Source organism: Marinococcus sp. LNSP9103-4 (assembly GCF_056034345.1).
Genome location: NZ_JBQLIA010000007.1, coordinates 57,070 through 114,108, shown reverse-complemented (window position 1 = coordinate 114,108; position 57,039 = coordinate 57,070). Strand labels below are relative to the sequence as shown.

Below are 57,039 nucleotides of genomic sequence, written 5' to 3'. Positions count from 1 at the left end.
GGTATAATATTTACGGATTTTTCCGTTCACGTTTTTATTTTCTTTGTGTAAAAGGCCGTCATTTTCCATAGCATGCAGAATAGGGTAAAGAGTGCCCGCACTCATTGAATAGCCGTGTTCCTGCAGTTCCTCAAGCATCCATTGCCCGTATACGGGATGCTCGGAGGCATGGTGCAGAATATGAATGTGAATGAAGCCTAAAAAAAGCTTGCGAAGCGTTTTATCTTCCATGATCGATCATCCTTTCGGATTCCGATATCGAAATCCGATATCGGAATAGTAACAATTAATTTTTATTATAGCAAGAGGGGAACACAAATTTGAAACCCTGCCGGAAAAATGAAAAACGGCTCCGCCAGCCAGCGGAGCCGTTTTAGATGCTTAAAGACTGTTCGTCTGTTCAAGTTCTGCTTCTACAATGTAACGATCAGGAGCACTGCCGATATAGTCAAAAGGATAGCAGGTGGTGAGCGTAAGGGTTGGCTCGTCTTTGTCGACAATGACAGAGCGGTCCTCTGCGTCCGTCACCCATGTTTTCTGCAGCCGGTAAACGTACTGGGTGTTTTCATACTCGACGATAAGAGAGTCCCCGTCTTCAAGTTCGTCAAGCCCGGTGAAAACCGTGTCCCGGTGACCGCTCAGCACCGTGTGGCGTGACTCGTCCGGAGTGGTTGTCCATTCACTGACATACATACCAACGCCCTGATCAAGCGATCTATCATCTGTACCCCAATAGACGGAATAAGAGTTGCCAAGCTCCGGAATTTTTAATTTGGCTACATTTTCACCTTTATCCCATTGCTCTATTTCATCGCTCATCACCGCCGAATCTCTGCTGTTGTCGGAGGAATCTTCGTTAGGTATAGTGTCTGTGTTGTTTCCTTCAGGAAGCGTATAGGCTCCTGGTTCCCCAGCAGCTTCCACGCTGGAGGAATCATCCTGCTCTTCGGAGTTATTATCGTCCGGGGCTTCCGCTGATTCATTCGCAGAATCAGTGATAACGTCTTCTTCGTTGGTGGAAATTTTATCTACGCCTGCTCTGGCATCAAACCACTGGTATCCGAAATATCCGGTAATACTCAGCCCTATAATAATCATTGCAATAAATACTTTTTCCATATAGGCTCACTCCAGTAAAAGGACGTAACAGACTGCAATAGGCACTACTATTATTTCCATAATACATGGTCCGTGGAGAAAAAAACAACCTTCACCCAAGAGGTGAAGGCTGCGCGCTCGAAAGGTTATTATGCCTGCTGGCGGCGTCTTGTCCAAAGCAAAGCTCCGCCGGCCAGGCCTGCAAGGGCTAGGCCTCCAGCCATATAGGCCGGATCGGTGCTTGCTGTTTCAGGCATTTCTCCGCCTTCAGCACCTTCTTCCATTGAAGCACCATCCTCAGACATGCCTTCTTCAGGCATCTCTTCCATGCCGTTCATTCCGTCCATGCCTTCCATTTCATCCATCGGTACAGCTTCATTCATGACTTCCTCCGGCACAGTAATATCACCGACGCTGTTGAAGTTGGAATAGGTGGAATCAGCTGTCAGATTCATGTCTGTTGTGATTTCTTCCATCTCATAGGAAGCATCCAGATTAATGGTGCTCGCTGTCATGTAATGCGTTTCTTTATCTACGGTCAAACTCATGGATACGTCCTGAATATTAATCATACTCCAGGTCTCTTCCATCATTTCCTCATCAGCCATGCCGCTGCCCATATCCGACTGCATCATTTTACTGGCTGCTTCTTCTATCTCTTCACCGCTTCCTTCGTATGTGAGCACGTAGGAGTTCTCGGTCTCTTCTACGTCCATCTCGTCAGCAAAGGACTCTGAAGCTCCCATATGCATGCCTGGATTTGTGGTCATCTCTTCCATGCCACCCATCATGTCTCCGGGCATCATTGTCCAGCTGCCATCCGGCATTTCTACGTAGTAACCGTCTTCTGTCCAGTACATTTCTGTGGACACTTCTTCACCGCTGACCGGATCGACCGTATTAGTTGTCTGGTGGAGAGCGAAAGGGTCCATCGTAATACCCTGTTCCGATGTGGAGCTGTTTGTTATTGTTTCCCCTTCGCCAGCGGCATTTGTAATTTCCTGTGAAATTTCGGTGGTGGCAGAGTAGCTGTCGAGCTCAGCCATAGTTTCATTTGACTGCTGCAGAACGTCCCCTGCATTCATCTCTTCTGCCTGGGCGGGTGTTGCGATTACACCGAGAGCTAAAAAACCGGCGCTGCTTCCTGTTATCCATTTTTTCATCATTATTCGTCCCTTCTTTTCTTTCATGTATTCGGCAAAAGCTTATGTGGTAAACCACTGGCTTCTGGTATTCTATGGTAATTTTACCTTATAAATGTCGGAAATAAACGCATTTTTTAAAAATATGTGAAAAAATATGTGAAAAAAAGCCCATACAGCCATATTTTATATAGACTTCGGGCTTAAAAAAACGGCGGGAGCTTAAGCATGCCGGGCACGTGGGAAATATCTGCTTTTTTTCGCCCGGCGGCTATTTTTTACATGAAGAAGAATAAGCCCGGAAATGACCAAAATTAAGCCGGCAGCCTTCATCCATCCAAATGATTCCTGAAAAAGCAAAATGCCTGCTACGGCTGTTAAGGCAGTGCCAAGACCTGCCCATACAGCATAAGCAACAGATAACGGGATCGATTTTAAAGCGAGGCTCAGGAAGAAAAAAGCCGCGATAAATGCTATAAATACGGCCAGAGAGGGAATAAGGTTGGTAAAACCTTCGGAAAGCTTCAAAGATGTAGAAGCAATAACCTCAAATAAAATCGCAGCAAATAATAAAAGAACAGCACGCATACATTATTCCTTCCTTTCATCCTAAATTCATTAAAAGAATACCAATTACCAGACAGACAATACCTAAAGTATTCGTTTGATTCATCTTTTCCTTGAAGTAAAAAACGCCGATGCAGGTAGTCAAAATGGTGCCAAGGCCGCTCCATGTAGCATAAACGACACCGAGCGGAAGAGTTTGAAGAACGAGAGCGAGCAGGTAAAAAGCAATACCCATGCCGGCTGCAAAGCCAATAGACGGAAGCAGCCTGGTAAAACCATACGAAAGCTTGAGCATGGAAGAAGCGAATACTTCGCATACGACAGAGATAATAATGAGCACATAAACCATTACATTTCTCCTTCGTCAAAGCGTCTCAAAAGGTTTTGAAGCAGACGCTCAGCCTGCGCAAGGGGCATGGTATTAATTTCAAAAATATGTGAAAACCAGATGCCGTCACTTAACAGCCGGATCATCGAGGCTTCATCAGCTTGAAAAGCATCGTAAGCAAAAAGTGCCTGCCAGCGTTCATTGTATTCCTTCCAAAGATCGAGCACCTCTTTGTAATCAGCAAGGGTGGCAAGCAGACTCGCATTTATTAAAAAATTGCTTCCCGATCGAAGCTCTTCGAGCGTTGCTTCCGCATAAGCTTTAATATAGCTTCCGCCAGAGCTTTGTTTTTCTTCAATTAATTCATGAAACCGGGCAAGCGCGTAAGCATTCATTTCGTATACGAGCCGTTCTTTATTTGGAAAATGATAAAGCAGACCGCCTTTACTCACTTCCGCTTCATCTGCCACAGCGCGCAGAGTTAGGCGGTTAAAGCCATCCCTGCGAATGATGCGGGCGGCAGCATGCATAATCTCTACTCGTTTACTCATTTTTGATTCTCCTTTAGTAGTTAACAGTCTGGACGGTACAGTAAAAAGTGTACCAGAGGAACGGATAAAAGGCGAAGAAGACCGCCTATCCATAACTGGTGCAAGGATCTGTATAAAAAAGATGGAGCCGCGGAGCGCTTAGGCGCAGACTGGGGCCTGAATGGTGGGAGGAGGCCGTGGTGTTTAGCCAACTTTTTGTTAATTTAACCATTTTAGTGACATTCCTTTTTTTTTATTACCAGGTGTTCCGGGAGCATTCCTTTTCACGTGTAACCTCCATTCCAATGAGGATGTTTACCGGCGTATTGTTTGGCGTGCTCGGCATGGTGTTAATCGGATTTGGAATCAGGGTTAACGAATATACCCTGCTCGACCTGCGTCATATTCCAATTATGGTTAGTGCTTTATTTGGTGGATGGTTGCCTGCAGTAACAGCTGCGGTCATTATTTCCTTTTCCCGTCTTGCAATCGGTGGAGGGGTGATTGTTTTGTATCCGCTCAGCATGATTATTTTCAGCACGGCGGTGTCTATTTTTATCGCCCGGATGGTACGGAATCCGTGGCTTGCAGCATTCTATATGCTTCTATGCTCCAACATTTACTTTCTCATTATTATGATATACCAGCTGAATACTGTGAATCTTTACATGGAAGTGGTGCTCAGCTATTGGTTTGTGTCGTTTGCCGGAGCGTTTGCAGCAGTATATATGGTAAAGCGGCTGACTTATTCCAATCAGCTGCTTCATAAGTACCGGGCAGAGTCTTTAAAAGACCCACTTACGGGGCTTGATAATCCGAGAAGCTTTGCGTATTCGTTAACAAAAAAACTCGAACAGGCTTCAAAAATGAAGCAGGCAGTCTCATTGCTCATTATCGATATCGATCATTTTAAAGACATTAATGACCGTTACGGCCATGCAGCTGGAGATGATATTTTAAGGCAGCTTGGCACCGTGCTTCTTGAAATGGTCCGGCCGGAGGATTCTGTGTACCGCAAAGGCGGAGAAGAATTTACGGTTATATTGTCCAATTGTGCAGCGTCCAAAGCAGTCGATATCGCTGAACGAATAAGAGAGCGGGTGGAAAAATATCCTTTCCTCACGGATCATCAGACATTGTATATTACTGTGTCGACCGGGGTTTCAATATTTCCTGAGACAGCTGTAGAGGAAAGAGAGCTGTTTAAGCAGGCAGACGACGCTTTGTATCAGGCAAAAAACCAGGGTCGTAATCAGACATGCATGTACTCGAAAAAAGACCTTATAAAATAGGTCTTTTTTATTGTTTGTAAATAATTGAGTCTTTTTTATAAATATGTATTCGGAAAAGTGTTTTTAAAACAGTTTATTGGGTATAAAGTATTAATGATATATAATAAAAAAGAACTAGAGAGGTATTCGCCATGCAAAAAACAAAAAATAACGATCAGGTATTAGACACGTCCCAGGTTTTACGTGCGCTGGAACAGTCGCTCGCTATCATTGAGTTCGATCTCAATGGACGGGTGCTGTGGGCAAACCACAATTTTGCTGCAGTGATGGAGTACCATGAAGAAGATATGGCAGGAATGCATCACCGGCAGTTCTGCACCCCGGATTTTGCCTCAAGCCGGAATTATGAAAGATTTTGGCAGGATCTTCGCGCGGGAAAATCCTTTCAGGATAAAATACAGCGGATGACGCGAAGCGGTAAGCTGGTAAGGCTTGAAGCTACGTACATGCCGGTGCTTGATGACGCGGGGAATGTCCATGCGGTGTTGAAAGCAGCGACAGATATTACCCTCCGGGAAGATGAAATGACAAAGGTGTCAGATTCTGTGCAGAACATGTCTGAGGAGCTGTTAAAGAGGGCGGAGGACGGCATGACAAAAAGTCGTGAGATTACTGAAAACTCCCGGCAGGTAGTGCAGGAGGCGAATAACAATCTTGCAATTCTGGAGTCATTGGAGCAGCAGGCGGATTCTATCAGGGGGATCGTAAAAACGATCCGCGAAATTGCTGACCAAACGAATATGCTAGCTTTAAACGCAGCGATTGAGGCTGCAAGAGCCGGGGAGCACGGCCGGGGATTTACGGTAGTGGCAGATGAAGTACGGAAGCTGGCGACTAGAGCCCATTCCTCTATCCAGGAGGTAAACAGTCACGTCGAGGGGATCACTGGGGAAGTAAGTAAGATCAGTGAGGGCACGATCCGTTCCCAAAAAGGAATGGAAAACAGCCAGGAGCATATTAGGGAGGCTGTAAAAGAATTCGAACATATTGGCGCAGCAGCGAGAGGCCTCGAAGAAAGAGCAAAGCAATTCCGACATATCTTATAAAAGGCAGCGGACAAACATCCCTGCTTTTTTATTTGCAAAAAAATGCATGTAAAACTTTAGAATCAGTTCAAATGAACTACATATAATGTGTGTCATGCTATAATAAATACATTTCCAATTAATTGTATTAAACATTGTAGTAAAGGAGAGAGCACATATGGCGGTACGACCTGAATTACTTATGCGTCTTCGTATCGAACAGCCCATTATTCAAGCCGGAATGGCCGGCGGGGTCACCACTCCGGAATTAGTAGCAGAAGTCACAAAAGCAGGTGGGCTTGGGACTATAGGAGCCGGATATATGACTGCAGAGAACCTTCGCTCTGCTGTTCAGCTTGTGAAAAAGCAGACGTCGGGCCCGTTTGCGGTAAATGTTTTCGTGCCGGAAACTCCGGAAGTGATCGCTGAAGATGTTCAGGCAGCCAATGAAAAGCTCTCCCTGATTCATAAAGAATTAAAATCGGAGCCTCAAGCAATGCCTGAAAAGCTGTCTTCTTTCTTTGAAGAACAGCTCGAAATTATTATAGAAGAAGAAATTGCGGTTTGCAGTTTTACCTTCGGCATTCCTCCTGCTGCACAGATTGAGCGGTTGAAGGCCCACGGCGTCTTTTTGATCGGTACTGCCACCACAGTTGAAGAAGCCGTTCAAAATGAACAGGCAGGGATGGATGCGGTCGTGGCCCAGGGAAGTGAAGCCGGCGGGCACCGTGGGACCTTTGCAGAATCCTTTGGGAAGGCGATGATCGGAACAATGGCCTTAGTGCCTCAGGTGGTGGACGGGGTCAACATTCCTGTAATTGCAGCTGGGGGAATTATGGATGGACGCGGTATTTTGGCTGCGCATGCCCTCGGTGCGGGAGCAGTGCAGATGGGCACTGCTTTTTTAACAAGCAGGGAAAGCGGCGCCCCGCAGGCCCATCAGGACGCGGTATTAATGAGTAAGGAAACGGACACCGCTGTTACTTCCATATTCAGCGGCAAGCCGGCTAGAGGAATTACGAATAAAATGATGATATGGATGGAGGCGCTTGAGCACAATTGGCCGCCGTACCCCATTCAAAATATGCTAACACAGCCGATTCGAAAAGAAGCGGCCAGACAAAACGAGCCTGCATTTATGTCTCTCTGGAGCGGTCAGGGCACACGTCTGAGCGTACAGGAGCCGGCAGGTGCCATGATTAAGCGTCTCATGGAAGAGGCGGAGGAAACATGGGAAAGCCTTTAGAAACACCCCGTATGTTCTGTTTGTTAAAATGAAAACATCATAAAAACAAAGGAGCAGAACGAATGGCGTTATCGAAGGATTACAACGAGAGACTCGCCGGGGAAAAAGAAGGACTAACGTACCGCGACCCTGTTGGTGAATTGATTCGGGAGCACGAAAAAAAGGGTGGCTTTGACAATCTGCCGGGACGCGGCAGGCCGCTGACAAAGGAGTATCTGCAAAGCGACACCTTTGACACTCTTTTAAAGCGAAACGGATTTGTGCCTTCGTGGGTCCGGCTGCAGCGGGAAATCCGGGAGGATCTCGGGCGGGTGCTGAAGCAGCAGACGGATGAAGCAATTTCTGATCGCCGTATAAAAAAAGAAATCGGTAAAATCAATAAAAAAGTCCGCCGGTACAATCAGCTTTGTCCAGCACCAAGTCTGCAAAGGCGTTTAATAGAGAAAGAAAGCCTGCACAGCCAGTATGAGCGGTGGCGTTAAAAGTTGCTGAAAAAGCGCTTGTAAGTTCCACGTGAAACGTCGAATTGATTATAGTTTTCTGTGCTTTCAGTCTCCGTCTGCTGGCGGAGACTTTTTAGTTGCTCCAAAGCTTAAAGCATTTAAAACTCTGAAGCCTCTCTCATTAAAAAGAGGAAAAGAAGGTTATTGTTATACTCGAGAGGGTAAAACGGGAAAGAGTTCTTAAATATTTAAGGTTCCAGGTTATTGGTCGTGAACAGACGGAAGGAGTCAATGCTTTATTACCGCTACGCTATCAATTGTTGCATTTATACTTTCTGCCGCAGTTTCAGTGTTTTCAGCTGTGAAATTGTCAGGCTATGCAGATATTATCAGCAGAAATACGAAGATTGGCGGGCTGCTGGCGGGCACTATTCTGCTTGCCGTTGCTACCTCTCTTCCTGAATTAACCGCAACCATCTCGGCAAGTGTGATCGGCAATGCCGATATTGCTGTAGGCAATGGACTTGGAAGTATTATTTTTAATATTTTCTTTTTGTTTTTGCTGGATATTTACTTCCGGAACAAACGGTTGTTTCTTAAAGTATCAGACGACCATCTCTATACGGCTGTTATTGCTCTTCTGCTCTGTGTGGTCACAGCTGGCGGGCTGATACTTCATTACCCGCTCTCCTTTTTTGGGGTAAGTGTGATCAGTCTGCTGGTTGTTGCTATTTACACCGGCGGGATGCTTTATATATCTAAAAAGCAGAACGACACTGCAGATGAGGGCAAACAAGCTTCGCCGGACCAGAATGTAAATATCCGGCGCACTGTTATTAAATTTATCACATTTGCTGCGATCATCTTTGTATCCGGAAGTGCCCTTTCTATATCCGGGGACCTGATGTCGAGCACTACAGGTATCAGCGCTACGGCAGTCGGCAGTATTCTTGTCGCAACCGCTACTTCCCTCCCTGACGCCGTCAGCGTATTTGTAGCACTTCGGCTGGCTAATGTGAATATGGCGATCGGCACGATTCTTGGAAGTAATATCTTCAATGTGCTTGTGACAGCCATCGGTGACGTATTTTACCGTGGGGGCAGCATATGGGTAGATACGAGCAACCAGACAACAGTGGTCGCTGTAGCCGGATTTGTGCTCACGGCTCTTGTAATGATTATAGTGAAAAGGGACCGGACCAAAAATGCGTTCACCTACATGATGCCGTCGCTTGTAGTCGTGATCGGCTATATGGTTATGATTGCTTCGATTTTATTTTATAACGGAAGCACGTAAAAGCAGGCAGCCGCCTGCTTTTTTTAGTAACAAAAGAACATGGCCAGGCGTATTAGTTGCACGAGCAACTAATTATTTATATGGTGGGTAGAGTAAAATATAGACAAAGGAGTAATCAAAGTGTCTCAAAAGCTGGCTATACTATCCATTTCGCTGATCACCGTTATGGCAGGAGCTACTATTTCTCCGGCGCTCGGTTCCATTTCTGAAGCTTTTCCGGATGCCAATGAAACCTCGATTAAATTAATTAATACCCTGCACGCATTGTTCATCATTCCATTTACTTTTATATCAAGCCGGCTCACGAAACGAGTGTCCAAAAAATCTGTTTTAACAGCCGGACTCATTCTTTATGTCGTTGGAGGTCTGGGAGGGGCTTTTGCTCCAACGCTTTGGCTGCTGCTCGTTTCAAGAGCGGTGCTCGGTATTGCTGTCGGATTGATCATGCCGATATCGACGAGTCTGATTCCAGATTTTTACGAAGGTAAAGAAAAAACTGTCATGATGGGAAGAGTGAGTGCCTCCAATCAGCTGGGCGGTATTATCTCCATCGTGCTTGCGGGCATACTGGCAGGTATTTTATGGAGGCTGACATTTGTAGTTTACGGCCTGGCCCTGCTGGTGCTGGTGCTTGTTTTCCTTTTTCTTCCGAAACAAAAGCCGGAAGCGGCATCGGTGTCAGAAGACAGCTCATCGAGGGGAGTGGAAAAGCCTATTTTTGCTCTTGCCGGCGGTATGTTTATTGTCTTCTTATTCTTTTATTCCATTCCGACGAACATGGCAATCTTTCTGCAGGAGAGCAATATTGCTTCTGCTTCCCTGGCCGGGGTGATGATTGCTTCTTTAAACGTAGGAGGCTTTGCCGCAGGCTCGATGCTTGGCAGCATCACTAGCCGGCTGGGCAGATGGACAGTCCCTTTACAGCTGGCTGTAACTGGTCTCGGGTTCGTCCTTATCGCTTTTGGCGGACAGGCAGTATTGATTACAATAGGGATCGTTTTGATTGGTATCGGGCTTGGTACAGTTATTCCGTTGATTTTTGACCGTGTGACGAAGGTGTCGAGCGCTGCCCAGATGTCTTTAGCAATGGCGGTAGTGCAGAGCTTTATGTATTTCGGGCAGTTTATGTCGCCGCTCGTGCTGGATGTTGTCGGCCGTCTGGCGGGCGGTTCGGTCGGCACCAATCAGTTCATATACGCCTTTTCCGGCTTCACGGCTCTTGTAGTGGCATCGATAGTGTTTCTGTTTAAAGCTTTCGGGAAACGTAAAGCTCCGGAGGAGGAGAAATAGTATGACTGTTTATTCTGTGGGAAAATGGGCAGCCGTTATTCAGCGCTACACTCATCAATATATTGATAAACGATTCAATCATTTTGGTTTAGGGAATACAGAAGTGCTTGTACTTTTAACGTTATACGCTCAGGAAAATGTACCTCAGGAGTACATTACCAGGCAGATAGTGATGGATAAAGCTACAATTACGCGCGCTATAAAACGCCTCGAAGAAAAAGGATATCTTTACCGGAAAGAGAGCGTTTCGGACCGGAGGGAAAAGATCGTTTTTCTTTCTGAAGCGGCTTGGAAAATAGAAGAAGAGATTTCAGAAGCGATGCGGGAATGGACAGATATTATGACAAAAGAGTTTACAGAGGAAGAAAAACAAACGCTTCTCAGGCTCATGGAAAGAGCGGCAGAGGGGGCGAGGGCTGAAGTGGAGCCCGGGTAGAGTGTTTGTGACAGTAGGCGGCTCATGGTAGCATAAAGATATATACTTCGTATAATTCGATTATTCCCCCGGCGTTTACTGCCTTTCATCATTTATTCCTATTAATTTCTATCCGTGTATATTCCATATATAGGAGGTGTATAGTTACTTGCGAAGAGAAACCAAATTTTTATTTTCTTTTATGCCTTTCACTACCTACGATAAAGAAAAAAACCGTTTGAAGGAGCAGCGCCAAAAAGGATGGCAGGTGCAGGACTGCTCTCTGCTCGGCTATTCTTTGTCGGAAGTAAGGGAAGAAGAAAAGGAATACCAGTTCATCATGTCGAAAGATTATCAGGGATTGCGGAAAATTTCTGAAGATGAATGGACACTTCTGTGTTCCTCCCCGGTACTCCACATATTTGAAGGGGAGAAAGATGCTTCGTCCTTTCAGGACCACTGGACGCTTTATTTTTTGGAGGAGTACCGGAAAAAGTGCCGGAGGTGGGGGATTACAGCTGCAGTAAGTGCCCTTTTGTTTATAGTATTTCTGCTTTTGGTGATAACTGATTTGAACCTGCCGGGCATGGCGGTGAATTTTGCCTTTTTTATGCTTTCTTTGTTCACGGGAATAGTAGCCTTTACTGTGATACGGTGGCTCCGGACGCTTGCTGTCATCATCCAGGCTAAGCAGATTGTCAGTACCGGCACAGAATGATATTTTATCCTGTACATGAAAGGACGGCCTTCATGGAAGAAGAGCTTCGCTATTTGAATGATGAGGACAAAAAACGATTTGAAGAAATTCAGGCAAAGCTTGAAGGAAACATTTCGTATGAAGACCAGAAAAAGCTCGTGACAGAGCTGGCAATACTGCGTGAAAGAAACGAACTCAGAAAAAGATCCCGGCCGGAATAGGCACGGGATCTTGCTGTATTTATGCCTCTGGTTTAACACATACAGCGGTGCCAAGAGGGTAGTGAACACCGGGACGGACGGGACGTTCGAAAGCGACTCCCTGCTGGTAATACAGCTGCAGCCTCTCCCACGGCCAGTCTTCTCTTGATAAGAGCTCTTCCCATTCCTCTGTCGTCAACTGATGGTAATGAAAAGGAGAATTGCTGGGCTTGTGCCTTCCCTGGCCGAAGGGCGTAGAAACGATGAGTGTACCGCCAGGCCGGAGGAGGGCGTACATACGTTTCATAAAGATACGGTCATCGGGCACGTGTTCAAGGGTCTCAAAGGAAACAATCGTATCGAACGTGCCTATCTGCAGGGGGAGATTCTCATCAAGAGCATCTCCTGTCTGGAAAGAAAGCTGGGGATGATAATAGTGCTTCTGGGCAAATGCTATCGCTTCAGCGTCAATGTCGACGCCGAGCACATAGTCTACCTCACGTTTTTTGCCTTTAGCTGTCATCTGGGCCCCATAGCCGACCCCGCAGGCAATATCAAGCACGCGGCCCTTTGCGTACGGCATGGCAAAATAATAGCGGGCCAGATGCTCAAGCAGCATACCGTTGGTCGGCTTCATTTGTGAAGGGATGATTCGTTCTCCTGTGTCTTTTAGCACGAATAGTCACCGCTATCTGTATAGTTTAGTCCTCTCATCATATAAAAAGAAAGAAGGGAATTGCAAGGCTGAAAAATATCACGGGAGGCAGCAGCTGCCGGTACGCAGCCTATGATACATATTTGACAAACAGGAGAGCATCGTTTATATTTTTTATATACCCGCATGGGTAATGAAAAGAAATGAAGGCAATATAAATAAATACTCTATTTGAAAGGAGGAGTCTTTCATGGAATACAATGATCAAATGAAAAACCGGATAAAAAGGGTAGAAGGGCAGGTCCGCGGTGTTCTTCGAATGATGGAAGAAGAAAAAGACTGTAAAGAGCTTGTTTCTCAGATGAATGCTGCACGTACAGCGCTCGATCGAGCGATCGGTCTGGTAGTGAGTGCGAACCTCGAGGAATGTGTGCGTGAACAGATAGAAAAAGGGGAAGACAGCGAAGAACTGATCCAGGAAGCTGTTAATCTTCTGGTTAAAAGCAGATAATAAGCCGGGTTAATGAATGTTTAAAAGAAATAAAAGAAGCTATTGAGCATATACTGAAACAGGGAATAGATCAAACTGTTTAAAGACTATAATCCGCGTTCTTCCATGAAGAGCGCGGATTATTTAGTATGAAATATCATCGTTTTTCTTATACATTTTAAATAATTCATCTCCGGCAACAGGCGGACTGTATAAATAGCCCTGATATTCATGACATTTTTTCTGCCGTAAAAGATTTAATTGCAGCGGGGTCTCAATACCTTCCGCGATAACATGAAAATTCAACTGTGCCGCAAGGTGTAGAATACTTTCGACAATAGCTGTTTCACGTGAAACGCCGTTCATGCCCTGAATAAATGTTTTATCAATTTTGAGCGTATCGAGAGGAAAATCCTTTAAATATCCAAGTGACGAATAACAGGTACCGAAATCATCCAGAGAAAGCTTCACCCCGAGATTTTTTAACTGATGAAGAACAGGGACAGCTTCTTTTGCATGCTGGATAATATTTTCCGTCAGTTCAAGCTCAAGCACAGACGGATCGAGACCTGTTTCCTTCAGTGCTTCGGCCACCGTTGAATAAAAATCGCTCTGCTGAAACTGAATAGTGGAGATATTCACGGATATTCGGGAAAGGGAAAAGCCTTCTTTCTTCCAGGCTGCGGCCTGGCGGCATGCTTCTTTTAGTATAAAACGGCCAAGAGGGATGATCAGGCCGGTCTCTTCTGCTAAAGGAATAAATTCATCCGGTAGAGTTAATCCAAGCTCCGGATGCTCCCAACGGACTAAAGCTTCCACCCCTTTAATTTCGCCAGTGAGAGTATCAATCTGCGGCTGGTAAACTAAAATGAATTCATTACGCTCGATGCCTTTTCGCATCCCTGCTTCCAGCAGAATTTTTCTTGAGACATTTTCATTCATATCTTCAGTGAAAAAACGATAACGGTGCGTGCCCTTGTTTTTAGATTTATACATCGCAGTGTCCGCATTTTTAATCAAAGCATCAGTGTTTTTTCCGTTTTCAGGAAAAAGACTGATGCCGATGGAGGCAGACACAAACATTTCAAAGCTGTCAATAATAATCGGGTCATTCAACACATCCAGAATACTTTCGGCCATATGAGCTGCCTGATAGCCTTCCACACGAGAAAGAACCACAACGAATTCATCACCACTCTGCCTGGCTAAAAGATCCTTTTTTTGAAGAAGGCTGTTAATACGGGCGGCCACTTCTTTAAGCAGCAGATCCCCGGTAGCATGGCCGAACCTATCATTTACGTTTTTAAAGCGGTCCAAATCGATAAACAAAACGGCAAGGGAGGGGTCCTTTTCAGCACCGGAGTCCAGACAGGCATCCAGATATTCCTGAAGCATTCGCCGGTTGGGCAGCCGGGTGAGTTCGTCCCGGTAAATGAGTTCTTCAATCCGTTTTTGATAGCAGACCCGCTCTGAAATATCCCGTATGATACCGGTCACGTAAGAATGCGTACCGCTTTGCTGTCCGGAAAGGGAAAGCTCTATAGGAAAAGAGATGCCGTTTTCATGAAGGGCCTCCAATTCGTAAGTATTGCCGGAGGAGCCCCCGTCAGGTAAGGATTGGTAACGTTCAAATCGTTGCCAGTAGATCTGTTTATATTTTTCAGGCACAAGAGCGGTAAAGTAAGAGCCAAGAATGTCAGCTTCCTTGTAACCAAAGATCGTTCTGGCCGCCTGATTCCAGGCTACTATCCTTCCGTATTCGTCTAACGTAATAATGGCATCATTGGCCGAATGGATAATGGATTGATACAAATCATCCAGCAGGCCATAGCGGCTTTCGCTTGATTCTACCTTTCTGTCAAAGAAAGCGGCGATAAGAGCAATAGAAATAATCGCAGTAATACTGACACTGATAAAAATGGAAAGCATATGCGAATCAACGGTGCCAGCAGGCGTTACATTGCCCTCATCTGGTTGAAAAGAAGCTGCTGCCATACCTGTATAATGCATACCTGAAATGGCTGCTCCCATAATTGCTGCGCTGCTCATATAAGCGATTTGGCTGAGAGACCGGCTTGGGTTGCCCGGCACTGAAGAAAACAGGCGGAGAGCGGTAAAGGAGGCACCTACAGCAATAACAATAGACAGGAAAACGAGCCAGGGATTATAGGAAATGGAGGCCGGCATCTGCATTGACTCTATGCCCACGTAATGCATAGAAATGATGCCCGTTCCGACAAGGCAGGAGCCGGCAGCGTGATAGAGGAGCCGAGGCCTGGTGAATTGAATAATGGCAAATGCAGCCCAGCTTGAAAGTATGGCCAGCAGAATACTTAAAGTTAAAAAAAGCGGTTCATAAGAAACGGGCATGCCAATGTCATAGGCGAGCATGGCCACAAAATGCATCGACCAGATGCCGCCCCCGAGAGACACTGCTCCCCCGGCAGTCCATAAGTGCTTATTTGCATAGTTCGTATGTACAACGCGGCCGGCAATATGAAATGCAGCATACGAAGCAAATACGGCGATGAACACCGATGAAAAAATGAGAGAAATAGAATAGGTTCCGGACAATAAATTCATAAGCATTGCTCCTGCCTTATTCAGTCAAAAGTAGGTAAATAGTTTTACAGCTAACGATATACCCTTGCGCTATACAAATCAATCAAAGTTATTTATGTAATTATTATATTTTTAACATGTATATTAAAACATATATGTGCAATCAAAATTTTAAAGAGTTATATCTTTTTTTAAATTTACCGGATGATCTAAGGATAAAAGGGGTATAGATTTTAGGGCGATCGGCATAGGTTAAACTAAAAATTAATAAAGGTGGTTTCGCAATGCAGGGAGAGGACCGTGAAGTAGTATTTATCTCAGACAAGATCCATGCAATTATTCTTTTTCTGGATGATATTATCATTCAGGAAAAATATCACATGAAGGATATTGAAAAGCTTCAGCCTGAAACGATGGAATCTCAAAAGCATAAATCAGCGATTATTTTAAACATTATGGAACGCTCGGCAGAATTACTTCGTGGACGGTATCCGGACTGCTGTGAGGCAGGATCGCAGGTTACTTACACCGTGAAGGATCTGGAAAAGACGAGAGAAGATTTAAAAACAATTCACAATGAAACGTTTAAAGAGTACGGAATTATTAAATCCACGTACGAGCCGGGAGAAGAAAACGAGGATTCTTTTATTACGAAAACGGTCGTAGGCCTGGTGAACTATAATGTACATTTATTTGAAACGAAGTTTCTGGACTACATAGACCCCCACGCTCTCTAGGTGAAAAGAGGGAGTTTGCCGGGAAATGGTTTAAACAGAGTCAGAATTGTTTATTAGAATAGCAGTAAACATTAAAGGGAGGTTCTTATGAAACCATTCGTGAGAGAATACACTAATGACGAGGCTCTGCAGCAGGACGTTCAGCGTTTAGCTGAGAAGGGCATTGATAAAAGTAACGTGTACGTTATGACCCACGATAACGACCGCACCGGCCGTATCGCGGAGAATGCGAATGCCAACACTGTCGGCATGAAAGAAGAAGGAATAAAAAATGCAGTAGGAAATATGTTCAGCAAAAAAGGTGATGAACTCCGAAACAAGCTGGAGGGAATTGGGTTATCCCAGGAAGAAGCTCATGAGTACGAGGATGAACTCGATGAAGGAAAGATCCTTCTCATTGTGACAGACACTGAAGGGGTCAACACGATTATTTAAAAGTGAAAGAATAGAGCCGCTCTCCAGACGGAGGCGGCTTTACGTTTGTCGATTGACAAACTTTTACAACAAGGAATAGAATAACGTTAGACTTTCCTTAGGGAAACTTTTTTTAATAGAGTGAAAAGGAGATTATATTATGGAGTGGTTTGCGGAGCTGCATCCTACACTGCAGGCGCTGATTGGCTCTTTGTTTACCTGGGGTATGACTGCAGCAGGCGCTGCGGTTGTGTTTTTTACGAACAGAAATAATCAGAAGCTGATGGATAGTATGCTTGCATTTGCCGGTGGGGTCATGATTGCTGCGAGCTTTTGGTCGCTTCTTTCTCCCGGCATTGATATGGCGGAGGAGCAGGGCCAAATACCTTATATTCCAGCTGTTATTGGTTTTTTACTTGGGGGTGTTTTTCTGTTATTGCTCGACAGGGTCATCCCCATGATGGATGAAGACACATATTTCACGGAAATAAAAGACAAGTATGCCAAGCACCGGACCACAATGCTTGTTTTTTCGATTACTCTGCACAATATTCCGGAGGGACTAGCTGTAGGGGTAGCGTTCGGGGCGCTGGCTTCGGAATTCAGCAGCTCTACGCTCGCTGGAGCAGTAGCGCTTGCGCTTGGCATCGGCATTCAAAACTTTCCGGAGGGAACTGCAGTATCGATGCCGCTTCGCCGGGACGGAGTGTCGAAAAAGAAAAGCTTTTTTTACGGGCAGCTGTCCGGTTTTGTAGAGCCGGTGGCTGCAGTAATTGGTGCTGCTGCAGTTATCATCATCCAGCCGCTGCTTCCGTTTGCTCTCAGTTTTGCAGCAGGAGCGATGATATTCGTCGTTGCCAAGGAGGTCATCCCCGGTTCCCAGGAAAAGGGCAACGTACGGCTCGCTACCTTCAGCCTGATGATTGGCTTCAGCGTCATGATGATACTGGATGTAGCTTTAGGGTAAAAGGGGCGGCTGAAATTAAGGATTTTTTATCTGGAAGGCCGTTTTTTAATGAATTAAGGATAAAATCCATGCTCCCTTTTGTGATAAAGTAGCATAGATGAACAAACGGACCAGGAAGCTGAATTTATTTATAGTTTCTGGAGAAAATGCTGAAAAGGAGCTTCGACATGCGGGCTGATAAACCGAAAAACGGGTCGGGTCCCATTTTTTATGGATGGGCGATTGTGGCTTTATCCGCGTTAAGTATGTTTTTTTCCGGACCGGGCCAAACGTATTCGATTTCTATTTTTATTGATTATTACATTCAGGATTTTTCGTATTCACGTTCCTTTGTCTCTGGTATTTATTCGGTTGGTACTCTGGCTGCCGGTATTACTCTTTTTTTCGTCGGCCGTGCAATCGATCGTCTGGGCCAGCGTCTGGTAATGGGGGCTGCAGGAATTCTTTTGGCTCTCGCCTGTATTTGGAATGCCTTTTTAACAGGTGCTGTAATGATGTTTATCGGCTTTTTTGCTATTCGATTATTTGGCCAGGGTTCGCTGACCCTGGTTCCTAATACGCTTGTGCCGCAATGGTTTGTGCATAAGCGCGGCCGGGCCTTAAGTGTCATGGCGATTGGCGGCTTTGTCGGTGCCGCTGCCCTGCCCCCGTTGAACACATGGCTGATCCAAATGGTCGGCTGGCGGGACACATGGTTAATTTGGGGTGGACTGTTACTTTTTGTTTTTGTGCCGCTGGCTTTCTTAGTGGTGCGGAACCAGCCGCAGGATATTGGCCAGGAGCCCGATGGCAGAGGACCAGCGTCTCATGAGGAGGTCCGGGGCCAGCGAACAGGCATGCAGGAAAAAAGCTGGACCCTTCAGGAAGCGCGCAGAACCAGAGCCTTCTGGCTTATTCTTTTTTGTGTCAGCGTGCCAGCAATTGTAAACACAGGTGTTACCTTCCACTTAGTATCTATCGTAGAAGGAAAGGGTCTTTCGATTTCGCTTGCGGCATTAATTCTTTCCTTGATGGCTTTTATCGGTTTCCCGGTAACATTTGCTGTAGGGTATTTGGTGGACCGCATTGCTGTGCATTATGTGCTTGCGATGACGTTTGGGGTACATATTGTTTCACTTTTGGTGCTTTTAACTATAAATTCCTGGACAGGAGCTATCATTTTTGGAGTGCTGTGGGGGGTAGCCCACGGCTTTGAACGTATTGTGTTAAGCATTGTGTGGCCCAATTATTTCGGCCCCAGGCATTTAGGGAGTATTAAAAGCATTGCCCAGACGGTAATGGTTATTGGCTCCGCTCTTGGTCCGCTGCCATTTGGTATTTTTTATGACTGGTTCAATAATTATACGGCAATCTTATGGCTTATGATGCTTTTGCCGGCGACAGCTTTGGTTTTTGCTCTTTTGTCTCCGAAGCCCTCGTATTAGCAGACGAAGCGGATAGTATTAAAAATAAGCACGTCCCCAGGATTTTCTCTGGTCGGGGACGTGCTTATTTTTTAAGTTTATTCTCTATTATAAAGTTTCACCGTGCTGAAGCCGGCGGATGTACTCACGAAGATCTTCTTTTTGAACGCGCCAGTGTCTCCCAATTTTGAAGCCTGGGATCCGGCCTTCCTGCACAAGCTTATATGTAGTTACTTCGCTGATTTGTAAATATTCCGCGACCTGGGCCACAGTCATGATTTCTCTTTCCTGATCCATAAAAAAACCTGCCTTTAAATGAAAACTTCATTGTTATTCTATCCCTTTTCTGTTCCGGCGACAAATTTTGAGAAACAGTGTTAAATTTATCTGTATTATGTTCAATTATAAATGGTTATATTAAATAATAGTACAAATATATCGCTGAAGGATGATAAAATAATAGCAGTCTCCAGTAATTTTTGATACACATGCATCCTGGAATGATTGAGATGCATGTTTTTTCGTTTATTTGCATACCTTCTTAAATGATAAAAATTTAGTAATGGAATAGAAATGTAGATCGTCTTCAAGCCTACTTAGTATAACCGGAAAGGAAGATAACATGGCCCACGAGTACAGTGACAAAGCTTTTGAACAGGAGCAGGAGCGACTGCAGAAAACAAGAGAATACATTTATGAAGTTCTTGAATCCTCTGTAGAAAATCAGTCAGCCTATCAGCAAAATATTAAAGAAGCTCTTGTAGAGCTGGACCATCTGGACAGCAGTTTAAGCTATGTGAACACACTGGCAAATGCCCAGCTGCTGGAAATGTCGAATAAAGAGTATTGGGACCTTGTGCGAGTAAAGGATGAACCCTATTTCTCCCGCATTGATTTTAAAAGGGAGGCAACCGGACAGACGGAACAGCTGTATATTGGAAAAACATCTTTAACAAAAAACGACACCCAGGAACCGGTAATTGTTGACTGGCGCTCCCCGATTGCTAATCTTTATTATGAAGGCAGCCTCGGTCCGGCGTCGTATGAAGCAGAAGGGGAAAAGCATGACGGAGAATTATCTCTGAAACGGCAGTTTGAGGTGCAAAAGGGCGAACTGCAGCATATGCAGGACATTGATATAACAGCGAGAGACCAGATGCTGCAGGATGCTTTGTCGACAAATGCGGAAAAACGATTAAAAGACATTGTGACTACTATCCAGGCAGAACAGAACCGGATTATTCGCGCTGATATGGACAAACCGCTGATCGTCCAGGGTGTAGCCGGAAGTGGAAAAACGACAATAGCTATGCACCGGATTTCATATTTCATTTATACGTATGCAGACACCTTCGATCCTGAAGATATGATGATTCTGGCCCCTAACCAGCTGTTTCTTCACTATATTTCCGGAGTATTGCCGGAGCTTGGCGTCGAAGAGGTAAGGCAGACGACGTTTCAGGACTTCTTTATGGCAGCGATGGGAAAAAAATACACTATTCAGCCGATGGATCATCATTTGCTGCATTTCCTTGAAGAAAGTGGGACCGAGGCTTACGATTCCTCCTGGATTCCTGCATTTAAAGGATCTATGGCGTGTAAAAATATGCTTGACGGCTACGGTGCACATATAACAAGTGATTTGATTGAGGCTGAGGATTTAACAGTTGACCGTTTTACTCTGGTTGAGGCGTCTCATGTGAAGCAGCTCTACCATGATCAATATGCCTACATGCCTGCTTTTCAGCGTATTGATAAAATCAAAAAAGTAATCAACGCAGCAGCTAAAAAAGAAATTAAGCGGGTAATTGCAGAAGTCAAAGAAGTATATGAAGACAGAATGGAAAAAGTGCGGTCAAATGTTCGCGATCCGGAGAAACGCAGGGAAATGGTCGTTCAGTTGATGGATGAGCAGGAGGCGTACGCAGAAAAATTGGATCAGGAAGCCTCAGAGGCTATTAAAGCGTACGGGAAGCAGTTTTCCAAGCCGGACATCCATACGGTGTATAAAAATCTTATGCAGAACGCCGGAAAGCTGGAAACTTTCGGGGAATTTTCGAAAGATGAGGCGGGCCAGCTGGCTGCTTATCAGCAGCAGGTGCTCAAAGGAAAAAAGATAGAAGCCGAGGACGCCGCTCCGTTGTTGTACCTGCAGCATATGCTTGTGGGTGTGAAAACGAAGCATCAGGCGAAAAATGTAGTCATCGATGAGGCACAGGATTACAGCCTGTTCGAATTGTACACGCTGCGGGCCGTTACCAAAACCAAGCTTTTTACCATCCTGGGCGACCTTTCGCAGGGCATCCACAGCTATCGGAGCATTCAGCACTGGGAGGACGTACAGACGCATGTTTTCCCGGAAGCGACGTATACGACGCTGAATCAGAGCTACCGTACGACGCAGGAAATTATGGAAAGGGCCAGCCAGGTTCTTGAGCAAAGCACTAACCAGGATCTCCCCAAAGCCCGGCCGGTGGTACGCCACGGGGAGCTTCCGGAAGTTACTGCTTTTAAGCATAACAGGGAGGCAGCAGCACGTATTGAAGCAAGGGTGAACGGTCTGAGAACCGAGGGTGCTCCTTCCATCGCGATTATCGGAAAAACGATGAATGAATGCCGGCAGCTGCACCGCATACTGGAAACGGAAACTACCCTGGACAGTTACGTGCTCGGGGAAAAAGAAGATTTTCAGGAAGAGCAGGTAGCCATTGTTCCTTCCTATTTAGCCAAGGGGCTGGAGTTTGATGCCGTGTTTGTTTATATGGAGCAGAAAACGTATCATCCAGACCGGGAGCTGGATGTGAAACTGCTGTACGTTGTGATGACCCGCGCGCTGCATTACCTGGAATTTGTAGTGCATCAACGCCATTTAGGTTCTTTAGAAACATTTACGCAGCTTGCTCCATCTTAAATCGTCCGTATTTTGCGAAGGTTATACAAACTATTTTTCCGTGGGTCCAGAGTGATCCCCGGAATTTTTTGCGTTAAAACAGGATCAGGAAGTCTTTGCACATTAAACAAGGGTAAGAGATAATAAATACATATTAAGTAAACGTTTTCAATCGTATGAAAAATTTCCAGCTGAATATGGTGGTGAGGATATGATTTCAAAATTTATGGCTCCCGAAATTATTTTCGGAGATCATTCGATTCATCAGGTAGGTGAGAGCTTTCTGCGTCTGGGAGCGCAGCGTGTACTCGTAGTAAGTGATCCGGGCGTCAAAGAAGCCGGCTGGACGGTCCAGGCTATGGAAAGTATACAAGCTTCCGGCCTTGAGTATCACCTTTTTTCAAATATTAGTACGAACCCTGACACAGCTCAGGTAGTAGAAGGTGTGGAATCCTATCATAAAGCCCGGTGTGACGCTGTACTTGGCATTGGGGGAGGAAGTGCGCTGGATGTGGCTAAAGCGGTGGCTGTCATTGTGAGCAATGGCGGAAAAATCGAAGATTACGAAGGCGTAGACCACATCCATAGTCCACTTCCACCAGTCATTATGGTGCCGACAACGGCGGGATCGGGATCCGAGGTCTCCCAATTTTCGATTATTGTTGATCCGGTGCGGAAAAAGAAGATGACGATCGTTTCTAAATCGCTCGTGCCCGATATTGCGATTGTCGATCCGTTTGTCTTGATGACCAAAGATCATTTGCTTACAGCAGCTACCGGACTTGATGCGATTACCCATGGTATAGAAGCGTATGTAAGTGCGGCAGCGACGCCGCTGACGGATGTGCATGCGGTAAATGCGATGAAGCTGGCTGCTGAATTTCTGCGGCCGTCGGTGGCATCACACACAAATGTAGAAGCCAAGCGTGCGATGGCGATGGCAAGCATGCAGGCGGGACTTGCGTTTTCCAATGCCATTTTAGGTGCAGTACATGCGATGTCCCACGCGATTGGCGGACGCTATGCTCTTCCGCACGGAGAGATTAACAGCATTTTGCTTCCGCATGTCATGGAATTTAATCTAATTGCTTCACCTCCCCGATTCGCTGCTATCGGCGATATTTTCGGTGCTTCTGTGAATGCCGGGGAAATGGTCCGTGCCAGACACGGCATTCAGGCCGTCCGGGCTCTTGCAGATGACATCGGTGCTCCCAAGACACTGCGCTCTGTCGGCCTGAGAGACCCTGACTTTGAAAGCATGGCCCGCATCGCCCTTGATGACGCATGCATGATCACCAACCCACGGGACGTAGCTTTGAAGGATATCGAAATGCTGTTCAAAAAGGCTTACGAATAAAGGAGCATCGGTATGTTCACAGAAAAAGAGATGGTGATTGAAAAATTAACCGGGGTCCGCGCCTCGAAAAAAAGCTATTATACAGACTTGAAAGCAAAAATTGCGGAACTTGAAAAAAAGAATCGTAAGCTTGAAATTTTGAGCGAAGTAGCAAAGGGGTTTCAGGTTACAGGAACGATGGAGACGGCACTGCAGCATATTCTTGAAACCATTTACGAGCTGTATCCGATCGACCGGGTAAGCTTATCGCTAATCGAGCATGGGGCCATGTCATTAAAAAGTGTCTATCCTCTCTATGCAGAGGACTCTGCAGTAGGTATGCACCTTCCGAAAAAAGAGTCGTTGTACTGGAAAGCAATCGAACAGAATATGATTGTTTTTCACGAATGGGAGCCTGCTGATGCGTATGCGTTTGTGGAGGAGCAGACGCTTTCGGCTTTGAATTTTTACTATGTGTGTGTCATACCGCTTCGGATTAAAGCATCGACCATCGGCGTTCTTACCTTTGCTGCGGCTGAACGGATCGAGTGTGACCAGTCTGATATCAGCTTCTTCCGACAGCTTTCGGATCATATCGCCGTTATGATGGAGAACGCGAGACTGTACCAGGAGGTGTATCAGGGCAAAAAGGAATGGGAGGAAACCTTTCAGGCTGTGGCGGACCTACTGATATTAACCGATAACGATCACCGGATCGTCCGCTGTAATCAGGCTTCCCACTCCTTTTTTGGCGAACCTCCGGAGGCGGTGGCCGGACGCCGCTGTCATGACCTGCTTTTTCATGATACGAAAGAGTTCTGTCCAATTGAAGAGAGTTACCGCGGCGATTCGATGAAAAACTATCAGATGACATTAAAAAATGGCAGTGTTTGCGACATTCAGACGTATCCGGTCCGGGACGGAGAGGGGATAATGAAAGGACTGCTTATTTATATTAAGGATGTCACGACGCGTATCAAAACCGAAGCCCAGCTTCAGCATTCCGGAAAGCTCGCGGCGATAGGGGAAATGGCAGCCGGAGTAGCTCATGAGTTAAACAGTCCGTTGATCGCGGTGATCGGCAACACCCAGATACTGCAGCGTAGTCTGACAGAGGAAGGGCCTTCGAAGGAGCTTGCGGCGGCGATTGAAAGAGGGGGCCGCCGCTGCCGGACGATCGTGCAAAATCTGCTTTCTTTCTCCCGTCCGGAAAAAGAAGAAAGTACGGAGTGCGATATTAATGAAGCAGTTGAAGATGTACTGAGTCTGATTGGCTTTCAGATCGAAAAAGAGAATATCCTGATTGAAAAGCATTATACGCCCGCTCTGCCATTTGTCCAGGCAGGACCTCATCAGGTCGGTCAGGTAGTTATCAACCTGCTTCTGAACGCAAAAGATGCGTTAAAGGACAGCGCAGAGACGGATAAAAAGATCCAAATTAAAACCAGTGTTATTCATTCAAGCGTTGTGCTTGAGGTGGAAGACAATGGATGCGGAATCGCCCAGAGTCAGAAGCCGTCAGTGTTTGAACCTTTTTTCACCACGAAAAGAAAACAGAACGGGACCGGCCTGGGTCTGTCGGTAAGTAAGGATATTGCAGAGAAAAATGGGGGGCGGCTGACGTTTACAAGCGAAGAGGGAAAAGGAAGTACCTTTCAATTGAAGCTGCCAGTTCATGGAGGAGGCGATAAGTATGAAGATATTAGTCATTGATGATGACTATGATATAGGCACGTTTTTTCGTTATCTGCTTGTAGAACAGGGTCATCATATTGATCTTGCCCATGACGGGAAGGAATATGAACGTCTTCGCGGCCAGAACCATTTGTATGAACTGGCATTTATCGACTTAAAGCTGCCTGATACGAACGGATTGAAGCTGCTCGCAGACTTGAAGCAGGCGCAGCCCTCGTGCCGCTGTATTGTTATGACAGGATACAGCACAATTGATACAGCTGTGGAAGCAGTTAAGCTGGGGGCGGAGGACTATATTGAAAAGCCATTTGAAGATATCAGCATTATTGAAGAGAAAATAAAGCAGCCGGAGTCAGACCCGGAAGTGTCAGGACAAATTGAACAGGCAGCCGCAAGAAGCGGCTTGATAACCGGAGAAAGTGAAGCAATGAAAGAAGTGGTGCGGCTGGCTGTGCGCTTTGCGCCAAAACCTCTAACAATCTTAATAGATGGAGAAACGGGCACAGGAAAAGAGGTAGCCGCCCGCTTTATTCATGAGCTTGCCGGGTCGGGGGAGCGCTTATTTCTCGGTGTGAACTGCGGGGCACTGCCGGAGCAGATGCTCGAAAGTGAGTTGTTCGGTCATGAAGCAGGAGCCTTTACCGGGGCAAATAAAACACGGAAGGGTTATTTTGAACTGGCCTCGGAAGGGACGCTCTTACTTGATGAAATTGGGGAAGCATCACTCTCGACGCAAGTGAAGCTGCTGCGGGTAATCGAAACGAGAGAGCTTTACCGGGTGGGTGGTGAACGCCCGATTAAAACAAAAGCCCGTATCATTGCTGCCACAAACCAGGACCTGCATCTTGCTGCAGAGGCAGGAGAATTTCGTGAAGACCTGCTGTACCGCCTCGAGGTCGTCCGGCTGACTATTCCGCCTCTGCGGGAACGAAAGGAAGATATCCCTGCGGTGGCCCAGTCGATTCTCCGCAAAGAAGCTCCGGCAAATACAGTGATCAGTCTGGAAGCTTTGGAGGCGTTACAGGCTCACCACTGGCCGGGCAATATCCGGGAGCTTACAAACGTACTGATCCGGGCGGCCGCAGAATCAGACGGAAGTATTGAACGCCGCCATTTAAACATGAGGCCCTCAAGCTGGAAAACTGCTGCCAGGAACCGGATTGTATCAGGGGACTGGCTCAGACAGAAAAAGCAGGAGCTCGAAGAGACTAACTATTTGTCGCTTGAAAGCACTGTTGAAGATATACGGAGTGAAGAAAAGAAAAGTATTCAGGATATTATTGACCACGCTTTAATGCTCACCCGTGGAAACCGCCGGGAGGCAGCAGAAATGCTCGGAGTGAATACCAGAAAGCTGCGCTACTGGCTGAATGAATAAATTCGGGAAGAAAAATCAGCAAAACCCGGCGGGAAGAGGAGCCCGTCCGGGTTTTACTTTGTGTAAGCGTTTCGTAACTTTACCGGTAATCTAGTCCTGAATTTTGAGTACAATCCTGCCGTTGATATCGCCTTTTTCCATTGAATCAAATACGTCGTTAATATCATCCAGTTCTTTCGTTTCAATAATCGGGCGGATCTTACCGTTAGCTGCGAGTTCGAGACACTCCTGCAGGTCTTTGCGTGTACCGACAATGGAGCCTTTAACGTTCACGGCGTTTAAGACTGTGTCAAAAATAGGAATTGGAAGGTCCCCGACTGGAAGGCCTACAATGACTAAATTTCCTCCCCGTTTGACCGTCGAGTACGCCTGTTCAAACGCTTTTGGACTGACAGCTACGCTGATAGCGGCTTCTACTCCGTTTAATTTTTCCATCAGTATCCTGCCGGGATCATCGTTCATACTATTAATGGTCATGTCTGCTCCCATTTCCTTTGCGAGCTCCAGCTTGTCGTCGCGTATGTCGACAGCTACAACGTTTAAGGCCATGGCTTTCGCGTATTGTACGGCAACGTGCCCGAGTCCGCCGATGCCAAAGATGGCGACCCAGTCACCCGGTTTGGCTTCAGAGACCTTGAGCGCTTTGTACGTTGTCACCCCAGCGCAGAAAAGTGGAGCCACTGTATCAAAGTCCAGGCTGTCCGGAATTTTTGTTACATAGTGGGCGGGAGCTTTACAGTATTCCGCGTAGGCTCCGTCTACGGAATAACCGGCATTCAGCTGCTGCTGGCAGAGTGTTTCTCTTCCCGAAAGACAGAATTCGCATTCACCGCAGGCAGAGTAAAGCCACGGAATGCCGACGCGGTCGCCGATTTTGATGGATTTGACGCCATCTGCAACCTTTTCCACTGTGCCTACACCCTCGTGTCCCGGCACGAGAGGCAGCTTTGGTTTAACCGGCCAGTCGCCGTGAGCTGCATGCAAATCGGTATGACAGACACCGCATGAATGAATTTTGACAAGCACTTCTCCGTAATCAAGTTCAGGCACCGGAATATCTTTAATCTCCAGTTTTTGATGAAATTCATTAACCACTGCTGCTTTCATGAATGAACCCTCCTTATAATTTTGCAGGATGCACTCTATGTATATGCAAGGAACGTGCCAACATTGAAAGCGCAGTCAACAACTGGTACAAGCGGTCCAGGCTATAAATAATTAATGAAGTAAGCCGAAATTTCGGCTCAATGCGACAAAAAAAGGCTTCGAAAACAAAAAAACAGCTCTGCTGTTTAAGCAGAACTGTTTTTGGGGCGCTTGTTATTCAGCTTCAGGAAGACCGGCCATGACGAGCTGTGTTTCGCCGTCTTCATTTTCCTGGGTGTCGAGCGTAACGTCCTGCATTAAGTCTGTAACGCGGTTATCCACTGCTACTTTAATACCGTTTGCTTCGAGCACCTGATCGCTCTCCTGTGGATCCTGAAGAACAAGACCGATTTGAGAGGATTCTTCCATTTCTTCGACTGCCACGCGAAGGTGGTCCATGTTGTTTTCTTCCATCAGCGGTTCTAGTACTGCTTTAGCACCGTTTGTAATTTCCAAGAGTGAGCCTCCTTAATTTTTAAACCTGTATAGAATATATCTATACCTTTTTTTCTATGCCTGCAAACTGCTGAATACATTCCCTGCTCTCCGTAAGTTTAAACTGCCGGAGCCGGGCGCTGGATAATTATCATTTGCAACTCTGCCAAGGGTAACAACAATATTGCTGTTATTCAACTAATTCATTCAGTAAGCCTGTCAGGTATTCATATTCGAGCGCAGAAGGTGTCATATTTCCCGGGAAATGACCGGCTGTTTCCGGTCAGCCGCCAATGATTAACAGCCATACATAGAGGCCGACAAGAGTAATAAAAAGCGTTGGAATGGTCAGAATGATACCGACTTTGAAGTAATAAGCCCAGGAAATATGAAAGCCGAACTGACGCAGCACATGAAGCCACAGCAGGGTAGCGAGAGAGCCGATCGGAGTGATTTTCGGCCCCAGGTCGCTGCCGATCACATTGGCGTAAATAAGGCCTTCACGTACAGCTCCGGAAGTAGCTGTTTCTGAAATAGCCAAAGCATCAATCATCACTGTCGGCATGTTATTCATGACAGAAGATAAGAGAGCGGCGATGAAGCCCATCGAAAGTGTTCCGACAAATAAACCCTCATCAGCAGCTGCCTGTATCACAACTGCCAGCTGCTCGGTAAGCCCGGCGTTCTGAAGGCCGTAAACGACGACGTACATTCCCACTGAAAAGAAAACGATATCCCACGGCGCTCCCTTTAATACTTTGCCTGTTTCAACAGCCGGACTGCGGCGGGCCATCAGCAGGAAGAATAACGCCACGATACCGGCTATGACGGAGACGGGAACTGCTACGAATTCGCTGACGAAGTACCCGACAAGCAGCACCGCAAGCACCACCCATGAGAACCGGAACATTTTTATGTCCTGGATAGCGTCCTTCGGATTTTTTACTTTTGTAACGTCATACCTTCCGGGAAGATCCTTCCGGAAAAAAAGGTAGAGGACAAGAAGGCTCGCCCCGATAGAGAAAAAGTTTGGAACAATCATCCGGGTCGCGTATTCAACAAAGCCGATACCGAAAAAGTCGGCAGAAACGATGTTTACGAGGTTGCTGATAATCAGGGGCAGGGAAGCTGTGTCAGCGATAAAACCACTGGCCATAATGAACGGAAGAATCATACGTTCCTTAAATTCAAGCGCTCTTACCATCGCGAGAACGATAGGCGTCAGTATAAGGGCAGCACCGTCATTGGCAAAAAGCGCAGCAACGACGGCTCCGAGCAGAATTATGTAAATAAACATCCGCAGGCCGCTTCCTCCGGCGATTTTTGCCATGTGTAGAGCAGCCCATTCAAAAAAACCAATTCTGTCGAGAATCAGACTGATAATGATAATAGCAACAAAGGCGAGCGTAGCATTCCATACGATGCCAATAACGGTTTCGACGTCTCCAAAGCTGACAACGCCTGCGATAAGAGCGATAATAGCGCCTCCGCAGGCAGACCAGCCAATATTTAAATTTTTCGGCTGCCAAATAACCAATACGAGCGTGATAAGAAAAATAATAACTGCGAGCAGGGTGTTCATAAATACCTCCAGGCCGGGCCGAAAACGATTCGGCATCCGTTTCTTTCTAAATTTAATCAGGCAATTGCTGAATTTATTATATAAGCATATGCTAATATAAATATATATAGAAGTCAAAGCACGATTCAATACTTTTAGAAAAAAGTGTGATTGCTAGGGTAAAAGAGCAGAAAAAATGTATAATGAGGCTAGAAGATGAAGGCAAAGGCGGTGAACCTTATGACAGAGGAACAGATGAATGTAACGGTGATATGCGGGAGTCTGCGGAAGGAATCCTATAACCGGAAGCTGCTGGATTTAATGAAAGCTGAGTTTCCGGAGCACTGGGAGGTCGAAGAAGCATTTTTGCATCACATCCCGCTTTACCATGCCGATGTGGAAGAAGCAGGAACCCCCGAATCTGTTGTAGAATTGAAACGAGCAATGATGCGTGCGGACGGGGTTATTATCGTAACCCCCGAATACAATAACGGGATGCCGGGCGTTGTAAAAAACGCCCTGGACTGGGCGTCCAGTCCGCCTGCGCACTCCGCTCTGACCCACCGTGCCTTTGCGCTTGCCGGAGCGACTCCTGGGGGCGGCGGCACGGCTTTATCCCAGTATCAGGTCCGGCAGACACTTACAGCTGCTGAGGCCTATGTAATGCCAGGGCCGAAAATGCTGGTGGCAGGAGTGAGAGGAAAAATGAACAAAGAGTTGGATACGCTTGAGGATGAAAAAATCACGCAGCACGCAAAAAAGTTCGTGCAGGCGTTTAATAGCTGGATGCACCGTTTTGACGGATGACGAAAAGAATCACAGGAGGAATGACAAATGAGAATCAGAGAACATGACCTGCCGGGGGTAGGAAAACGGATAGCGTTTGAAAACCGGGACGGTATAACCACGGTCATGATCGTACACCATAGCGGCAAGAGAGAAATTTATTTTGTGGAAGACGAGGACGATGATGAAGCGCTTTTTTCAACCATATTCACATCTGATGAAGCGAGAGAACTGGGCGCCCGCCTGCTTGGCGTTCATGAGGACCCCGTGGATGAAGAAAGCTTTGAGCGTTTTCGCCTGTTAAGAAAGAAAATGCTTGTTGACTGGATCAAGGTGAAAAAGGGCTCTAAGATGGATGTGCGTTCAGTGGAAGAAGCCCAGACATCAATACCGGAAGGAGTTTCTATTGTCGGCATTATGAGGGATAACGATATTCTTCCGAAGCCGGAGGATGATTTTATCATTCAGGCCGGGGATACCCTGCTCGTTGTCGGAAAAAAAGACATTATTGGGCGCTTTGAAGAAGTTTGTAAGGCGAAAGGATAATTCTTATGCCGGAAATGCCTAATTTGCTTGCTGCGGGATTGATGCTGCTCGTACTTTTTGTCGGGGGATGGATGTCCTTTAAAATGCGATTCCCTGATGTCATCATCTATCTATTAATTGGAATTGTCGTCAGCAGCTGGCTGGCAGATTCTCACCTGCTGTATTTTGCCGGTGAGATCGGTATTGTCCTGCTTTTTTTTATGCTGGGGATGGAATTTCCAGTCCGGCAGCTCATGCATGTCGCAACAAAAGTTTTCCGGGCCGGAGTTCTGGACATTGTGCTCAGCTTCGGAGTTACTGTAGGTATTACGCTGGCGTTTGGGCTTGGATGGCTTGAAGCACTAATCATAGGCGGAGTCACCTACGCGACAAGCTCTTCGATCACAGCCAAAATGCTTGAAAACTCTAAACGGATGGCAAACCCCGAGTCTGAATTTATACTCGGCCTCCTCATTTTTGAGGATTTATTTGCCCCGGTCCTCGTGGCGGTGCTTGTCAGCATGACCGTAGGCAGCGGAGTTACTATAGGCACGCTCGGATGGACCTTCGTTCAAATTATTATATTGGTGGCAGGAGCAGTCCTGCTCGGAATATTTGTTTTCCGAAAATTGCGTTCATTTGTGGACCGCTATATGGATGAGGATTTTTTTCTCCTTTTCGTGTTTGGTATTGCGCTTTCGTACGGCGGTATTGCTTTGTACCTGGATTTATCCGAGGTGCTGGGCGCTTTTCTGGCCGGCATTATTCTGGCTGAAGTGAAACGGAGCGACGTGCTCGAAGGCCTGGTCGTGCGCTTCCGGGATCTGCTTCTCCCAATGTTTTTTGTTTATTTCGGCACAACGATTGAGGTTGGGGAAGGAGTGCCGATGATTCCGATGCTTCTCGTGCTGCTTTTCTGGTCAGTGGCTGCGAAAATAATTGTCGGATTTGCAGGCGGGAAGCTGTACGGCCTGTCATCCAAGGTAGCTCTGCGTGCAGGCTTATCTTTAACCCAGCGCGGGGAATTCTCCATTATCATTGCAGCACTTGCTACAGGCACGCTGCGGACCTTCAGCAGTATTTTTATTCTTCTTTCGGCTCTCGCCGGAGTATATTTGTTCCAGAAAGCACCTGAGCTTGCCACAAGCATTTACGGAAAGAAAAGAAATAAAAAAACAGTATAGGACGAAGCTTTGAAGGCTGCTCATAGAAGAGCAGTCTTTTTTATAATTTTACGAAGGCTTCATTTTTACTCATATCTACGGTATGTTGAACACAAAAAACCCGCCAAAGACTGGCGGGAGGGATTTACATGGAGGGAATCGTTCGGTGGGGAAGCTTCCATTGAAAGCGGTAGGAGCATACACGGCCGGAAACGAGCAGAACGAACAGCAGGAACAGGCCAAAGCCGCCGGTAACCCAGCCCATACCGATAAATAAGCCGCCGACCAGTGCCCATAGGGCGTAGACCTCCGAGTGAAGCACCATCGGTTTTCGGTTGGCGAGCACGTCACGGATCAGTCCGCCGCCGCTGCCCGTGAGTACCGCTGCCACGATGACAGCGCTGAGGGGATGGCCCATTTCCACTGCAAAAAGGGCCCCCTGCATCGCAAAAGAAGCAAGGCCGATGGCATCAAAAAATGACCCCCAGCTGTGCCAGTGCTTCATTAAAATATTTGGAAACAGCACAAACAGCAGAATAGAGAAAAAGGAAACCTGGAAAAATAGACCCTGGCTCCAAAGCTCCGACACTGGAACCCCGATCAGAATGTTTCGAATCGCTCCTCCTCCAAACGCTGTGATAAATCCTAAAAACAACACTCCAAATATATCAAGGTCTTCCTCCATAGCGACAATTGCCCCGCTGATGGAAAAAGCGATGGTGCCTATCACCGTCAGCATATCCCAGGTCATACAGCTCCTCCTTTTTCCGGTTGATACGTCTTCATATAAAAATCGCTGCCGGAAAGGCAGCGACGGCGTATACACTTATAGTCCGAGAATGATTATAAGCTGTAACTGTAAAAATAGCAACCCAGTGTCTGTGCCAAAGAGAGCGGCGGAATATTTCTGTTAGTATGGTGCAAAGAGCAGTTAATGTTTCACTTGCCGGGAGAATCATATATAAAATGGGAACTAAAAATAATATTTATGCAAAAAGAAGGGATCCTATGGATATAGAAAGCTTACATACAAAGGCTTATGCGAAAAAACTGGATGACGATGATGTACTCCGGAAATACCGCCGGGAATTCTATATGGGTGAGACGATTTATTTGGATGGAAACTCGCTCGGACTGCTGTCGGAGAGGGCGGAAAAAAGCGTACAGGAAATTATGGATATGTGGAGGAATCTGGGTATTGAGGGATGGACAAACGGAAGCCATCCCTGGTATTACCTGTCGGAAAAACTGGCCCAGACTTCGGCTCCGCTGCTCGGGGCAAAAGAGACAGAGGTGATTGTTACCGGTTCGACGACCGTAAATATTCATCAGATGCTTGCTACCTTTTATCAGCCTACTGCTGAACGATACAAAATACTCGCAGATGATGCGGCTTTTCCTACCGATATTTACGCATTAAAAAGCCAGCTTCATTTGCGCGGTCTGGGTGAAGAAGCGCTGGTTCAGGCGCCGAGCCGGGACGGGATGCTTGATGAAGATGATATTATTGATAGGATGAATGACGATACCGCTCTATTGTTTCTTCCGGGCGTATTGTACCGGAGCGGCCAGGTGCTCGATATGGAGCGGTTAACTAAAGAAGCCCATGCCCGAGGCATTATGGTCGGCCTCGATCTTTGTCATTCGGTCGGGTCAGTACCGCACGAGCTTCACGCATGGGGCGTCGATTTTGCCGTTTGGTGCAATTATAAGCATTTGAACGGAGGACCGGGAGCTGTTGCAGGACTGTACGTCCATGAAAAGCATTTTGGGGGATCGCCGGGGCTTGCGGGCTGGTTCAGTTCAAAAAAAGCTGTCCAGTTTGATATGAAGCATACCCTCGAGCCGGAAGAATCGGCCGGAGCCTACGAAATCGGGACCCCGCATGTGCTGAGCATGGCTCCATTGATCGGGTCTCTGGAAATGTTCGGGGAAGCAGGAATCGAACGAATTCGGGAAAAGTCCCTGGGGTTAACCGGTTATATGATTGATCTGGTTGATTCCGGTATTGGCAGCGGCCTGAAGGTGATAAGCCCGCGGGACCCCGCTTTGAGAGGCGGACATGTGCTTTTTAAACATGAATACGCTGCCGGCATCTGCAAGGCATTGAAAGCTGAGGGCATCGTGCCTGATTTCCGGGCACCTTCCTACATCCGGATTGCGCCGGTAGCGTTGTACAATACGTATGAAGAAGTCCGGAGGACAGTAGAGACGCTGAAAAAAATCATAGATAATGAAGAATACCTGCAGTTTTCAAATGAACGTGGAACGATCGCCTGAAAAAGGTGAAAGGAAAGGAGGACGTTTGGAGATGGAAACAGCTATTATTATTCTTTTGGGTCTGTTAATTGCTTTTATCGTCTTAGTGCCGGCAGGCCTGGTGCTTTGGATGTACGTTAAGGACCGCCGGCAGAGGCAGCACGCTATTTTAAAAAATTTCCCGGTTCTCGGGAGAATGCGTTATTTAATTGAAAAAACAGGTCCGGAGTTTCGCCAGTATTTATTTAACAACGATCTTGAAGGAAAACCATTTTCAAGAGAGCAGTTCATTTCTACGGTAAAGGCTGGTAAATATAAAACACGCATGCTTGGTTACGGGTCGAAAGAGGACTTTAATACGAATGGCTATTATATTGTAAACGACATGTATCCTACGCTTGAAGAGGATGTACGCCGGGACCGGAGGGCGGAAGCAGTCCCGTCCAAAGTATATGAAATTGACAACGAACGGCTGTTTACGAGACAGGAGCACCGGGTGGAGGAATCGTTCGATCCGTTTCTGCTGGATGAGCAGGACATTCTGACGCTTGGAAAACATAGCGGGGTCAAGCATCCCTTCCGTGTTAAGGGGCTCATCGGCCAGTCAGGCATGAGCTACGGGTCGCTCGGAGACCGGGCGATCGAAGCATTGTCCATAGGAAACGCCCGGGCTTCCGGCTCCTGGATGAACACCGGGGAAGGCGGGCTGTCAGACTATCATCTTAAGGGCGGAGCGGACATCATGTGGCAGATCGGCCCGGGATTGTTCGGTGCAAGAGACCGTGCCGGCAGCTTTAATCGGCAGCTGTTTCAGGAACAGGCAGCTTATGAGCAGGTGAAGGCTGTAGAGATAAAGCTGGCTCAGGGAGCAAAGCAGCGGGGCGGACACGTTGACGGGGCTAAGGTTACCGAAAAAATTGCCGCTGTGCGGAACGTGGAGCCATGGAAAACGATAGACAGCCCGAATCGGTTTAAAGATATTGAAACAACCGAAAAGCTTATGTCTTTTCTTGAAGAACTGCGACAGCTGAGCGAAAAACCCGTCGGTATTAAAATTACGCTTGGCTCAAGACAGCACGCTTCCAAGCTGGCAGAAGAGCTGAAGACTTCAGAGGTTCTCCCCGACTTCATTACACTGGACGGCAGCGAGGGCGGCACGGGAGCTTCCTACAAAGAAATGGCGGACAGTGTAGCCCTCCCGCTTTTTTCAGCGCTGCCGATGCTTGAAGAAGCACTGCTTGAAGCAGGAATTAGAGACAAAATCACCATCATTGCCTCCGGGAAGCTTTTAACGCCGAATAAGGCGGTCACTGCACTGGCCCTGGGCGCAGATTTGATCCATGTGGCGAGAGGATTCATGGTGAGCGTCGGCTGTATCATGGCCCAGGTTTGCCACACCAACGAGTGCCCGGTCGGGGTGGCCACGACTGATCCGAAGCGGCAGGAGGCTCTTGATATTGAAGAAAAATCCTACCGCGTCACTAATTTTATAATTTCGATGCGGGAAGGGATGCATAATTTAGCAGTGGCGGCAGGCCTCCATTCGCCGACGGAATTTAACCGGAATAATCTTATTTATAAAGATATGGATGGCCGGACGTATTCCGTCGAAGACATTGTAGAAAGAAAAATGGAAAGAACTGAAAGCAAAGCTTGAGAAGATTTTAATCCGCCACGGAGAGCGAAAACATTTCCCGGGAAATATACGGATTCTGCAGGGGGCTCAAAGATAAAAAACCGCCAAAGTGTATGCTCACTTTGGCGGTTCGTTCTATTATACAGAAAAATATGCCTGGATTTTTTCGGGCTCGAGAATGTTTCCGACATAAAAGGCTCCAAAATCGCCGTAGCGGGCAGAGACTTCATCAAAACGCATTTCGTACACGAGTTTTTTAAACTGGAGGGCGTTATGGGCAAATAAAGTGACTCCCCATTCCCAGTCATCAAGGCCGGTGGATCCGGTAATAATCTGTTTTACTTTTCCGGCGTACTGCCGGCCGGTCATGCCATGTGCTTTCATTAATTCGCGGCGTTTATCGATCGGAAGCGAATACCAGTTGTCTTCGCCCTCCCGCTTTTTGTCCATCGGATAGAAGCAGAAATGCTCCCATTTCGGCAGGATAGGGTAAATACGGCCACGGATCCATGGGTTATCGAGAGGATCGCTGTCGTCTTCCGGAGGCATATAGTTTCCAAGCTCTACGATGGAAACGTATGAGTAGGCAGGGGTCGTGTAAGCTGCCAGCCCGGATTTATTGAAAGCAAGCTCAATATCGTGAATCTCTTTCATGGTCTCACGGAGCACCATGATAACAAAATCAGCTTTTTGACCGACAATCGTGTATAAAGCATGGCTGCCTTGTTCAGCCTCTTCCACCTGCTGAAATCCTTCAATCATACGATGGAATTCGTTAACCATCTGGTCGCGCTCTTCGCTTGGCACCTGCTTCCATGCATGCCAGTTAAAGTGGCGGAAGTCATGCAGGCAATACCAGCCGTCCAGTGTTTGAGAAGCTTCGCTCATCATGATTCCTCCTTCATCTAAGCCTTCCGTTGCCCACTATACCACAGTACGAAAGCGTCCAAAACGAATATGATTGAGCAATTTGTGACACGTGCATAATTGCAGTTGAAAACGGCCATCCCTTCTGTATCAGGAATTAAGAGGGGGGACAAAAGTGTGAAAATTTACAAATCATTGAATTTATTCGTCCCGGTTTATTTTTTCTGACAGAAGGAGTATGCTAATGTATGAAAACTGTGCAGGTATTTTCATAATGAATAAACGAATGCTTCTCCGCAGGAGCTTCGCTAATTGTCTGAAGAACTACTACAATGAAATCAACACCATATACACTTGTTTACAATATTTTGAGGAGGAATTTTGTTGAGCGATCTTTTCGCATCCATCTATGATCAGGTGAAAAAAGAACATCCTTCCATCGTACTGCCGGAAGGGGACGATGACCGCGTCGTCCAGGCAGCTTCACGTCTCGGGGAAGAAAATGTGCTTACCCCAATTCTTATTGGAGACGAGCAGGAGATAGAGGCCAGGGCACAGAATTTAGGCGTCTCCCTTGAGAACGTTACTGTCTTCAACCCGGAAACGTATGAAAAAATGGACGAGCTTGTAGCTGCATTTGTCTCCCGACGAAAGGGGAAAGAGACAGAGCGGACAGCAAAAGAAAAGCTGAAGGACGTCAATTATTTCGGTACAATGCTTGTATATATGGATTTTGCAGACGGGCTTGTCAGCGGGGCAGCTCACTCTACCGGTGACACCGTGCGTCCGGCGCTTCAAATTATTAAAACAAAACCGGGTATTCAAAAAACGTCCGGCGTATTTATTATGGTGAAAGAGGATCACAAATTCGTGTTCGCGGATTGTGCCATTAATATATCTCCAAGTGCTGAAGAGCTGGCGGAAATTGCGATTTCCACCGCGGAAACGGCAAAATCATTCGATATCGATCCAAAAGTAGCGATGCTCAGCTTCTCTACCAAAGGCTCGGCCGCTTCCATGGAAACGCAGAAGGTGTCCGAAGCGACAAAAACCGCCCAGCAGACCCGGCCGGATCTTGTCATTGACGGGGAATTCCAGTTTGATGCTGCGTTTGTGCCGGCGGTGGCTCAAAAGAAAGCACCGGATTCCCCGCTTCGCGGCGAGGCAAATATATTTATTTTCCCAAGTCTCGAGTCCGGCAACCTTGGCTATAAGATCGCCCAGCGTCTCGGCGGCTATGATGCTATCGGCCCGATTCTTCAGGGCCTGAACAAGCCGGTGAATGACCTATCGAGAGGGTGCAGCATAGACGATGTGTATAAGCTTTCCCTTATTACGGCCAAGCAGGCCATCACTGAACGCGAAGCAGTAGCCAATAAAAAATCATAAATGAAAAAGGCCTTTCGGATAAAAACTCCGAAAGGCCTTTTTTTGCTACTGCCGCGTATCGTGCGTCTGCGTCTCCGGTACGGCTATGGTATCAAAGTTGTCTGCGAGCTTTTGCAGCCCGTCCTGCAGCGCGCTGCCGCGGATAGGCATGCCGTGGCCGGTGATTGCAGCGGCTGGCTCGAGTTTGTTTAGTTTTTCAACGGAGCTTTTAGCGGCGACCCAGTCCATTGTTAAATATTTCGGAGGGCCGTGGATTTCGAGCTTTTGCGTTGTAACACGGGAGAGGGACTCCTGTTTTACGGTAACAAAAGCATCACCGGCGATAAGGGTACGGTCGTCTTCACGAAACAGCGAGATGTGCCCCGGTGTGTGTCCCGGTGTGTGCATCCATTTCCACTCGCTCAACTCAGGGACAGAGCCGTCGGACGGAAGCGGCTGTACGAAATCTCCCAGATTGACGGGCTCGGTTGGAAACCGCGGCGACATCTTAGCCACAAGTCCGCGGTCTACAGAGCTGTCCGCCTGTGGATAGGCTTTCTTTCCGGTCAGATAAGGCATCTCCTCCGGATGGGCGTAAACGGGAACGTTCCATTTTTTCACGAGCTCCACTACTGTACCCACATGATCAAAATGACCGTGTGTGAGTATGATGGCGTTTGGTTTATTGTTTGTACCGTATAAATCCTCGACCGCCTGAATAACTTTATTCGAGGATTTAGGCATGCCGGTATCAACCAGCACCCAGTTGTTGTTGTTGTTATCATGCTGCTCGATAGTACAGAGATTAACGATTTTATTTGTATAAGCGTGTACGCCCCGGGCTACCGTATGCTCTTTGCCGCTTTTCACCGAGGTCATCGGCAGATACTTATCCGCCATTGGATTATACAGCTCTTCGTTCGTTTCTTCGCTCATTATTTTCCTCCTTCAGAAATAAGCATGTATGATACGTATTTCCGTGTCCCGGATAATTAAAACCGGAAAAAGACGGACGCTCCTGTAAGCGCCCGTCTAAAAAAGTTATTATGATTTGGAGGATAACCCTCCGCGAAGATCTTTTTCGATATCCTCGAGACTGCGTCCTTTGGTTTCCGGAATAAACCGCAGTACAAATAAGAAGGCAAGAACGCCCATGAAGGCGAAGATAACGAAAACCCAATTGATCCCTATAGCGCCTAATAGAATAGGGAAGGTTAAGGAAACAATTAAGTTTGCCAGAGACAGTACGAGCGTTGTAATACCAGTAGCTGCACCACGTGCTTTCATTGGGAAAAGCTCCGGCAGCATAACCCAGACTACCGGTCCCCAGGTGGCGGAGAAAAACATAATAAATACGCCAAGGAAGACCACGATCAGCCAGGCAATAGCTGTGGTGAGTTCGACGCTGAACAAAATAATTGAAAGCGACGCGAGACTGGCCACCATCCCAACGTTACCGATTAAAAGAAGCTTTTTCCGGCCAAGCTTATCGATCGTTGCTATTGCGACCAGGGTCATCAGCACGTTTACCGTACCGATACCGACTGTGCCAAGAATTGAAGCGGCATTGCCGAGTCCTGCTTCCGTGAAGATCGTCGGCGCATAATAAATAACGGAGTTAATACCAATCAACTGCTGAAAGGCAGCGAGCAGACAGCCGACGATTAACATTGGGCGCAGCCATTTTGCCTTCAGGAGATCGCCGGTGCCTTCTTCAATGTGTTCAATTTCCTTCATCTGTTTCATTTCATCTTCGATTTCTGACTGGTCGCGTGTTAAGCCCATTATGTGCCGGGCTTCCTGTTCACGGTTGCGTTTGATCAGCCAACGCGGGCTCTCCGGCATAAAGATTACGCCGATCATAAGCAGAATCGCCGGCACGGCTGCGAGCCCGACCATCCAACGCCATCCTTCAATTGGAGTGAAGGCGTAGTTGATGATGTAGGCAAGTAAAATACCGAGAGTAACCATCAGCTGATTTAAAGACGAGAGAGCGCCGCGCTGACTGGTTGGAGCCATTTCCGAGAGGTACACCGGCACGAGCGCAGTTGATCCCCCGACTGCAAAGCCGAGAATAATACGGCCAGTAATAAGTACACCTGCGTTTGGAGAAAATGCAAGAACCAGAGAACCGATTAAGTAGACGAGAGCAATTACAAATACGACCCGTCTTCGTCCGAACTTATCCGATACATAGCCGCTCAGGCCGGCACCGACAATGGCCCCTGCGAGCAGCGAGCTGACGACGACACCCTGCAGGAAGTCCGAAAGAGGAATATCCTGATTAATGAAAATGAGAGCGCCGGATATAACACCGGTTTCATAACCGTACAATAAGCCGCCAAGGGCGCCAAAAAAGTATATCCAGCCCTTGCTTAAGCCGTTAGACATTCTATACCCACCTTTAAATTTTTGTCCTGACAGGATTCTTCCACGTTTGAGATGATCCCAAACATTTCCATTCAATAAATTCATAAGAAAACAGCCGCAAACTATACGTGTTTTTGGCTGTTTAAGGTTTTCCTATGAGCGTGGCTGGGTCGCTTTTTTGTTTCTTGCAAGCACCCGGTCGTAGAAATGTGCAAAACGGGACTGCTCGTCCTCTGTAAGCTGATCATCATATACAGAAGCACCCAGGCGCTCTGCTGTCTGCTGGATCCGCCGGTTGATATCCTGAATGGAAAAAGCGGTGCCGTACAGTTCTTCGAGAGAAGTCATCACAGAGGGAACAACGGCCGGCCAGGTGATCTTTGTGTTTGTCTGGTCGTCAGCGGCACGCTTGTAGAATTCCCGCAAAACTTCTGCGCGGGCAGCGCCGCTCCGGGTGACGGCTAAATAAATCTGCACCGCTACCCCGCCTCTGATCCGCCGCTGTGAAATGCCTGCGAATTTTTTTCCGTCGATGCTTAAATCGTAAGATCCCGGACAGTACGATCCGACAATTTCATAGGCGTCAATGTAACCTGGACTGTCTTCAAATACTTCCTGCATAAATGCCCACATCCATTCATATCCGGCATGAATAGAAGTTCCGCGTTCTTCTTTGAAAATGAGGGACAGATTATAAATTCCCTCATCGAGTACGACAGCAAGACCGCCCGAATTGCGTACAATAACTTTATAACCCTGCTCCCGGAGATATCCAAGTCCCTCGGCCGCAGCAGGCAGACGTGTGTCCTGAATACCAAGGACAACGGTGGGGGCATGGACCCAGGCACGCATAACAGAAGGGGAAGAACCCTCTCCCAGACTCACACAAAAATTATCATCAAAGGCAAAAGATTGCAATGGATCCATATTAATTCCAGTTACCGAATGATCGATCCACCGCCATTTTTTATCCGTGAAAATATCTTTCATTTCCATTTTATGTACCCCGATTCTATTCATTTTCAATTTGACGGGTCTTATTATAACACTGCTATTTCCACGTGAGATATTACACACTACTAAATAATAGAAGAAACCAGGATTTTTCCTTTCCAAACAAAGTAATGAACAGTATAATTACGGTATCTGCCTGAGAGAGTTTTTAGTGGAGGGGCCCGAAAACAACATAGAGAGAATATTCATAATATTTATATTTAAAAAGGGGGACCTTAACATGAACAAGAAATTGACGATTTGGATTTTAATCGCGCTGGTTGCGGGTGTGATCGCAGGGATCATTTTAAGCTTTGGACCGGACAGTGTCTACAATCCATTGGATACATACCTGTTATATCCTGTCGGCGAAATTTTCCTTAATTTAATCACAATGCTCGTAGTACCAATTGTGTTCGTTTCGATTACACTCGGGGCGGCAGCTTTAAATCCGAGAGATCTCGGACGGATCGGCGGCAAGACGATTGCGTTTTACCTCGCCACGACCGCGATTGCCCTGACCATCGGTGTCATTGTCGCTTACGTGCTTCAGCCGGGAGCCGGCGGGGATTTTGATATTCAAAATGCCAGCTACGACGCAGAGGAAGCGCCTTCGATTACAGACACCCTGCTCGGAATTATCCCGGATAACCCGGTACAGGCAATGGCAGAAGCCAATATGCTGCAAATTATTGCTTTTGGTATTTTCATCGGTATTTCTCTCGCTATGCTTGGAAGCAAAGTATCGATGGTAACGAAATTCTTTGAACAGCTGAATGATATTCTCATGTTTTTGGTTACGATTGTAATGTACACAGCTCCGTTCGGTGCGTTTGCATTGATCGCTTCTGCTATTGGAGAAGCGGGGCTGGATGGCCTTCAGTCCATTCTCATGTACGCTCTCGCAGTTATTCTTGCTCTTGTGCTGCAGGCGGGTATTGTATATACCCTTGCGATCTCTCTACTCGGCAAGGGCAACCCGCTCACCTTCTTTAAAGAATTCTTCCCGGCGATGGCCGTGGCCTTTAGTTTATCGAGCTCCAGCGGCACGCTGCCGATTTCGATGAGAATGGCCCAGGAACGACTGAAGGTAAGTAAGCCGGTATCGAGCTTCGTACAGCCGCTCGGTTCAACGATTAATATGGATGGTACGGGCATCATGCAGTCCGTGGCAGCGGTATTTATTGCGCAGGCGTACAGCATTGAGCTTTCGTTTACTCAGGTGATTGTTATTATCCTGACGGCGACTCTGGCAAGTATCGGGACTGCCGGTGTTCCGGGCGTCGGCCTGATCATGCTTTCGCTCGTGCTGACCCAGGTCGGACTGCCGGTAGAGGGCATAGCCCTGATTATTGGTATCGACCGTCTGCTGGATATGCTCCGGACTTCCCTGAACGTGACAGGCGACGCAGCATGTGCATTCGTCATCGACCGTTCGGAAAAACGAAAACGGGGCGAAGAGATAGAGCATATTGGAAAGTAATGATCTTAAATAGATACCGGCGGCATATGCTGCCGGTATTTTTTATGGCTGCTTTTTTTGCTAAGCGAGGAAGGAACTTGCTATAATAACAGTATTGAAATATACGATCAGCGGGCCCGCTGAAACAGAGACGGAAAGGAACGCAATGACCATGCCGGTTGGGAACAAGAAGCTTCCAGAAGAAAAAGTATTTAAGGATCCGGTCCACCGCTATATTCATATCAGCGATGAACTCATATGGGATCTGGTGGGGACAAAAGAATTTCAGCGGCTGCGCCGTGTCCGCCAGCTTGGAACGACGTTTCTGACGTTTCACGGAGCAGAGCATACCCGCTTTAACCATTCTCTGGGCGTGTATGAAATCATGCGCAGGATTATCGAGGTATTTGAAGGCCGGCCGCACTGGAACGGGGACGAAGGGCTGCTTTGCCTGAGTGCGGCGCTTCTCCATGATATCGGCCACGGCCCGTTTTCCCACTCGTTTGAAAAGGTTTTTAATACAGACCATGAAGAATGGACGCGACATATCATTTTAGGTGATACAGAAGTGAATACCGTTCTCCGGCGTATGGGCGGGGATTTTCCTCAACAGGTCGCAGACGTGATAGAAAAAACCCATCCGAATAAACTGATTGTCAGCATGATCAGCAGCCAGATTGATGCGGACCGGATGGATTATCTGCAAAGGGATGCCTTTTACACCGGGGTAAGCTACGGTCATTTTGATATGGAGCGTATACTCCGGGTTATGAGGCCGACAGAGGACCAGGTGGTTATTAAGGCAACCGGTATGCATGCGGTCGAGGACTACATCATGAGCCGGTACCAGATGTACTGGCAGGTGTATTTTCATCCGGTGACGCGGAGCGCGGAAGTGATACTGACAAAGATTTTACAGCGCGTTAAAGACCTTAAAAATGAGGAGTACCCGTTTAAATACCCTCCGGACCATTTTGAAAGCTTTTTTCGCGGTGCCATTACGCTCGAGGATTACCTGGACCTCGATGAGTCGGTCGTCATGTATTATTTTTTAATGTGGCAGAAGGAAGAGGATGCGATACTTCAGGATCTGTGCCGGCGCTTCATGAACAGACGGCTGTTTAAATATGTGGAATTCGACCAGCATTTTATGATGAATGAGTGGCTTCGCCTGCAGCAGCTGTTTGCAGATCTCGGTATAGATCCTGCATATTACCTGGTCGTCGATTCTTCGTCAGATCTGCCGTATGATTTTTACCGGCCCGGTGAAGAAGAGGACCGGGTGCCTATTCATCTTTTGATGCCCGATCGCCGTCTTCGTGAATTATCGAGAGAATCGGATGTAGTAGAGGCGATATCGGGTAAAAAGCGGACCGACCATAAATTATACTACCCATCGGAGATTCTCGAAGAGCCGGGGCAGGAAGACACGAAGCAGCAGATTAAGGACATACTTCATTTAAAATTAGGGAAAGTAGAACGGTGATCCCGCCGTCTTCCGGTGAGGCCGGAAGATACATAAAGACAGCAGCAGAAAGGGAGGGGGAGCGGCATTATGTTACCGGACCACGCCAAGATCATGGCCCTGCTTGAGGATACAAAAGAAGTTATTGGACGAAAAAAACTGCAGAAAATCGTATATATCGGAAAAAAGCTGAACCTTCCATTTCAGGAAAAATACACGTTCCGCATGTACGGCCCTTATTCAGAGGAGTTGACGCTCCGGCTCGAGGAACTGTGCGGCCTTGGCCTTATCACAGAATGCAAGGAAACAAAATCCGGCTACTATCAGTACCGGTATGAGCTTTCGGAAGACGGTACGTCGTTTCTGGAAAAGTTCCCGCTCGATTGGCCGTCTGAGCGGGCAAAGCCTGTCCTTCAGAGCCTGAACAGTCAGAGTGCCCGGTTTTTAGAGCTCGTTTCCACGATGCTTTATTTTGATCACCTGCCCAAAGAAGCGGTGGAAGACCGGGTAGCCGAGCTGAAAAAAAGCCAGAATTACCGCCCGGAGGAATTCGAGGAAGGCTGGGAATATATCGAATCGTTGCAGAATCAGTAAGAAAACAGGTACGATAAGGATAAGGAACGATTAAAGGAGGAGCTTTTCCGAATGAGTGAATTCAGTAAAGATAATAATAAAGGCGCTGAAAAGAAACGCGGCAGCCAGTTCAATATTTTAAGCGGGGACGCTACTAAGGGAGACGGAGGCTTTAATGCCGGTGCCCTCAGTCTGGACAATGTGACCCCCGTCTTTATCGACCCGGCGGAAGACGCAGCATTTATTGACATGGGCGCGCTGCACGCCAGATCCGAACCGGAAAAGAGGGTGAAATTCGGCCCGGATAAAAGCAACGTGCCGGATGGCAAGCTGTACTGGCTCGTATGGGTGTCGACGGAGCAGGGAGAAAACGGTCCTTTTTACGCCGGTCTTGGTGCCTGTGAAATGCTTGTGGACAAAAAAGCCCGCCGTGCATACAAAAGTATGCCGGAGCATGTAAACAACCTGGATAAAGCAATTAAGGGGCGCATAGCCATTGCACACATGGATGAGCATTCCCGCTACATTCTGCAGGAATATTTAAAAGCATTTAACCGAAACATGTGGGACAATTCGACCGAAGAGCTGTATGAGGCCTTCCGCGGAGCGGCGGAGCAATAAAGAACGGGCGTGCGGGGATATTTCCCGCACGTTTTGTCTGTGAAAAGAGGAGGAACCGCTATGGAAACGTGGTTTACAGAAAAACAAACGGAACATTTCGGCATCACCGCACGTATTACGAAAACACTGCATTCCGAGCAGACCGATTTCCAGCAGCTCGACGTGGTGGAAACGGCAGAGTTCGGGAATATGCTGCTGCTTGATGGTATGGTGATGACTACAGAAAAGGACGAGTTCGTCTATCATGAAATGATGGCCCACGTGCCGCTTGCAGCACATCCAGAACCGAAGCATGTGCTTGTTGTCGGCGGCGGGGACGGCGGTGTTATCCGGGAAGTACTGAAGCACCCCTCGGTGGAGGCAGCTACGCTTGTGGAAATTGACGGCCAGGTAGTAAAGTATTCAAAAAAATATCTGCCTTCCATTGCCGGGGCGCTTGATGATCCGCGGGTCGATGTGCAGGTAGCCGACGGATTTATGCATATCGCAGAAAGTGAAGCAGCGTATGATGTGATTATGGTGGACTCCACGGAGCCGGTAGGCCCGGCGGTGAAGCTGTTTGAAAAAGGCTTTTACGAAGGTATTCACCGGGCGCTAAAGAGGGATGGCATCTTTGTCGCCCAGACGGATAATCCATGGTTTCACGCAGACCTGCTTAAGACAGTATACAACGACGTAAAAGAAATATTTACCCATACCGAAGTATATACGGCAAACATTCCGACGTATCCGAGCGGCCTATGGACATTTACTATCGGTTCGAAGGAGTACAGGCCGAAAGAGTCGCACCGAAGCCGGGCAGCAGCACTGGATACGCATTACTATACGGCGGACATACACGAGGCTGCATTTGCGCTTCCGGCTTTTGTGCAGCGGGGCCTTGAACGGGAGGGGAAATGACTATGGATGCCTTTGATCCGGCTTATACAGGAAAGGTATTTATCGGGAGCTCTGCTTCCTATGAGGACAGCAGCGTGGTATTGTACGGCATGCCGATGGACTGGACGGTCAGCTTCCGTCCGGGCTCCCGTTTTGGCCCGAACCGGATTCGGGAGACCTCTATCGGTCTCGAGGAATACAGTCCCTATCTGGACAAGCATCTGGAGGACTATTCGTATCACGATGCCGGGGATATGGTGCTTCCGTTCGGAAATCCGGCCAAAAGCGTAGAGATTATCCAGGAGACGGCGGCGCATCTGTTTGCGGATGGCAAATTCCCTCTGGGGATAGGGGGAGAGCATCTTGTGACCTGGCCGATTATGCAGGCGGCCTGCGCGCATGATCCTTCTGTCGCCTTTATTCATATCGATGCGCACACGGACCTGCGCGAAGATTATGAGGGAGAGCCATTATCCCACGCTACCCCGGTACGGAAAATCTGCGAAAAAATAGGACCGGAAAATGTGTATTCCTACGGAGGGCGCTCCGGGGAAAAGGAAGAGTTCAACTATGCCCGCACGTCCGGCATGCACTTCTCCCCGTTTGAAGTAGCAGAGCCGCTGCGGCGGAATCTAAAAGAACTGCAGGGACGCTCGGTGTATGTATCGATTGATATCGATGTTTTAGATCCGGCGTACGCGCCGGGTACAGGTACGGCGGAAGCCGGCGGCATAACGTCAAAGGAGCTGCTGGAAGCCATTCACGCAATTGCCGCTTCGGAGGTTAATGTAATCGGGGCCGATATCGTGGAAATTTCACCGCCATACGACAGCGGGGATCAGACTGCGATTGCGGCCGGAAAATGTATTCGGGAGATGCTTCTCGGCTGGACAAAATAGAAGCTGAGACCATCAAAAAGGCCGGAAAGCCTCTTAAGGTTTTCCGGCCTTTTATTTACGTCAGACGAACGGGAAGCTCTGTGAGGCCGCGCATGAGTATGCCGGGACGCCATTCCAGGTCATCAGACGCTATGTCCAGCTGCAGCTCCGGGAAACGTTCAAGCAGCGTATTCACGGCGACTTCCGCTTCAACTCTGGCAAGCGGGGCCCCGAGACAGAAATGAATGCCTTTGCCAAAAGCAAGATGTTTGCTGTGGCCGCGGGTGATGTCGAAAACATCGGGGTCTTCAAATGCTTCCGGATCACGATTGGCCGCATCAAGCGCGACAAGTACATGGTCTCCCCTGTTGATCGTTTTTCCCTGAAGCTCGAGTGTTTCAGAGGCCCAGCGGTCGGTGCTGAATTCAACCGGTCCCTCGAAACGAAGCATTTCTTCAATGGCCGGGCGGATGAGGTCCGGCTGCTGCTGTAACGTGCGCATCTGCTCCGGGTGAGTCATCAAAGCGAACAGGCCGTTTGCAATGAGGTTTACCGTCGTTTCATGGCCGGCGATAATCAGCAGGGAAACGACTCCGTATAGCTCCTGCTCGGATAAACGATCGCCTGCTTCTTCTGCCTGGATGAGCTTACTCACCATGTCATCCTCCGGCTGCTCCCGCCTGGTGTCTATCCAATCCCTGAGGTAGGCGGTGAATTCCTCCGTGTGCTGCTGAATTTTTTCAGCTTTCCCCGGGTCGTTGGAGGCTTCAACGAGGGTGTTGGACCAGGTACGGAATTTATCCCTGTCCTCGCTTGGCACCCCGAGCATTTCGCAGATAACAATGATAGGAAGCGGAAAAGCGAAGTCATCGATAATATCAATTCGGGAGCGGTCCTGCATGTCATCGATCAGCTCATTTGCAATTTCTGTAATTCTGTCCCGCAGCTCTTCGATCATTTTCGGTGTAAAGGCCTGCTGAACGAGGCCGCGCAGCCGTTTATGGTCCGGGGGATCCGCAAAAAGCATATTTTGGGAAAAAATATTTTTCTGTGCTTCGGCGCGTTCTTCTTCATTTAAAAACACAGTGAAATCCTTAATGAAGCGATTGTCCTTCAGCACCGCGACAGCGTCCTCGTACCGGGTGACGATCCAGGCATAATGGCCATCGGGCATTAAGGCCTGGTGCACCGGATCATGCTGCTGGAGAGAGTGAAAGGCGGGATACGGGTTCTGATTAAAGGCATGAGTGAATAAGCCGGCTTCTTTACTGGGGAAATCGTTATTCATTTTGATCGGCTCCTTTATAGTAGGCTTGGGAAGGAAGTATCCGTGCATTTAAAGAAACGGGGCACAGGTTAATGATATTCCCGTTTTTTCGAAAGCGTCATCATTGTTGTTTGAAGAAGAAACAATTAGAATGTAGAAAAATCCATCCTTTGCGGAGGTATAGCAAAATATGATTTATCATGAATGGAATCGTAAATGGAATGAACTTGAATGCCACCGTCTATACCGCAACGATGATTTAGAAAAGGATAAACACGGATACATTGCCTGGGAACGGGAGCTGCCGTTTTTTAAAAGCTACCGCAGCCGTGCGTTTTATGTTGCTGATACGTCCCGTTATATTGAGCATTGGGCTGCCGCCGAAGAACAAAAAGCGAGAGCAATCACGCGTCGTTTTCCGGAAAAATTCCGGGAGCAGAAGGAGGAAGCCGACCGTCTCATCCAGGCGGACTACCGGCTGCTGCTTTACCGCCGTTTGTATGAAGGAAGAGTGCCGTACGTATTAATGTCCACCCGGCAGATGGAAGCATGGCTGCAGAAGGAAGAGGCATTTCAGCTGCAGCTGACAACGCTGAGTGCCGAAGAGGGTCCGCTTCAAAGCCTTTCTTTTTTGAAAAAGCAGATGGGAAGCAAAAATTACCATAAATGGTTCGCACAGCGCCGGAGGGAATGGGAAAAAATAAAGAAGCAGGACGCCATGGACCTGCTTTCCCTCTCTCCGTACCGGTCGCGCCAGCGGGAAGAAAAGAAAATATAGCCCCCTGGGCAGCGGTCGGTTTAAATATACGGAGCGACTGCTTCGCGGTGGGTGTGGACGTCCACACTGCTGCCGGAAACGATAAGAACCGTGGGGCCGTTAACGGCCACGAGTCCGTCTAAAAGAGCACCGGCGCCGACAGCGGCTGCTCCCTCGACAACCATTTTATGCTTATCGTATAAAAACGCCATGCCCCGGGCGATCGTGTCTTCATGCAGCCGGAGGCGCTGGTCGGCATAGCGCTGAACCATGGAAAAAGTGTATTGATTTTCAAGGCCAATACCTCCGAGCAGACTGTCAGCAAGCGTTGGGGCCTCCGGCACGATCGTCGGCTTGCCGATATTCAGGCTCTCATCCATAGCAGCTCCTTCGCGGAGGGACAGACCGCTAAGCTCAAGATCAGGAATTTGTTCCTTCAGGGCAAGACCGAGGCCGGACAGCAGGCCGCCGCCGGACAGGCCGGTGAGCACGTGCTTCACGGAGGGCAGATGCTCGATGATTTCGAGTCCCATCGTTGCCTGCCCGGCGATGACAGAAGGATGGTCAAAGGGAGGGATAAGAGTCAGCCCCTCCTCTTCGACGAGCCGGGCGCTGACTTCTCCGGCTTCATCCTGGCCGCTGCCTTCCACATGCAGCTCAGCACCGCTTGCTTTGAGGGCCTCGACTTTATTTGCCGGTACGTTTTCTGAGACACATACGACGGAGCGGATGCTGAGGCTGGCTGCTGCTGTCGCTACAGCGAAGCCGTGATTGCCGGTGGAAAAGGTGACTACGCCCTGGGCCCGCTGCTCCGGAGTCAGAGAACGAATCATGTTAGTCGCCCCCCGGAGCTTGAAGGAGCCGGTGACGTGCATTTGTTCGAGCTTTAAGTACACAGGCTGGCCGGCAATATTTGTCAGAGGCTGGGAAAAAAGGAGCGGCGTTTCCGGAAGCACCGGACGTAGTCGCTGTCTTGCTTCCCAGGCATGCTGAAGTGTTAACATAGAATCATCTCCTGCTGCAGCAAAATTTATAATTATACTTATTTAAACATAAGCGGAGAAGCGAAAACAATACGGTCTGGCGGACGTTTGCCAGGTTGCGGATAGGGAACACCCAAATAGAAGTGTACGAAGAAAGGATGAATGAGTGTGAGAGTTGGCTTTATTGGAACAGGGATTATGGGTTCAAACATGGTAAAAAATTTAATGGATGCCGGGGAAAAGGTTACGATTTATAACCGGACTAAGCAAAAAGCACAGCACCTGCTCGACGCAGGAGCTGGGTGGCGGGAAACGCCGAGAGAGCTGGTTTCCAAGGTGGATGTCGTATTCACGATGCTGTCGAACCCTGAAGCAGTTGAGGAAATCGCGAACAGCGTGGACGGCCTGTTTGCCGGTGAAACAAGCCGGAAAATCTGGGTGGATATGAGCACCGTTAATCCCGGCTTTACCAGGCAGATGGCCAAAACCGCAAAAATGAAGGAAATGCGCCTGGTGGATGCACCGGTATCCGGATCTAAAGGGCCCGCTGAAAAGGGAGAGCTGGTGTTTCTGGCCGGCGGCCGTGAGGAGGACGTACAGAAGGTACAGCCGCTTCTCGAAATTATGGGTAAAAATGTTCATTACATGGGAGGCACTGGAAGCGGATCTGCAATGAAAATGTCCGTCAACTTAACGCTGATGCATGCCATGACGAGCTTGTCAGAAGGCCTGCACGCAGCAGAAGGACTGGGACTTGATAAGGAGCAGGCGCTTGATGTGCTGCTTCAGGTGCCGACGACGGCTCCTGCTGTGGCTGGAAAGCGTGACATGCTTCTGAGCGGCAGCTACGAAACCCAATTTCCATTGAAGCATGCCTACAAGGATTTACATTTGCTTGAGGAATCAGCGTACCAGGCAGGAATTTCCCTGCCGGTCACCGGCTCAGTCCGGGAAGCGTATGCGCTGGCAAAGCAGTACGGTATGGGTGATGAAGACTTTGCGGCGGTGTATAAGCTGCTGGCAAAAGGGAGCGAATAAAAAAATCCCCGGCAGGCCTGAAAAAACGGCCTGCCGGGGATTTTTGCTATTTAGCGGGAGCGCTGCTCTGCTGTTCTTCGTTTGCCTGGCGGGTCATTTCCTTTTCTTCTTTCGGTGAGCTTAAGAAAAGGGAAAGAATCAGAGCGACAAAGGCAAGAGCCGTGCTTCCCATAAAGGCCCACTCAAAACCGACTACCTGCGCCATCTGTGGCGCGGCTTCTGCGGAGGTTGAGGCATCAGGCTGATACTGCTGGGCACCTAAGGCGACAAATGTCACCAGAAGGGCTGTACCGATGGAGGCCGAAATCTGTTGCAGCGTATTCGCCATCGCCGAGCCATGGGCGTACCATTTCATCGGCAGCTGGTTTAACGCTGATGTCATGACCGGCATCAGTGCGCAGGCGAGTCCGAACATGCGGATGGCATATATAATGGTTAAATACGTAAACGATGTTTCAAGCGAAAGGTTCGTAAACATAAAGGTCGTGATGGTAACAATGGAAAGCCCGGTAATGGCAAGCCATTTCGCACCGAAGGCATCAAACAGACGGCCTGTAATCGGCGACATAATCCCAATCACAATGGCGCCCGGCAAAAGCATCAATCCGGACTCCAGCGGTGTAAAGCCTAACACATTCTGCATGAACAGCGGCAGAAGCGTTTCTGCGCCTATTAATGAAATCAGAACAGCCATAGTGATACCGATGGCGAGACTGAATATCTTAAACTGAAACACGCGGAATTCGAGCATTGGCGACTTTAATGTAAACTGGCGCCAGACGAATAATCCGATAATAAGGGCACCGACAATCACGGCGGTGAGAACGACCGGGCTGCCCCAGCCGCTTTCAGAAGCTGTTCCGAATCCGTACAAAAAGGAGCCGAACCCAAAGGAAGAAAGAATGATGGACAATACGTCGATCTTCGGACTGCCCAGTTCGGTTACGTTTTTCAAAAAGATAGCTCCGGTAATGATCGTCAGCGCGACGATTGGAAGCACGGTAATAAATAGGGCTCTCCACGGAAAGTGCTCGAGTAGAAAACCGGAGAGCGTTGGGCCTATAGCGGGACCAAACGAAATAACGATCCCGATCATGCCCATCGCTGTGCCACGGCGTTCCACTGGAATAATGGCCAGAAGCACCGTCATTAGCAGCGGAAGCATAATGCCGGAGCCGGATGCCTGGATGACACGGGCAAAAAGAAGTACCGGAAATGACGGAGCAATGGCAGCAACAGCGGTACCGGCGCCGAATAAGCCTATAGCGGTCAAAAATAGCCCTCTGGTCGTAAAGCGTTCGATTAAAAATGCGGAAATTGGTATCATAATGCCGTTTGTCATTAAGAAGGCCGTTGTCAGCCACTGAACGGTCCCCTGGGTGACCCCGAGGGCCTCCTGAATGGAAGGCAGGGCAGTGGCGAGAAGTGTTTCGTTAATAATCCCCATAAAGGCACCAAGCAGCAGGGCAGTAATCATCGCTGCCTTCTGCCCGGTGGGGATGTCCCAAGATGAAGAACTCATAGTACGTGTTTCTCTCCTTTCCATGCGCTCCATTTTGCACTAAGCTTCTGCGTGTGCGTATGGAGATCCGCGTGGTGCTGCAGCTGATGCAGTAAAGCGTCGATCAAAAATTCCCTCGGTATTTCCGCCTTGAACTCTTCGTGAAGCATTTCAGTTGTCTGGAGCGTTTTTTCAGGAAATTCGCCCTGCGTATGCCGGGCTTTTACAAATAAAAGCAGTGCTTCGGATTCGCAGCGGAGGCTTTCCATGCCATGCACGGGCTCGTCTCCTCCGGGCCACTCTCTCGGCAGTTGGGGATGGAGGTCACTGTCATCTTTAACGATAGAATGAAGCCTCTCTACGATGAATGCAGACAGCTGGTTCAACGGGAGGGCAGAAACATGCCAGGTCATAAGGGTTAAATAGGAATGCATGATTCCTTCGAGAATGACAGCCAGATCACTGACATAAGGACGCACGCGGGGGCCGAAGGCTTCCAATAGCGATTGTTCATGCCAATCCTGAAAAAAGCGGCGCATACGGTTTAAGTAGTTGGAAATTTTGTTTTCCGTATGAGGAGGAAACTCCGTGAAAAGCATCTGAAACAGCGGACGGTACTCCGTGAATTTCTCCAGCTCGATGCGCACTTTGCCCTCGAGTCGCTTGAGAGCGGGCTCATGCTGCGTTCCCCGATAGTTTTCGGCCTCATAAAGCATATTTTCATGAACTTTGCGGAGCAGCTCTAAAAGCATCGTTTCTTTGGAATCAAAATGCTTATAAAAGCCGCCTTTGGATATGCCGCAGGCCGCTGTAATGTGCTGGATGGAGGTGGAGTGGAAGCCCTGCTTCACAAACAGCTGCAGTGCTGCTTCCAAAAGCTCATCCTTACGCTCTGCCATGCAGTTTTCGACCCCCTTTTGACTCTGTGGTTACTTTTGGTGAACGTTTAGTCACAAAGAGTATCGTAGCATTTGCCATGTAGAGAATCAAGTAATGAGCTTAGAGATTTTAACACAAAAAAGCTGCCGGCCTCCCGGCAGCTTTATGGATCTAAATAATCAACACCACGCTCTGTGAGCTCTTTTGTTCCATGGCGCAGATGGAGATAGACGATTAGGAGCGCAATCCCAGCGGCAGACAAAAGCCCGCCGGCTCCCAGAAGGCTGATCCATTGCCACGGGGCTGTGTTCCATAAGGGAAGAAAAGCCGGCTCCGGGCCGTGCCATTTTGAGTGCAGGGACATACCGGCACTTAAAAGCATCCAGGCGGGGATGAAAAAAAGCAGAAGGTACAGAACGTTGAGAAAGAAGGAGACAACTCCTGTATCGAACCGCACCCGCTTTTGCGGGTTTTTTTCATTGTACGTTCCACCGGCCGCCCCGGCCCACACACCGGAAGCCGCGGCTACCGCTGTGAGGGAAAGCGTCAGCACAAGTCCGGCGAAAAACAGTACGATGTTCCACCTAAAGAGCATAAAGGTGATCAGTTCAAGTGCAGCAATTGCCGCTCCTGTCATGACCCAGTGGCCCAGAAATTTTCCGGTGACAATCTGCCGGGGAGTTACAGGAAGCACCCGCAGCATCCAGCGGGAGTCGCCTTCCCGTCCAAATGCGGCCGCGGCAAACTGCTGCAGACCGAGCAGAATGGCAGGCCCGAGCATAACGTGCACACTGCTCCAGGCAGAGGCAGGATTTGCCCAGGGGGAAGCAAGTGCCGATCCGCTCCCAAAGAAATTAATGAACATTAAAATAAGAATAAGGGCAAATGTGAAGCAGGTGGTCCATTCTTTAGGATTTCTCTGCACGGCCCGCCATTCTTTAAAAGCAATGGCATAGGGAACAGGACGGGCTGCCCCGGGCCGGGCCGATTTGATTTTGTTTCCTGCGGGCTCGGTGGCCCGCTGCCAGGAGGAAAAATAGTGTTTTTCCACGAACCACAGGGAGGCGAGGCTTATGACCGCCAAAGCTCCGAGACAGGCCGCTGTATAAATGGCTCCCGCGCCTTCCCCCTGAAAAGAAGTGAAAAGAGCGGCTGCCGCCGGCTGCGTGGGCAGCCATACGGGAGCTGCTTCAATGGTAAGAGATGTGTTATCGTTTTGCATAATAATGTTTGGCATCTGCGCAGCCAGAACAAACAGCGCTGCAGATATGAAGCTGATTACAGTAGTCAGCTGCTGGGCGCGCTGGGCGGGCAGAATGTAAACCAGAAATAAATTCAATAGAAACGCCAGGCCTGCTCCAAAAACAGACAGGCCGAAAAAAAGAAGGGCAGCGGCCGGATAAAACAGAAGGTGGGCTCCCGAAACGGCCCCGATAATAATGCTGAACCCGGTTAACAATAAAAAGGAAAGCAGAGGGAACCCGGCCCACCCGGTGAAAAACTGCATAGCAAACAGATGCCTCGAGCGGATGGGAAGAGTGAATAAGAACTCAATATCTTTGGAGCCGAACAACAATTGAAAGGTGCGCGGCATGGTCACAAAGGTGATGACAGCCATGATGCTCAGCAGCAGGTAAACGACGACCGCATGCAAGCTTTCCGGAGAGAAAATGTCCCCGGCCGCAGCCATGCCGAGACCAAAGGGAATCATAATGAGCAGGGCCAGGGCTGTCAGAGTGATGTATAATACTTTCCGTCCGGGCGGCAGAGCCTCGTACTGATGGCGCATGGTTTTTTTCTGATAATACCAGAGCGTTTTTATCACGGAATCTCCCCTTCAGAGCCTTCGGCTTCCTGCTGCTCTGTCATGCGCAAAAAGACATCCTCCAGTGAACCCCCTGCATGACTGGCGTGCTCCTGCTTAAGCGCCCCGGGGGTGCCTGTCTGCAGAAGCCTCCCCTGATGAATGATTCCAACCCGGTCACAGAGCTGGTCAGCAACGTCAAGCATATGAGTGGAGAAAAAAACGGCAGTACCCTCTGCTGCGGTTTCACGCAGAATGGCCCGGAGGTCGCGGGAGCTCTTCGGATCGAGCCCGACTGTAGGTTCGTCCAGAAAAATAACAGACGGCTGGTGAATCAGCGCCCCGGTTAAAGCTATTTTCTGCTTCATGCCATGGGAATACGTCTCCATTAACCTGCCGGCGCTTTCTGTTAAATCAAACCGGTGCAGGAGCCTCTCTGCATGCTCTATCCATATATTTTTGTCGAGTTTAAATACAGAAGCAATAAACTGAAGAAATTCCCATCCTGTGAGCTTTGGATAAATATCTGGTTTATCAGGCAGATAGGCAAGCTGCTGCTTTGCTTCGAGTGCCTGGCTTTTAATCGATTTGCCATGAATGTATCCGTCTCCGCTGCTTGGTTCAAGCAGGCCGGCGAGCATTCGCATCGTCGTTGTTTTACCGGCCCCGTTTGGTCCGAGAAAGCCAAATATTTCATGAGCATGGACATCGAAACTCAATGGGTGTACGGCAGTGGCCCCTTTAAATTGTTTTGTCAGCTGGTTAACTTCTACTGCGGGAGAATCATGCATGTCGGGCCCTCCTTTGTATGATATGCTGTGGAAAAGATGAAAAGACATGTTCATCATAAATGATATAGAAAATAATGGAAATGATAAAAAGTGTACCGTGTAAGGAGGCAGAGAGACTGAAATGACCTACGAAGAACTGGCGGATAGACTGGACCGCACGTCTGACGGTGAAATGATTGGTTTTTTGATGGTGCCAAAAGCGCACCGGAAGCAACAGAAAAAAGTGAACAGCTATTTAAAGGAACGCTACGCTGCATCTGATTCCGATTCCTTAAAAGACATTGTGGAGCACTTTTGTGAAGAAAACCTGGAACCTGGGGAGAGCCGGGAAATTGAGTTTTATCCAACGGAAAAATTAACCTAGCCAAACGGGGGAGACGCATTGAAACCAAAAACAGTGATGAATCTGGCTACGCTTATTAACGGCATCGGCGTATTTTTATTTATTTTAGCCAGTGTCCCAAACTGGATTCCCGCGATTTTATGTTTGTTTGGGTGCACGCTGCTTGTGTTTCGCAAGCAGGCAGCAGACTGGTGGAATAAAAACATTACTAAAGAACCGGAAAAGTGAAGGCAGCTGCGCTTGAGCGGCTGCCTTTTGGATTCACGTCGTACGGGCGTAGGTCCATTTGCGCCACAGGTATTCCATTGGCCCCTGGGAAAATTTCTTCACATACCAATGGCTGCCGGCGAGCTGGAGAATATAAATGATTAACGCTGCAGTGAACCCGCCAGTAACAGAAACCTCCCCGAACAGCCCCAGGCCGTAGCCATGAAATAAGAGAACAGCAATAACAGTCTGCAGCAGGTAGTTTGTTAAAGCGAGTCTCCCCATGGAGGCGAACGGAAGCAGAAGCCGGCGCAGGCCTGGTTTTTTTACGGCCAGCACAAAGGAGGACACGTAAAACAGCATCATCACCGGTCCGGCGATATAA

58 protein-coding genes (2 of these 58 cut by a window edge) are annotated in these 57,039 nt (G+C 48.0%); 34 read left to right on the top strand and 24 right to left on the bottom strand.

From position 1 onward, the window contains the following. From ACTRXG_RS07245 to ACTRXG_RS07220, 6 genes are all read right to left on the bottom strand, one after another. Positions 1-231, bottom strand: partial view of a PadR family transcriptional regulator gene (locus ACTRXG_RS07245; protein ID WP_091615351.1) — the 5' portion only. It extends 75 nt beyond the left edge of the window; 231 of the gene's 306 nt are visible here — the first part of the coding sequence; its start codon is at positions 229-231; its stop codon lies off the left edge, out of view. A gap of 150 nt (positions 232-381) precedes the next feature. Beyond that, the gene (locus ACTRXG_RS07240; protein ID WP_474284467.1) at positions 382-1,119 is read right to left on the bottom strand and encodes a class D sortase; all 738 of its coding nucleotides are present in this window, start codon (positions 1,117-1,119) and stop codon (positions 382-384) included. A 128-nt stretch (positions 1,120-1,247) separates the two neighbouring features. Further along, on the bottom strand, positions 1,248-2,264 hold the full coding sequence (locus tag ACTRXG_RS07235) for a DUF6612 family protein (protein ID WP_474284466.1): 1,017 nt from the start codon (positions 2,262-2,264) through the stop codon (positions 1,248-1,250). A gap of 198 nt (positions 2,265-2,462) precedes the next feature. Then, positions 2,463-2,828: a DMT family transporter gene (locus ACTRXG_RS07230; RefSeq protein ID WP_474277763.1), complete on the bottom strand. Its 366-nt coding sequence runs from the start codon at positions 2,826-2,828 to the stop codon at positions 2,463-2,465. Positions 2,829-2,844: 16 nt separating this feature from the next. Continuing rightward, the gene (locus ACTRXG_RS07225) at positions 2,845-3,156 is read right to left on the bottom strand and encodes a DMT family transporter (RefSeq protein WP_474284465.1); all 312 of its coding nucleotides are present in this window, start codon (positions 3,154-3,156) and stop codon (positions 2,845-2,847) included. Beyond that, positions 3,156-3,686, bottom strand: a complete 531-nt coding sequence (locus ACTRXG_RS07220; RefSeq protein ID WP_474284464.1) for a TetR/AcrR family transcriptional regulator — start codon at positions 3,684-3,686, stop codon at positions 3,156-3,158. The genes ACTRXG_RS07225 and ACTRXG_RS07220 overlap by 1 nt, the downstream gene beginning before the upstream one ends. A gap of 179 nt (positions 3,687-3,865) precedes the next feature. Between ACTRXG_RS07220 and ACTRXG_RS07215 the strand changes: the two genes are divergently transcribed. The 9 genes from ACTRXG_RS07215 (at position 3,866) to ACTRXG_RS07175 (ending at position 11,591) form a co-directional block, all read left to right on the top strand. Then, positions 3,866-4,957, top strand: a complete 1,092-nt coding sequence (locus ACTRXG_RS07215) for a GGDEF domain-containing protein (RefSeq protein WP_474277767.1) — start codon at positions 3,866-3,868, stop codon at positions 4,955-4,957. A 131-nt stretch (positions 4,958-5,088) separates the two neighbouring features. Then, positions 5,089-6,003: a methyl-accepting chemotaxis protein gene (locus tag ACTRXG_RS07210; RefSeq protein ID WP_474277769.1), complete on the top strand. Its 915-nt coding sequence runs from the start codon at positions 5,089-5,091 to the stop codon at positions 6,001-6,003. A gap of 157 nt (positions 6,004-6,160) precedes the next feature. Then, entirely contained in the window at positions 6,161-7,228 is a 1,068-nt protein-coding gene (locus ACTRXG_RS07205; RefSeq protein ID WP_474284463.1) for an NAD(P)H-dependent flavin oxidoreductase, read from the top strand. A gap of 62 nt (positions 7,229-7,290) precedes the next feature. Continuing rightward, on the top strand, positions 7,291-7,710 hold the full coding sequence (locus ACTRXG_RS07200; RefSeq protein WP_474284462.1) for a DnaJ family domain-containing protein: 420 nt from the start codon (positions 7,291-7,293) through the stop codon (positions 7,708-7,710). 259 nt (positions 7,711-7,969) lie between these two features. Further along, complete coding sequence (locus tag ACTRXG_RS07195) at positions 7,970-8,968, top strand: sodium:calcium antiporter (protein WP_474284487.1); 999 nt, start codon at positions 7,970-7,972, stop codon at positions 8,966-8,968. Positions 8,969-9,088: 120 nt separating this feature from the next. Continuing rightward, entirely contained in the window at positions 9,089-10,258 is a 1,170-nt protein-coding gene (locus tag ACTRXG_RS07190; RefSeq protein ID WP_474284461.1) for an MFS transporter, read from the top strand. A gap of 1 nt (position 10,259) precedes the next feature. Beyond that, positions 10,260-10,694 (top strand): MarR family winged helix-turn-helix transcriptional regulator, encoded by a 435-nt coding sequence (locus ACTRXG_RS07185; RefSeq protein ID WP_474261292.1) that lies wholly within the window; start codon positions 10,260-10,262, stop codon positions 10,692-10,694. A gap of 148 nt (positions 10,695-10,842) precedes the next feature. Next, positions 10,843-11,391 carry a DUF2812 domain-containing protein gene (locus ACTRXG_RS07180; protein ID WP_474284460.1) on the top strand — a complete coding sequence of 183 codons (549 nt, stop codon included), beginning with the start codon at positions 10,843-10,845 and terminating at the stop codon, positions 11,389-11,391. Between the two features lie 32 nt (positions 11,392-11,423). Beyond that, positions 11,424-11,591: a hypothetical protein gene (locus ACTRXG_RS07175; RefSeq protein WP_474284459.1), complete on the top strand. Its 168-nt coding sequence runs from the start codon at positions 11,424-11,426 to the stop codon at positions 11,589-11,591. A 19-nt stretch (positions 11,592-11,610) separates the two neighbouring features. On the opposite strand, the gene ACTRXG_RS07170 is transcribed toward ACTRXG_RS07175, so the two are convergent. Then, positions 11,611-12,246, bottom strand: coding sequence for a class I SAM-dependent methyltransferase (locus tag ACTRXG_RS07170; RefSeq protein WP_474284458.1), 636 nt, complete (start codon positions 12,244-12,246; stop codon positions 11,611-11,613). A 229-nt stretch (positions 12,247-12,475) separates the two neighbouring features. Here ACTRXG_RS07170 and ACTRXG_RS07165 point away from each other — a divergent pair, with 229 nt between their 5' ends. Beyond that, a complete protein-coding gene (locus tag ACTRXG_RS07165) occupies positions 12,476-12,736 on the top strand; it encodes a metal-sensitive transcriptional regulator (protein ID WP_474284457.1) in 261 nt (86 codons plus the stop codon). A 123-nt stretch (positions 12,737-12,859) separates the two neighbouring features. On the opposite strand, the gene ACTRXG_RS07160 is transcribed toward ACTRXG_RS07165, so the two are convergent. Next, on the bottom strand, positions 12,860-15,298 hold the full coding sequence (locus ACTRXG_RS07160) for a putative bifunctional diguanylate cyclase/phosphodiesterase (RefSeq protein ID WP_474284456.1): 2,439 nt from the start codon (positions 15,296-15,298) through the stop codon (positions 12,860-12,862). Positions 15,299-15,561: 263 nt separating this feature from the next. Between ACTRXG_RS07160 and ACTRXG_RS07155 the strand changes: the two genes are divergently transcribed. From ACTRXG_RS07155 to ACTRXG_RS07140, 4 genes are all read left to right on the top strand, one after another. Beyond that, positions 15,562-16,014 carry a hypothetical protein gene (locus ACTRXG_RS07155; protein WP_474281990.1) on the top strand — a complete coding sequence of 151 codons (453 nt, stop codon included), beginning with the start codon at positions 15,562-15,564 and terminating at the stop codon, positions 16,012-16,014. An 87-nt stretch (positions 16,015-16,101) separates the two neighbouring features. Further along, positions 16,102-16,449, top strand: coding sequence for a YflT domain-containing protein (locus tag ACTRXG_RS07150; protein ID WP_474284455.1), 348 nt, complete (start codon positions 16,102-16,104; stop codon positions 16,447-16,449). 139 nt (positions 16,450-16,588) lie between these two features. Continuing rightward, positions 16,589-17,395, top strand: coding sequence for a ZIP family metal transporter (locus ACTRXG_RS07145; RefSeq protein WP_474261300.1), 807 nt, complete (start codon positions 16,589-16,591; stop codon positions 17,393-17,395). A 167-nt stretch (positions 17,396-17,562) separates the two neighbouring features. Next, positions 17,563-18,819 (top strand): MFS transporter, encoded by a 1,257-nt coding sequence (locus tag ACTRXG_RS07140; RefSeq protein ID WP_474284454.1) that lies wholly within the window; start codon positions 17,563-17,565, stop codon positions 18,817-18,819. Positions 18,820-18,906: 87 nt separating this feature from the next. Here the strand turns inward: ACTRXG_RS07140 and ACTRXG_RS07135 are convergent, their stop codons facing one another. Beyond that, positions 18,907-19,095 (bottom strand): helix-turn-helix domain-containing protein, encoded by a 189-nt coding sequence (locus tag ACTRXG_RS07135; protein WP_474281994.1) that lies wholly within the window; start codon positions 19,093-19,095, stop codon positions 18,907-18,909. Between the two features lie 325 nt (positions 19,096-19,420). Between ACTRXG_RS07135 and helD the strand changes: the two genes are divergently transcribed. The 4 genes from helD to ACTRXG_RS07115 all read left to right on the top strand — a co-directional run bounded on the left by helD (position 19,421) and on the right by ACTRXG_RS07115 (position 26,097). After that, positions 19,421-21,709, top strand: coding sequence for an RNA polymerase recycling motor HelD (gene helD / locus ACTRXG_RS07130; RefSeq protein WP_474284453.1), 2,289 nt, complete (start codon positions 19,421-19,423; stop codon positions 21,707-21,709). Positions 21,710-21,899: 190 nt separating this feature from the next. Beyond that, entirely contained in the window at positions 21,900-23,045 is a 1,146-nt protein-coding gene (locus ACTRXG_RS07125) for an iron-containing alcohol dehydrogenase (protein ID WP_474284452.1), read from the top strand. Between the two features lie 12 nt (positions 23,046-23,057). Next, positions 23,058-24,737 carry an ATP-binding protein gene (locus ACTRXG_RS07120; RefSeq protein WP_474284451.1) on the top strand — a complete coding sequence of 560 codons (1,680 nt, stop codon included), beginning with the start codon at positions 23,058-23,060 and terminating at the stop codon, positions 24,735-24,737. After that, positions 24,718-26,097 carry a sigma-54-dependent transcriptional regulator gene (locus ACTRXG_RS07115; RefSeq protein ID WP_474284450.1) on the top strand — a complete coding sequence of 460 codons (1,380 nt, stop codon included), beginning with the start codon at positions 24,718-24,720 and terminating at the stop codon, positions 26,095-26,097. Before ACTRXG_RS07120 ends, ACTRXG_RS07115 begins: the two co-directional genes overlap by 20 nt. Positions 26,098-26,187: 90 nt before the next feature. Here ACTRXG_RS07115 and adhP read toward each other — a convergent pair whose 3' ends face one another. From adhP to ACTRXG_RS07100, 3 genes are all read right to left on the bottom strand, one after another. Next, positions 26,188-27,204 carry an alcohol dehydrogenase AdhP gene (adhP, locus tag ACTRXG_RS07110; RefSeq protein WP_474284449.1) on the bottom strand — a complete coding sequence of 339 codons (1,017 nt, stop codon included), beginning with the start codon at positions 27,202-27,204 and terminating at the stop codon, positions 26,188-26,190. Between the two features lie 213 nt (positions 27,205-27,417). Beyond that, positions 27,418-27,699: an adhesin gene (locus ACTRXG_RS07105; RefSeq protein WP_322525430.1), complete on the bottom strand. Its 282-nt coding sequence runs from the start codon at positions 27,697-27,699 to the stop codon at positions 27,418-27,420. Between the two features lie 262 nt (positions 27,700-27,961). Continuing rightward, a complete protein-coding gene (locus tag ACTRXG_RS07100) occupies positions 27,962-29,260 on the bottom strand; it encodes an arsenic transporter (protein ID WP_474284486.1) in 1,299 nt (432 codons plus the stop codon). A gap of 195 nt (positions 29,261-29,455) precedes the next feature. Here ACTRXG_RS07100 and ACTRXG_RS07095 point away from each other — a divergent pair, with 195 nt between their 5' ends. Genes ACTRXG_RS07095 through ACTRXG_RS07085 form a run of 3 tightly spaced genes read left to right on the top strand, consistent with a single transcriptional unit; the run spans position 29,456 to position 31,734 of the window. Beyond that, complete coding sequence (locus tag ACTRXG_RS07095) at positions 29,456-30,046, top strand: NADPH-dependent FMN reductase (protein ID WP_474277797.1); 591 nt, start codon at positions 29,456-29,458, stop codon at positions 30,044-30,046. Positions 30,047-30,073: 27 nt separating this feature from the next. Next, complete coding sequence (locus ACTRXG_RS07090) at positions 30,074-30,571, top strand: cation:proton antiporter regulatory subunit (protein ID WP_474261309.1); 498 nt, start codon at positions 30,074-30,076, stop codon at positions 30,569-30,571. A 5-nt stretch (positions 30,572-30,576) separates the two neighbouring features. Continuing rightward, the gene (locus ACTRXG_RS07085; protein WP_474284448.1) at positions 30,577-31,734 is read left to right on the top strand and encodes a cation:proton antiporter; all 1,158 of its coding nucleotides are present in this window, start codon (positions 30,577-30,579) and stop codon (positions 31,732-31,734) included. A 124-nt stretch (positions 31,735-31,858) separates the two neighbouring features. Here ACTRXG_RS07085 and ACTRXG_RS07080 read toward each other — a convergent pair whose 3' ends face one another. Then, positions 31,859-32,464 carry a trimeric intracellular cation channel family protein gene (locus ACTRXG_RS07080; RefSeq protein WP_079474554.1) on the bottom strand — a complete coding sequence of 202 codons (606 nt, stop codon included), beginning with the start codon at positions 32,462-32,464 and terminating at the stop codon, positions 31,859-31,861. 257 nt (positions 32,465-32,721) lie between these two features. Here ACTRXG_RS07080 and kynU point away from each other — a divergent pair, with 257 nt between their 5' ends. Together kynU and ACTRXG_RS07070 are read left to right on the top strand one after the other, a co-directional pair. Further along, positions 32,722-33,993 (top strand): kynureninase, encoded by a 1,272-nt coding sequence (gene kynU / locus ACTRXG_RS07075; protein WP_474284447.1) that lies wholly within the window; start codon positions 32,722-32,724, stop codon positions 33,991-33,993. A gap of 31 nt (positions 33,994-34,024) precedes the next feature. After that, positions 34,025-35,629, top strand: a complete 1,605-nt coding sequence (locus tag ACTRXG_RS07070) for a glutamate synthase-related protein (RefSeq protein ID WP_474277801.1) — start codon at positions 34,025-34,027, stop codon at positions 35,627-35,629. Between the two features lie 117 nt (positions 35,630-35,746). Here the strand turns inward: ACTRXG_RS07070 and hemQ are convergent, their stop codons facing one another. Continuing rightward, entirely contained in the window at positions 35,747-36,496 is a 750-nt protein-coding gene (gene hemQ / locus ACTRXG_RS07065; protein ID WP_474284485.1) for a hydrogen peroxide-dependent heme synthase, read from the bottom strand. A 363-nt stretch (positions 36,497-36,859) separates the two neighbouring features. On the opposite strand from hemQ, the gene pta reads away from it, so the two are divergent. Continuing rightward, positions 36,860-37,864, top strand: coding sequence for a phosphate acetyltransferase (gene pta, locus ACTRXG_RS07060; protein ID WP_474277805.1), 1,005 nt, complete (start codon positions 36,860-36,862; stop codon positions 37,862-37,864). Between the two features lie 45 nt (positions 37,865-37,909). Here the strand turns inward: pta and ACTRXG_RS07055 are convergent, their stop codons facing one another. From ACTRXG_RS07055 to ACTRXG_RS07045, 3 genes are all read right to left on the bottom strand, one after another. Beyond that, complete coding sequence (locus tag ACTRXG_RS07055; protein ID WP_474284446.1) at positions 37,910-38,779, bottom strand: MBL fold metallo-hydrolase; 870 nt, start codon at positions 38,777-38,779, stop codon at positions 37,910-37,912. A 108-nt stretch (positions 38,780-38,887) separates the two neighbouring features. Continuing rightward, positions 38,888-40,234 carry a sugar porter family MFS transporter gene (locus tag ACTRXG_RS07050; RefSeq protein ID WP_474284444.1) on the bottom strand — a complete coding sequence of 449 codons (1,347 nt, stop codon included), beginning with the start codon at positions 40,232-40,234 and terminating at the stop codon, positions 38,888-38,890. A gap of 132 nt (positions 40,235-40,366) precedes the next feature. Beyond that, positions 40,367-41,209, bottom strand: a complete 843-nt coding sequence (locus ACTRXG_RS07045; RefSeq protein WP_474284443.1) for a lipoate--protein ligase family protein — start codon at positions 41,207-41,209, stop codon at positions 40,367-40,369. Between the two features lie 238 nt (positions 41,210-41,447). Between ACTRXG_RS07045 and ACTRXG_RS07040 the strand changes: the two genes are divergently transcribed. The 6 genes from ACTRXG_RS07040 to speB all read left to right on the top strand — a co-directional run bounded on the left by ACTRXG_RS07040 (position 41,448) and on the right by speB (position 47,105). Beyond that, entirely contained in the window at positions 41,448-42,689 is a 1,242-nt protein-coding gene (locus tag ACTRXG_RS07040; RefSeq protein WP_474284442.1) for a dicarboxylate/amino acid:cation symporter, read from the top strand. A gap of 151 nt (positions 42,690-42,840) precedes the next feature. After that, positions 42,841-44,154, top strand: a complete 1,314-nt coding sequence (locus tag ACTRXG_RS07035) for an HD domain-containing protein (RefSeq protein WP_474277815.1) — start codon at positions 42,841-42,843, stop codon at positions 44,152-44,154. Between the two features lie 69 nt (positions 44,155-44,223). Then, positions 44,224-44,727 carry a YwgA family protein gene (locus tag ACTRXG_RS07030; RefSeq protein ID WP_474284441.1) on the top strand — a complete coding sequence of 168 codons (504 nt, stop codon included), beginning with the start codon at positions 44,224-44,226 and terminating at the stop codon, positions 44,725-44,727. 51 nt (positions 44,728-44,778) lie between these two features. After that, on the top strand, positions 44,779-45,327 hold the full coding sequence (locus ACTRXG_RS07025; RefSeq protein WP_322525445.1) for a YwhD family protein: 549 nt from the start codon (positions 44,779-44,781) through the stop codon (positions 45,325-45,327). A gap of 60 nt (positions 45,328-45,387) precedes the next feature. Next, the gene (speE, locus tag ACTRXG_RS07020) at positions 45,388-46,227 is read left to right on the top strand and encodes a polyamine aminopropyltransferase (RefSeq protein WP_474284440.1); all 840 of its coding nucleotides are present in this window, start codon (positions 45,388-45,390) and stop codon (positions 46,225-46,227) included. A gap of 2 nt (positions 46,228-46,229) precedes the next feature. Beyond that, on the top strand, positions 46,230-47,105 hold the full coding sequence (gene speB, locus ACTRXG_RS07015; protein ID WP_474284484.1) for an agmatinase: 876 nt from the start codon (positions 46,230-46,232) through the stop codon (positions 47,103-47,105). Positions 47,106-47,160: 55 nt separating this feature from the next. Here speB and ACTRXG_RS07010 read toward each other — a convergent pair whose 3' ends face one another. Further along, positions 47,161-48,372: a cytochrome P450 family protein gene (locus ACTRXG_RS07010; protein WP_474284439.1), complete on the bottom strand. Its 1,212-nt coding sequence runs from the start codon at positions 48,370-48,372 to the stop codon at positions 47,161-47,163. A 169-nt stretch (positions 48,373-48,541) separates the two neighbouring features. Between ACTRXG_RS07010 and ACTRXG_RS07005 the strand changes: the two genes are divergently transcribed. Beyond that, positions 48,542-49,129, top strand: a complete 588-nt coding sequence (locus ACTRXG_RS07005) for a hypothetical protein (RefSeq protein WP_474284438.1) — start codon at positions 48,542-48,544, stop codon at positions 49,127-49,129. 20 nt (positions 49,130-49,149) lie between these two features. Here ACTRXG_RS07005 and eutB read toward each other — a convergent pair whose 3' ends face one another. Then, positions 49,150-50,112 carry a hydroxyectoine utilization dehydratase EutB gene (gene eutB, locus ACTRXG_RS07000; RefSeq protein WP_474284437.1) on the bottom strand — a complete coding sequence of 321 codons (963 nt, stop codon included), beginning with the start codon at positions 50,110-50,112 and terminating at the stop codon, positions 49,150-49,152. 147 nt (positions 50,113-50,259) lie between these two features. On the opposite strand from eutB, the gene ACTRXG_RS06995 reads away from it, so the two are divergent. Then, entirely contained in the window at positions 50,260-51,129 is an 870-nt protein-coding gene (locus ACTRXG_RS06995; protein WP_474261328.1) for an NAD(P)-dependent oxidoreductase, read from the top strand. A gap of 46 nt (positions 51,130-51,175) precedes the next feature. Here ACTRXG_RS06995 and ACTRXG_RS06990 read toward each other — a convergent pair whose 3' ends face one another. From ACTRXG_RS06990 to ACTRXG_RS06975, 4 genes are all read right to left on the bottom strand, one after another. After that, the gene (locus ACTRXG_RS06990) at positions 51,176-52,651 is read right to left on the bottom strand and encodes an MDR family MFS transporter (protein ID WP_474284436.1); all 1,476 of its coding nucleotides are present in this window, start codon (positions 52,649-52,651) and stop codon (positions 51,176-51,178) included. Next, a complete protein-coding gene (locus ACTRXG_RS06985; protein WP_474284435.1) occupies positions 52,648-53,529 on the bottom strand; it encodes a TetR/AcrR family transcriptional regulator in 882 nt (293 codons plus the stop codon). Before ACTRXG_RS06985 ends, ACTRXG_RS06990 begins: the two co-directional genes overlap by 4 nt. A gap of 143 nt (positions 53,530-53,672) precedes the next feature. Next, positions 53,673-55,334, bottom strand: a complete 1,662-nt coding sequence (locus ACTRXG_RS06980) for a putative ABC transporter permease subunit (protein ID WP_474284434.1) — start codon at positions 55,332-55,334, stop codon at positions 53,673-53,675. Then, positions 55,331-56,104: an ABC transporter ATP-binding protein gene (locus ACTRXG_RS06975; RefSeq protein WP_474284433.1), complete on the bottom strand. Its 774-nt coding sequence runs from the start codon at positions 56,102-56,104 to the stop codon at positions 55,331-55,333. The genes ACTRXG_RS06980 and ACTRXG_RS06975 overlap by 4 nt, the downstream gene beginning before the upstream one ends. A gap of 121 nt (positions 56,105-56,225) precedes the next feature. Between ACTRXG_RS06975 and ACTRXG_RS06970 the strand changes: the two genes are divergently transcribed. Both ACTRXG_RS06970 and ACTRXG_RS06965 read left to right on the top strand, forming a co-directional pair. Then, complete coding sequence (locus ACTRXG_RS06970; RefSeq protein ID WP_022793068.1) at positions 56,226-56,468, top strand: hypothetical protein; 243 nt, start codon at positions 56,226-56,228, stop codon at positions 56,466-56,468. An 18-nt stretch (positions 56,469-56,486) separates the two neighbouring features. Then, the gene (locus ACTRXG_RS06965; RefSeq protein WP_462865824.1) at positions 56,487-56,675 is read left to right on the top strand and encodes a hypothetical protein; all 189 of its coding nucleotides are present in this window, start codon (positions 56,487-56,489) and stop codon (positions 56,673-56,675) included. A 33-nt stretch (positions 56,676-56,708) separates the two neighbouring features. Here the strand turns inward: ACTRXG_RS06965 and ACTRXG_RS06960 are convergent, their stop codons facing one another. Next, positions 56,709-57,039 carry the 3' portion of a DUF418 domain-containing protein gene (locus ACTRXG_RS06960; protein WP_474284432.1) on the bottom strand. 869 nt of this gene lie beyond the right edge of the window, so only the last 331 of its 1,200 coding nucleotides appear in the window; its start codon lies beyond the right edge, outside the window; its stop codon occupies positions 56,709-56,711.

Coding starts and splice junctions, on each gene's coding strand:
- ACTRXG_RS07045 (WP_474284443.1), bottom strand. CDS start 41,209: ATGGAAATGAAAGATATTTTCACGGATAAAAAATGGCGGTGGATCGAT.
- ACTRXG_RS07175 (WP_474284459.1), top strand. CDS start 11,424: ATGGAAGAAGAGCTTCGCTATTTGAATGATGAGGACAAAAAACGATTT.
- ACTRXG_RS07200 (WP_474284462.1), top strand. CDS start 7,291: ATGGCGTTATCGAAGGATTACAACGAGAGACTCGCCGGGGAAAAAGAA.
- ACTRXG_RS07005 (WP_474284438.1), top strand. CDS start 48,542: ATGATTTATCATGAATGGAATCGTAAATGGAATGAACTTGAATGCCAC.
- ACTRXG_RS07035 (WP_474277815.1), top strand. CDS start 42,841: ATGCCGGTTGGGAACAAGAAGCTTCCAGAAGAAAAAGTATTTAAGGAT.
- ACTRXG_RS07205 (WP_474284463.1), top strand. CDS start 6,161: ATGGCGGTACGACCTGAATTACTTATGCGTCTTCGTATCGAACAGCCC.
- ACTRXG_RS07010 (WP_474284439.1), bottom strand. CDS start 48,372: ATGAATAACGATTTCCCCAGTAAAGAAGCCGGCTTATTCACTCATGCC.
- ACTRXG_RS07155 (WP_474281990.1), top strand. CDS start 15,562: ATGCAGGGAGAGGACCGTGAAGTAGTATTTATCTCAGACAAGATCCAT.
- speB (WP_474284484.1), top strand. CDS start 46,230: ATGGATGCCTTTGATCCGGCTTATACAGGAAAGGTATTTATCGGGAGC.
- ACTRXG_RS06975 (WP_474284433.1), bottom strand. CDS start 56,104: ATGCATGATTCTCCCGCAGTAGAAGTTAACCAGCTGACAAAACAATTT.
- ACTRXG_RS07165 (WP_474284457.1), top strand. CDS start 12,476: ATGGAATACAATGATCAAATGAAAAACCGGATAAAAAGGGTAGAAGGG.
- eutB (WP_474284437.1), bottom strand. CDS start 50,112: ATGTTAACACTTCAGCATGCCTGGGAAGCAAGACAGCGACTACGTCCG.
- ACTRXG_RS06970 (WP_022793068.1), top strand. CDS start 56,226: ATGACCTACGAAGAACTGGCGGATAGACTGGACCGCACGTCTGACGGT.
- ACTRXG_RS07050 (WP_474284444.1), bottom strand. CDS start 40,234: ATGTCTAACGGCTTAAGCAAGGGCTGGATATACTTTTTTGGCGCCCTT.
- ACTRXG_RS07125 (WP_474284452.1), top strand. CDS start 21,900: ATGATTTCAAAATTTATGGCTCCCGAAATTATTTTCGGAGATCATTCG.
- ACTRXG_RS06985 (WP_474284435.1), bottom strand. CDS start 53,529: ATGGCAGAGCGTAAGGATGAGCTTTTGGAAGCAGCACTGCAGCTGTTT.
- ACTRXG_RS06990 (WP_474284436.1), bottom strand. CDS start 52,651: ATGAGTTCTTCATCTTGGGACATCCCCACCGGGCAGAAGGCAGCGATG.
- ACTRXG_RS07085 (WP_474284448.1), top strand. CDS start 30,577: ATGCCGGAAATGCCTAATTTGCTTGCTGCGGGATTGATGCTGCTCGTA.
- ACTRXG_RS07240 (WP_474284467.1), bottom strand. CDS start 1,119: ATGGAAAAAGTATTTATTGCAATGATTATTATAGGGCTGAGTATTACC.
- ACTRXG_RS07185 (WP_474261292.1), top strand. CDS start 10,260: ATGACTGTTTATTCTGTGGGAAAATGGGCAGCCGTTATTCAGCGCTAC.
- kynU (WP_474284447.1), top strand. CDS start 32,722: ATGGATATAGAAAGCTTACATACAAAGGCTTATGCGAAAAAACTGGAT.
- speE (WP_474284440.1), top strand. CDS start 45,388: ATGGAAACGTGGTTTACAGAAAAACAAACGGAACATTTCGGCATCACC.
- ACTRXG_RS07210 (WP_474277769.1), top strand. CDS start 5,089: ATGCAAAAAACAAAAAATAACGATCAGGTATTAGACACGTCCCAGGTT.
- ACTRXG_RS07135 (WP_474281994.1), bottom strand. CDS start 19,095: ATGGATCAGGAAAGAGAAATCATGACTGTGGCCCAGGTCGCGGAATAT.
- ACTRXG_RS07145 (WP_474261300.1), top strand. CDS start 16,589: ATGGAGTGGTTTGCGGAGCTGCATCCTACACTGCAGGCGCTGATTGGC.
- ACTRXG_RS07070 (WP_474277801.1), top strand. CDS start 34,025: ATGGAAACAGCTATTATTATTCTTTTGGGTCTGTTAATTGCTTTTATC.
- ACTRXG_RS07040 (WP_474284442.1), top strand. CDS start 41,448: ATGAACAAGAAATTGACGATTTGGATTTTAATCGCGCTGGTTGCGGGT.
- ACTRXG_RS07090 (WP_474261309.1), top strand. CDS start 30,074: ATGAGAATCAGAGAACATGACCTGCCGGGGGTAGGAAAACGGATAGCG.
- hemQ (WP_474284485.1), bottom strand. CDS start 36,496: ATGAGCGAAGCTTCTCAAACACTGGACGGCTGGTATTGCCTGCATGAC.
- ACTRXG_RS07225 (WP_474284465.1), bottom strand. CDS start 3,156: ATGGTTTATGTGCTCATTATTATCTCTGTCGTATGCGAAGTATTCGCT.
- adhP (WP_474284449.1), bottom strand. CDS start 27,204: ATGAAAGCAGCAGTGGTTAATGAATTTCATCAAAAACTGGAGATTAAA.
- ACTRXG_RS07230 (WP_474277763.1), bottom strand. CDS start 2,828: ATGCGTGCTGTTCTTTTATTATTTGCTGCGATTTTATTTGAGGTTATT.
- ACTRXG_RS07100 (WP_474284486.1), bottom strand. CDS start 29,260: ATGAACACCCTGCTCGCAGTTATTATTTTTCTTATCACGCTCGTATTG.
- helD (WP_474284453.1), top strand. CDS start 19,421: ATGGCCCACGAGTACAGTGACAAAGCTTTTGAACAGGAGCAGGAGCGA.
- ACTRXG_RS07120 (WP_474284451.1), top strand. CDS start 23,058: ATGTTCACAGAAAAAGAGATGGTGATTGAAAAATTAACCGGGGTCCGC.
- ACTRXG_RS07150 (WP_474284455.1), top strand. CDS start 16,102: ATGAAACCATTCGTGAGAGAATACACTAATGACGAGGCTCTGCAGCAG.
- ACTRXG_RS07140 (WP_474284454.1), top strand. CDS start 17,563: ATGCGGGCTGATAAACCGAAAAACGGGTCGGGTCCCATTTTTTATGGA.
- ACTRXG_RS07095 (WP_474277797.1), top strand. CDS start 29,456: ATGAAGGCAAAGGCGGTGAACCTTATGACAGAGGAACAGATGAATGTA.
- ACTRXG_RS07030 (WP_474284441.1), top strand. CDS start 44,224: ATGTTACCGGACCACGCCAAGATCATGGCCCTGCTTGAGGATACAAAA.
- ACTRXG_RS07220 (WP_474284464.1), bottom strand. CDS start 3,686: ATGAGTAAACGAGTAGAGATTATGCATGCTGCCGCCCGCATCATTCGC.
- ACTRXG_RS07235 (WP_474284466.1), bottom strand. CDS start 2,264: ATGATGAAAAAATGGATAACAGGAAGCAGCGCCGGTTTTTTAGCTCTC.
- ACTRXG_RS07025 (WP_322525445.1), top strand. CDS start 44,779: ATGAGTGAATTCAGTAAAGATAATAATAAAGGCGCTGAAAAGAAACGC.
- ACTRXG_RS07055 (WP_474284446.1), bottom strand. CDS start 38,779: ATGAGCGAAGAAACGAACGAAGAGCTGTATAATCCAATGGCGGATAAG.
- ACTRXG_RS07160 (WP_474284456.1), bottom strand. CDS start 15,298: ATGAATTTATTGTCCGGAACCTATTCTATTTCTCTCATTTTTTCATCG.
- ACTRXG_RS07080 (WP_079474554.1), bottom strand. CDS start 32,464: ATGACCTGGGATATGCTGACGGTGATAGGCACCATCGCTTTTTCCATC.
- ACTRXG_RS07115 (WP_474284450.1), top strand. CDS start 24,718: ATGAAGATATTAGTCATTGATGATGACTATGATATAGGCACGTTTTTT.